Origin of the sequence: Congregibacter sp. (genome assembly GCF_965662665.1) — a bacterium.
Lineage (GTDB): Bacteria > Pseudomonadota > Gammaproteobacteria > Pseudomonadales > Halieaceae > Congregibacter.
Genome location: NZ_CBFIIF010000017.1, coordinates 1 through 57671 on the forward strand (window position 1 = coordinate 1; position 57671 = coordinate 57671).

Genomic DNA, 57671 nt, shown 5'->3' on the forward strand with positions numbered 1-57671 from the left:
CAAAGCCTCAAGGACTGTTATGCCAGTCTTGACCCTGATGCTGATACACGACAGTTTCCCGGGGAAGCGCGCTCTGGGGACGAGACAGTCAAAGCGCTTACTGAAAGTCTGGCAGAGCTGCTCAATCGGGCAAACTATGAAGTGCTCGGCGAAGAGCAGTTAAAGAAAGCCTTTCGAAGCTCATCATTGTTTCAAATCCGTTTACGCGTGGACCTCAAAGATTTTGATGACGTGCTGCTCTATTGCCGGGGTAGTAGTGAGCGCAGGGAAACGGTAAAACTCCTCTTTGGCTTGATAAAGCGCGAGGTAAGCTTTGTTAACTATGATCGCGTGGTCTTGTTTCTGCGTTTCGCTGATCGGGGCGCAAAAACCGACAGTGAATTCACGCCTGGTCGTGTGATGATTAAGCTGTTTCAGAATGTGCCCGATGCCGATTTGGAAATGCTCTTTCCCAATACCCGCGTTGCGATGCGCTGGTCGGATCGACTCCTCATCGGTGTGCCCGCAGTGGCCAGCGGGGCGATTGTCGCTACGACCAAGCTCGGAGCACCCCTGGTTCTCCTGGGTGCGCTGGCAGGGTTCTGGCTAGGACTGCGCAGCGAGCCGGTAGTGTTGGATAAACGTGGTCTGTTGGTCATTGCTGCGGGTATGGGTGCCCTTGGGGCGTATCTCTGGAAGCAATGGTCGAGCTACCGCACGCGTAAGGATCGTTTTCGTCAGGCGCTGACCAGAGACCTGTATTTCAAGTTGCTGGACAACAATGCCGGTGTGCTCCTTCGAGTCCTCGACGATGCGGAGGACTCCGAGTGTAAGGAGGCGTTCGTCGCGCTGTACTTTCTGCTGGCAGAGGATAGACCTATCAGCGCTAAGGATCTTGATGGAATCATTGAGGACTGGTTTGCACAACGCTGGCAGGCGCGGCTGGACTTTGAAATCGAAGACGCCCTGGAAAAGCTCGTTTCCCTGGGTATGGCTCAGGAGCTGGATGGTCAGTGGAGTGTTGTGCCCACGCCCGCAGCCAGCTCTGAGCTTTTGTGAAGGGCTTCGATAACACCGGGACGACAGAGCCCCTGCAAGCTGGTTTGCTCGGCGCCATCTATCGTCGCTTAGCGCCGGTGCTCAGAGAGAACCGCTCCAGAGTGCTCCTCGCCTTGCTGTGCCTTGTGGCGGCGAAGGGTGGCCTGTTAATCATCCCGTTCTTGCTCAAGGCGCTAGTGGACGGACTGGATGCAGGGTCAGCGGGCACTCCCCTGATGCTCCTCCTCCTTCTGGTGCTCGCCTACGGGGCCGCGCGTCTCGCGAACACCTTATTTGGGGAGCTTAGGGACACCTTGTTCGGTCGCGTCACCGAGCGAGCCATGCGCCGAATCGGGCTTCAGGTCTTTCGGCACGTCCACAGCCTGGATTTGGACTTTCACCTCAATCGACGCACCGGCGGTCTCGCCAGAGATATTGAGCGCGGAACTTCCGGTATTAGCTTTTTGCTGCGCTTTTTTATCTTCAATATAGCGCCGACGCTGTTTGAGATCGCCATGGTTACCGGGATATTACTTCTGAACTACGGCTGGTCCTATGCGGCGATTGTGCTTATCTCAGTGGTTCTTTATGGACTGTATTCCTTCCGTGCCACAGCGTGGCGCACGCGCTTTGTGCGCGAGGTGAATGAGGCTGACTCAAGCAGCAACACGCGCTCAGTCGACAGTTTGCTGAACTACGAAACGGTGAAGTATTTCACGAACGAGGAGTTTGAGGCCCAGCGCTACGATGAGTCTCTTGCCACTTGGGAGACTGCGCGAAGAAAAAATCGTCTGTCCTTGTTTGCGCTCAATGGCGGTCAGGCGCTCATAATTGCGACGTCGCAAACGTGTATGCTCGCCCTCGCTGCGGTGCAGGTGCAGGGGGGCAGCATGAGTTTGGGTGACTTCGTGCTCGTCAATCAATTTATGCTGCAGTTGTTCATGCCATTGGGTTTTCTCGGGTTCGTGTACCGGGAGATAAAAAGCTCCCTTGCCAACATCGAACGCTTGTTTGCTTTGCTCGACAGACAGCCGAAGGTCGCCGACAAAGAGGATGCCAAGTCCTTAGAGGTTTCTGCCGCCGCACTGGAGTTTCGCGGCGTCAGCTTTGCCTATGAAGATTCTAGGCCGATACTCCACAACGTTAGTTTGAGTGTCGGTGGTGGCGAAAAGGTCGCCGTGGTGGGCGCAAGCGGCGGTGGTAAATCAACGCTGGTAAAACTGCTGTTTCGCTTTTATGACCCGCAATCGGGCGCGGTATTGATCGACGGTCAGGATCTCTGCGACGTGACCCAGACGTCCCTTCGGCGCCAGATCGCTATAGTGCCCCAGGACTGTGTGCTCTTTAACGACAGCCTGCGCGAGAACATACGCTACGGGAACCCCGATGCCGACGAAGAGGCTCTGCTTGACGCCATCGCAGCAGCGCACCTCGAGGACTTTGTCGCACGCCTCCCCGAGGGTCTTGATACGGTAGTAGGGGAGCGGGGCCTGAAGCTTTCCGGCGGGGAGCGTCAGCGCGTGGGTATTGCCCGTGCTGCGATCAAGGGAGCCCCTATTTTGGTGTTTGACGAGGCAACCTCGAGCTTGGACAGTCGCTCTGAGCAAGCGGTGCTGGGAGCGTTTTCGTCTATGGCTCAGCAGCACACCACGCTGGTGATTGCTCATCGCCTGTCGACCATTGTGGATGCCGACCGCATTGTGGTCTTACAGGACGGAAAAATTGTCGAGCAGGGGACGCACCATGACCTGCTTCTTGAGAACGGGTATTATTCGCAACTTTGGCGAACTCAGCAGCGCCGCAGCGAATAGGATTAGCGTGACCGTATCTCTTTGGACATTGACGCGAGGTCAGTGCGGCGCCATCGATAGCTTTGATGACACCTTGCAGGATGAATACCGTATCCGACTGATGGAGCTGGGATTCCATCCCGGAGAGGTTGTGAGCTGTCTTCAGGCGCCCGCTTTAGGCGCGCCCAAGGTTTATCGTGTGGCCAATACGGTGTTCTCTCTTGATGATCAAATAGCTACCCACGTTCGGGTACGGCCCACACAAGATGACTGATGTATCCCTAACTGCGCCGAGCCGGGCACTGCTCATTGGCAGTCCCAACTGCGGAAAAACGCTGCTTTTCAATCGTCTTACGGGGCTGCAGCATCGTGTGGCTAATTTTCCGGGAATTACCGTAGAGATCGCCAGTGGTAAGTTATCCGGTCACCCGGGTGTCACCCTCTTTGATTACCCTGGCACCTATTCGCTGCAGGCTATCTCCGGAGAAGAGCGGGTTGCCGTGGAGCAGTTTGAGCAGGCGCTTCAGGCCCCGGAGCTTGGCGTCGTACTCTGCGTGATTGATGTCACCCGTCTTGAAAAAAGCCTGTATTTTGCGCTTCAGGTGATTCGCGAGTGCGGTCGCGCCGGAAAACCGGTACTCATACTGGCGAACATGATTGATGTGCTTGAAAACCATCACATTAGTATGGACTTAGAAGCCCTGAGTCGGGACATGGGCGCACCGGTGCTCGGTATTTCCGCGCGTACGGGTCAGGGGTTGGATCGTCTCGATACGGTTATTACCGAACAGCTAACGCAACCGGTCTGTCCTGATGACAATCAGGAGCCGGATATCCTGCTTCGGGGCAATGCGCATCAGCTGGCCCGAAGCTATGGCCCCAAGGGCGATGTTTTGTTGCGCACTCAAAATCGCCTGGATGCTTTTTTTCTGCACACGGGTTTTGGCGGTATTGCGTTCTTTGTCATCATGTATCTGTTGTTCCAATCCATATTTACCTGGTCGACACCCGCCATGGATGCTGTGGAATCAGGGCTGGTTTGGCTGTCGGACCGGGTAGTGCCCATGATGGGCACGCAGTTGCTTAAAGACTTTACCGCCGATGCATTGTTTTCGGGGCTCGGGGCTTTTTTGGTGTTCGTACCGCAAATCTTCGTGTTGACCTTTGTCATTGGCCTGCTCGAGGACTCGGGGTACATGGCCCGGGCAGCGCTGATTTGTCATCGTCCACTCCGGCTTTTTGGCCTCACCGGCAAGAGCTTTATACCAATGCTGTCGGGAGTGGCCTGTGCCATTCCCGGAATCTACGCCGCGCGTTCCATTGATTCGCCGCGCCGACGGTTTCTGACCTATATGGCTATTCCCTTAATGCCCTGTTCGGCGCGTCTTCCGGTATATACGCTTTTGATTGCAGCGTTTATCCCCAGCACCACGGCGCTTGGTGGTCTTGTGGGGTATCAAGGTCTTGCAATGTTCCTGGTGTATTTCTTTGGAATGCTTTGCGGCCTTTTGGTAACCGCCATGGTGTCTCGATTTAGCACGGCTCAGGAATCGGACTTACCCTTTGTGCTTGAGATGCCGGCTTACCGTGTACCCACGCTGCTTCCTCTGTTGAGAAAGTCCTGGCGACGTTGTCAGCACTTTATTACCAAGGCCGGCGGGATCATTGTCGCGGTGACTTTTGTGATCTGGGTTCTTGGCTACTTCCCCAACTACGGTGCGGATTTAGGCGACTCCTGGTTAGGGCAAATCGGCCGGTTTGTGGAGCCCGTGTTCGCACCTCTGGGTCTGGATTGGCGCTATGGCGTCGCCGTGATGAGTTCGTTTCTCGCTCGAGAAGTATTTGTGGGAACCCTGGGCGTGATCTTCGGCATTGAAGGCGCTGAAGAAAACATGGTTCCCCTCGTGGCCCAAATTCAAAATAGCGAATTGGGAATTGCCTCGGGTGTTTCCTTGCTGGTGTTTTTTGCTGTAGCGCTGATGTGTGTCTCCACCATGGCTGTTTTGAGCAAAGAAGCAGGGTCCAATCGATTGGCAATACGTATGTTCGTCGCCTACAGCGGTATGGCGTATATTTTGGCTTTGCTCGCCTTTCAATTAGTGAGCCTGTTGGGAGGATGACATAGGTGTCACTCTTGCTAGAATGTCGAGCACCTGAATAACCCGATACCCGCGCGGATCCGCTCGTCTATGCTCGACGGTGTTTCACAAAAATTGCTGGCATCTATCCGCGGCCTCTTGGTGACGCTCGTGCTCGCCTCTGCGCTGAGCGGGTGTCAGCCTCGCGTAGAACTCCATATCGCTCTCAGCCCCTGGGTCGGCTATGAAACTTTGAGCTTAGCCAAGGAGTTCAATTGGCTCCCCGATGGGGCCGTACTCCATCGTACATCCTCTCAAGGTGAGTCCATGCAGGCGGTGCTCTCCGGAGAGGTAGAGGTCGCAGCGCTGACGCTTGATGAAGCGCTGCGCTTGAGAAATGAACTGCCTAAGGTCGCAATTGTTTTAGTGATGAATGAGTCTGCCGGTGCGGATGTTGTCCTCGCGAAGGATCACATCAAACGCGTCCTAGATCTGCAGGGAGCTCGAGTCGCTGTTGATATGGGTACTGTGAGTGAGTACCTGCTGCATATGGCTTTGGATACCGAAGACCTGACGATGGAAGATCTCGAGCTTGTTGATCTCTCCGGCGATGAGCAGTTAGCTGCTTTTAAAAAGGGTGATGTAGAAGCGGTGGTGACCTACCCGCCCATGGCAGATGATTTCCTTGATCTAGGTGCCAAGACGGTCTTTGACAGCAGCGAGGCGGCAAACACGATTTTTGACGTTCTCGTGGTCAATCGTCCTGACCTTATCAATCGACAAGAAGTGTTGTCCCAGGTGATAGCGGCGCATTTCAAAACCTTAGAGCATCTTGATCGAAATGCAGATGATGCCGTCTATCGTTATGCTCAGTATCAAGGGTCAAGCGCCGCGGAGGTTAGAGCTACCCTGACCAAGATACGTCTTCCGCGCCTGCAGGTAGTGAGAAGCTTATTGGCGCCGGATGGTGCTATCCAGGGAGCGGCGCAGCAACTGCTTGCTCAAAAAATAGTTCCGCCGTCTGATGCGGATTTGTCCAAGTTGATAGATGCACAATATCTGCCCAGGATCCCTCAGTGAGGCTCGGGACGGTCGCTAAAGGGATTTTTTCTGCCACCCTGTTCGTCGTGATGGCGGCATCAGGTACTCAGAGCAGTTATGCCCAAAACAAAGAGCAAGTGAGTATTGCCGTGCTGGAGTTCGACAGGCCAGAGGTGGTTGCTCAGCAAATGCGGCCTTTGCTCGACGGTCTCAATGAGCAATTTTCGGATGCTGATTTTACGCTTGAAGTGTTGTCGATTGACGAGCTGGATGCTTTAGCGAGGGGCGGCAAGAGCGCGATTATAGTTTCGGATCCCTACCACTATCTTCGTCTTCGAGCCTCCGATCGAATGACGGCAGCTTTTGCAACCATGTATCGGGCATCGAAGGTGGGCAATATCGGAAGTATGGGTGGCACCATATTGGTGTCTTCCCAGAGCGCCGACATGAGCTCCCTTGAGGATCTTCGCGGCAAGACAGTTGCAATTGGCGACTTTCGAAACACTGGAGGCTTTGTTTTGCCCATGGCAGAGCTCGCCCGAGCGGGGGTTGAGCGTTCGGATATTCGGTGGATTGAGGTCGGTAACCAAACCAATGCTGTTGCAGAGCTAATCGAAGGACGTGTCGACGCTGTGTTTCTTAGATCGTCGTTGATGGAGGCGATGGTCGGTCGGGGCGACTTGGATCCGGGTTCAGTTTCGGTGTTGAATCGTCAAAAGCTGGGCGACTATCCCTTCGCCGTCTCCACACGGTTGCATCCAGAGTGGCCCCTCGTTGCTTCGCGAGGTACGCCGCCCGAAATCGTCGCGCGAGTTCTCGGCGTTCTGTTGTGGCGCCCCGGCGGGCGTTATGTAACTACAGAAGGCGTGTTTGCTGGCGTGAATGCACCGGCGGATTACTCTGGCCTTGAGAGCGAGCTTAGACAGTTACGCTTAACGCCCTATGATAAACCGCCTTCGGTCTCTATTTTTGATATTTGGCGGCAACATACGCTCGGCGTTTCCTCCGTTTTAGTGCTACTGGTGATGGCTTTGGGATTGCTCCTCGCCCTGCTTGAGCGTAACCGCCGTCTGGGTTCGCTTTGGGCGGAATTGCAGCGATCCGTGAAAGCGCAGAAGGCAGATCAGCGCAGGCTGGAGGATCTGAATCGACACTTTGAGTTGTTCCTCAATCGCACGACTGACTTTATGTACTTCAAAGATGCTTCACGGCGTTTTGTTTTTACCAGTCGGAGCTTTGCTGAGCTTGTGGGTATGCCTGATAGGCATGGTGTTGAAGGCAAGACGGACGCCGATGTATTTCCGCCTGAGATAGCCGCCGAGTACCTTCGTCAGGAAGACGAACTTTTTCGCTCCCGCGAGCCTTTGGTGGATCAGAGACAACGTTTCCAGAGAGTCGATGGGAGTATGGGGTGGATGTCGACTTACAAATGGCCTGTCTTCTCCAAGGACAACGGCGAGATTACGGGCCTTTTTGGGATAAGTCGTGATGTTACTGAGCTGCATGATTATGAGCAGAAGCTGGAACAAGCCGCCTATTACGATGCGCTGACGGGGTTGCCAAATCGGGCTCTGTTTTTTGATCGGCTCGAACAGGCTATGGCTTCGGCGGATCGTCGCAAGGTCGAACTGGCCGTGGTCTATATGGACCTTGATAAGTTCAAAGCAATAAACGATAAGCACGGTCATGCCACTGGGGATGATTTGCTCATGCAGCTTTCCCAGTTGTTCACCTCACAAATTCGCCGAAGCGACACCGTCGCTCGCTTGGGTGGTGATGAATTTGTTTTTCTGATTTGCGATTTTAATAGTCGTAAAGAGTGCATTGCTTTACTGGACCGCCTCATGTCGTTGATATCTGAGCACCGTGTGGTTTCGGGTATCCCAATGCAAGTATCTGCCAGCGCTGGAATCGCGTTTTATTCCTCGGCAATGGGTATAGGGCCTGATCATCTCCTACGCCAGGCAGACCAGGCGATGTACCGCGCAAAAAATAGCGGCCATAACCTCTATCGGATCTCGAATGAGCAGCAGGAATCAGAGCTAAGAGCATTTGCCGACGTTTTTGCTGAAGCGATCGATAAGCGCGAGTTTGAATTGCACTATCAGCCCTTGGTCGATATCCGCGAGGGCAAGATAGTGGGCGCGGAGGCCCTGTTACGCTGGCGACATCCGGAGCGGGGGTTGCTGTTTCCAGACCAGTTTTTACCAGCCCTAATCGGTCACCCGCTGAGAATCAAGGTGGATAACTGGGTTCGTGGCGAAGCGCTGGCGCAGCAGGCTCGGTGGCGACAGGCAGGCTTGGATCTAGGCATGCACGTCAATGTCACGGCGCTCGACATCATCCAGCCGGAATTCGTGAGTCGTTTGAGGGAAGAGCTCGAAAGGTCCAACCGCAGCCCGGCGAGTGAGTTAACCCTGGAGATTCTGGAGAGCGCTGCCGTTGCCGATGCCCAGCGTGTTAATGCGGTAATTGAAGAGTGCCGAGAGTCGGGTGTGCAATTTGCATTGGATGACTTTGGGACCGGGTACAGCTCGCTGTCCCACATCAAGGATCTACGCGCCAATTGCGTGAAAATTGACCAGCGCTTCATACAGTCAATGTACGCAAGCTATGACGACTTTGCGCTGCTGATGGCGATTCTATCCATGGCTCGCGCTTTTGACCGTAAGGTTATTGCAGAGGGTGTGGAGACAGTAGAGCAGGCTGAAGTGCTGCTATTCCTTGGTTGTTCCCAGGTGCAAGGCTGGTTGTTCTCCAAGGCGAAGCCTGCAGATCAGTTTAAAGATTGGGCCGAGACCTGGGTCTTGCCTTCAAGCTTGCAGCAGGCCACAGAAGAGTTTTCGTCATTGAATAGTCAGGACTCGCACGTAGGTAGAGCGTTTTGGGAGCAGCGAACTCACAGCCGTAATACCGAAAGCACCGCGGCAAAGAGTAAAAAAAACCGGTTGAGCAGCCTAGCTCTCCTGCAGCTGGATTAGTTCTCGCTCCAGAGCAACGATATGCTCATCGTGTTCCCCCAAGTCGCGGAGCGCTGCTGCCAGACTGAGCAAATATTCGGCGTTACTACCACTGGGGCCGTGGCTCTTCGCAATGTGCTGGGCGAGCTCTCGATCGGATCCCTCACCGAGAAAAGCCGGGTTGTTCTCTGCGGCGATGTAAAACGTCCCCGTAACTGTTTCTTCGCGATGTTCCAGGAGCAGTCGTGTGCGATGTCGTTCGTAGCCGTTTTTCTCGCGGTGATCCAGATGGGCAAACACTGATTCGTCCACAAGATAGGCGACCCCCCGACAAAGGGCATCGGGATCGCGAATAAGCGTCACAACCCGCCCGGGAGACTCCGGCGTCCCGCGGTGATCATGGGAGCCCTGCCAGAAGCGCCGCGACCATCCGCGTAAAAGTGCCACCTCGCGATCGAGGTAGGGGAAATCCACTTTGTAAATCAGTGACCCATAGCCAAAGATCCAGTGTTGTTCGTCCACTAACGAGTATCCCAAGCGTCTTCGCAAATCTATCAGAAGCCGGGATATTACATCTGTACCGGGTTGCTGTGCGTAAACCACTGTGATCAAACAATAGCCTATGCGGATGGTGACAGCAGGTGAAGGAAGTAGGAGGCACAATGCAGGCGCTGGTGGTGGGAGCGGGAGGCGGTATCGGTAGCGCGGTGGCGGATCGCTGGGGAAGAGATCCGCGCTTCAGTAGCGTGTGGACCGTGAGTCGCCAACAACGCCCAGGCCATGGCGCAGAAGGCACTATTCAGCCCCTTCTTACCCGACACACAGAAGAGGATATTGCAGCCATCTCTAAACGCGTTCTTGAAGAGAGCGAATCCTTGTCACGGATCGTGATCGCCCTGGGTACCTTGCATGGGCCATCCTACGGCCCGGAAAAGTCCCTGGAAGCATTGCGTCAAACCTCCATGCAAGAGGTCTATCGCGTAAATTGCATACTACCAATGCTCTGGTTGGCTGCACTGGCGTCCGGTCTGCGAAAAAGTCCCGATTGCCGCATTGCGGTGTTGAGTGCCCGGGTGGGAAGCATTGGCGACAACGCACTGGGTGGCTGGTACAGCTATCGCAGTGCAAAGGCCGCACTCAATATGGGTCTACGATCGGCATCTATTGAATTGGCTCGCCGCGCCAAAGGTGTAAAGCTCATGGCGTTTCACCCCGGGACTGTTGATACGGCACTCTCGGAGCCTTTTCAGCGCGGCGTTCCTGAGGGCAAACTGTTCGAACCTGACTTTGTCGCCACCCGTCTTGATGAACTCCTGGATGGGCATGTTGCGAACGGTGAGTTGTCGTATCTGGACTGGGAAGGGAAGACAATTCCCTGGTAGGAATGCCCGAGTTTCACACTGGGTTTTTCTGGGCTATGATCCGCGGCTCCACAGCACATACTCGGATTACACTTGATGCTCTTCTCGCGCCTTCGCCTGTCATTGCTGTTGCCACTGATACTGCTCACTGCCTGCGCCCAATACGACTCGGAGCGGGGTGTGGAGGTGAGCTGGAGTCAAGAGACTCTCAACAGTTTTCAGGAGGGGGTGACTACCCGGGGGCAAGTGATGGCAGCCTTAGGTCCACCTTCGCAGTTGGTGAGTCTCGGCGACGAGACCGTCCTTTATTACCTCAACGAGTCCTCCGAAGGGCAGGGACTGATACTTCTGGTTTACAACCGATTCGATCTCACGGCGCGTTATGATCGCGCGGTATTTATCTTTGATGAAGATGATGTTCTCGCCGATTACTCAGGGTGGATAGTGCCTGCTGATGAGGATTAGTGTTTGCGTTGCTCTGCTAAGCGTCAGCCTGCTGCTCAGTGGTTGTTCCCAATGGTATTACCAGCTCGGGGAGACATTGCCGGAAGGCATAGAGGATGACGCTCAGGGTCAAAGCCTGGCCACAATGCTTGCGCGTCTTGGCCCTCCCTTGCGCTTTGCGGCCAATGAGGGGCAGTTGGTTATGGCATGGGAGGCATGGCAGGTGCGCGAGTCCGCCTTAGGCGTTAGTTTGGGCTGGGCCGGGGCCGACTTTTTGAATGTCGATTGGGGAAGCGCGCATATTGAAGGCGAGTTTCTTATTATGACTTTCGACGCAGATCGACGGGTGACGGCGGCTGAACGCGTGTATCGTGATGATAGTTTGGGCAGTGGTGCAGCGCTCCAGCCTTTTTACAGTTTTGTGTCGGTGGTGGACGTTCAGGACTTGTTGTCGCCGCTTCCACAGCATGGCTGGGGCGCAATGCAATTGCTGCCATTGCCCGAGTTGCTGAACAATCCCCAAAGCCCCGGTATGGGTGACACCGGTATTGAACAGCGAGGGACGCCGACCGGAGCGGGAGCCAGAACTCTGGAGTGGTTGGATTAGCAGCCCAGTAGTGTGCTTACGTTTTATGATTGATTAGTAATAATTGCGGAGATAAAAAAATAATGGACTTCCAAACCTTACCCGAATTCCTTGACCACTGGGCAGACACCCGGGGGGACAAAATCTGGATGCGCGACCTCCGCGAAGAGGGAAGCGAAGACTACAGTTGGTCTGAGGCACGACGGCAGGTTAATGCCGTTGCGGCTGCTCTGGAGGCACGCTTTGGTCACGGCCAAAGCATGATTATGCTCTCGCGCAACCGCCCCCATTGGTTTATGGCGGATTTGGCGGTGATCCGCTCGGGCAACGTCACCGTGAGCATGTTCACCACGCTGCCTGCGGCCACAGCGCAGTACATCGCGGAATTTACGGAAGCAAAAGTCATTTTTGTGGGAGAAAGTCCTAACTGGGAAGCAGTGCGTCCGGTGTTGCCCGAGGACATTACTATTGTTGCTTTGCCCGGCGTCGAGATCGACGGCGACCACCTTACCTGGGAGCAGCTCCTTGCTGAGGGTGAGGGTAAAGAGATCAGTTATCAGTGCGCTGGCGACGACATGATGTCTCTGGTGTTTACCTCGGGAACCACGGGTGTACCCAAAGGCGTTATTCAGACGCACGATAGCAACGTCATTCCTATTCGTCGCTTTATTGATGCTTTTGGTCTGCGCGACCAGCCTCGATATTTCTCCTACCTTCCGCTCTCGCATATTGCCGAGCGTCAAATTGTGGAGTACTCATCGCTGTTCAGTTGTGGCGAGGTCAATTTCAATGAGTCCCTGGAGCATATTCTTCGCGATCTCCAGCGCACGCAGCCGCACATGTTCTTTGGACCACCGCGGATCTGGGAACAGTTTCAGCAAGCGGTAGTTGGCAAGTTCGGGGGCCAGGAAGCGCTCGATGGAGCGCTAAAGGAAGATGCCGAGGGTATTGGAAAGCTGGTGCTGGACACTATGGGGCTGGGAGAGGTGGAGTTTTGCCTGGCAGCTGCGGCACCCACGCCACCTCCTTTGATTCACTGGTGGGAGTCTCTTGGTCTTCAACTCATGGAAGGCTTTGGTCAGACTGAGGCTATGGGGCTTATCGTGAGCGGTCCGGACACCCGGCGCATTGGCTCCATTGGTAAACCCGTGGGTGAGGTGGAGTACAAGATTACCGATGAAGGGGAGCTGGCAGTGCGCGCCGATGGATGCACGCCGGGTTACTACAAGCAGGATGACAAAACTGCGGAACTCATTCGCGATGGCTGGTTACATACCGGTGACAAGGCCAAGGTGGATGAAGACGGATTCATCTATATCACGGGCCGTGTGAAGGACTACTTCAAAACCATTCAGGGTAAGTTTGTCGCGCCTCCACCGATTGAGGGCATGTTTGCTCACAATTCTTTCATTGAGCAGCAATGCCTTATCGGCAGAGGATTCTCCAAGACGGTGATGATTGCGGTGCTCACCGAGGCCGCGGCCAAGGAGAGCCGCGAGACCGTGGAGGCTTCTATTCGTGAGAGCGTGGCGGCCATCAACGACGAGATCGAAAAGCATGCGCGTATTGGTGCTGTGATCGTGAGCACTGAGCCCTGGAGTATTGAGAACGAAGTACTGACGCCCACGTTGAAAATTCGTCGGGATAAGGTAGAAGAACGCTTTGGCGAGCTGGGCGAGGGACTGGCACGCAAGTCTGCCGAACAGCGGGAGATGCTGATTCACTGGGCCTGATCGCCTTGGATCAAAGAGCCGGGCAGGTGTGGGTGGATGCCGATGCTTGCCCGGTGCCCATTAAAGAGATTCTGTATAGGGCGGCTACGCGGTCAAAGTGTGCGGTCACGCTGCTTGCTAATCACGCTATGGCAGTGCCGCCATCACCTTACCTCAGCTTTGTTCAGGTTCCCGCCGGTTTTGATGTAGCAGATAGTGAGATTCTGAAGCGCCTGGATTCCTGCGATCTGGTTGTCACACAGGATATCCCCCTGGCAGCAGAGGTTGTGGAGCGAGGCGCTTTAGCGATCAGTCCCCGAGGAGAGCGTTACACCGCTGAAAATGCAAAGGCACGTTTGGCGGTGCGGGACTTTATGTCCGAGTTGCGTGACAGTGGAATCAACACTGGCGGACCGCGGCCCTTAGCTAATGCGGACAAGCAACGCTTCGCCAACGCTTTGGATAGCTGGTTGGCGAAACGCTCAAGGAGCCCCCACACAGGCGCTTAGAGCCAAAGCTAAACTATCGCAGAAACTCGCTTCGGGTCGCGGCATCGGTTTTGAATACGCCGCCGAGCGCTGTTGTGCGAGTCGACGAGTTGCTGTCCATGACGCCCCTGGACTTCACACAGTAGTGAACGGCATTGATCGTGATGGCTACATCCTCGGTTTCCAGAAGTGTCTGTAGCGCCACGAGGACCTGCTGAGTGAGGCGTTCCTGAACCTGAGGCCGCTGGGCGAAAAAACGCACTACGCGATTGATTTTGGAGAGCCCGATAATCTTGTTACCCGGTATGTAAGCTACCCGCGCTGTCCCGTCGATGGTCACAAAGTGATGCTCGCAGGTGCTGACAAGATCTATGTCATCAACCAGCACCATTTCCTCCACCTGCATCTTGTTGTCGATGACAGAAATCTTAGGAAACTGGGCGTAGTCCAGACCGCTGAAAATCTCGTCGACATACATTTTAGCGATACGATGGGGGGTTTCCTGAAGGCTGTCATCAGTAAGATCCAGTCCCAACGTTTCGGTAATCTCCCGAAAGCTGTCGCGAATTCGTTCATATTTCTGCTGGCGCGTAAGACCATTGTCCACCAAGGGGGTCTCAAGGCCCCGATCGAGCAATGCTTGTCGTACATCACGCGCTTCGGGGGTCATATCTTCAGCAAAATCAAGGTTTTTTGTCGCGACTGCCTGGTTCATAAGCGTTCTCCTGTGTGATGGTTTTTACGTCGGAGATGGGCACTCGGATTGCCTAAAGCGCGACAACTTTGACAGTGTGATGAGTGGGTGCAACACTCAGACGCCAAAGCCAAGGCGGTAATGGCCTAAGGAGACTTTGCGATGACCAGTAGCAAACCCCTGCGTTTGGGGATCATGGGCTTTGGCCAGACGGGGCGGCAAATCTATGAACTCGCCTCGTTATCTTCTGATATCAGCGTGGTAGCTATCGCAGACGTGGGTCGTGCAGACATCCTGCATTATCTGCTGCAGTCTGAAGCTAAAAACCCCTCGCAGTTTCGACGGGACGGTAATTTCTTGTGTACGGATCGTCAGCGTACACGCCTGATGTCCATCGATACCCCGGCGGAGATGCCCTGGGATATCTTCGAAGTGGATATGGTTATAGACGCTACGGGAATCTACGGGTCCGAGGCTGCTATGCAAAGCCACCTGTCAGGGGGTGCCCCGAGGGTATTGATACGCACACTACCCGAGGACAACATTGACCGGGTGATTATTCCCGAGATCAACGGTGATACTGCGGACGTGCGGGATCGGATGATTTCTGCGGCGTCGCCAACCACCACGGCTCTGTGTTTTCTGTTGCACATTTTGTCTCAGCAGTTTGTGATCGAATGCGGCAGTATGACGACAGTACATGCTTACACCTCGGATCAGGCACTTCAGGATTACGCGGGCAGCGATTATCGCCGTAGTCGATCAGCGCCCAAAAACATTATTCCCAACGGCCACGACGCGGGCCGCTGGCTGGGCCATGTGCTGCCTAGCTTTGCCGGGAAGGTGCATACCTCAACGCTCAACGTACCGGTGCAGGAGGGCTGTCTGCTGGATACGACCCTGATCCTGGACTCCGGTAGTGTCACTGCCGAGGAAGTTAATGAGGCCATGCGGCAAGGAGCAAAAGCCTATCCAAGCTGTGTGTCCGTGGTGGAGGACCCCATTGTCTCCTCCGATGTACTGGGCAGTGACTACTCGCTGTTGTTCGACGCAAAAGGGACTCTGAAAGCTGGTGAGCATTTCGTAAAAACCCTAGGGTGGTATGAAACCCGAGGACACGCAGCGCGCCTCCTGGATGTGGCAAGGCTCTACGCCAATCTGGACCAAGAGATGGAGGCCTCGTCATGAGAATCGCCATTAATGGATTTGGTCGCATTGGGCGCTCCGTGTTTCGTATTCTCGAGGAGCGCGACGACATTCAGGTCGTGGCGGTCAACGACTTGTTCGATCACGATGCCCTCCGTTATCTCTTGAAGTACGACACGGTGATGGGGCCTTTTCCCCATGAGCTTGCCTTGGATGATGATCATCTTGTGACGCCTAAAGGGCGGGTGCAAATGCTGAGCGAGCGCGATCCTGCTGCCTTGCCCTGGGCTGAGCTGGGTATTGATGCTGTGGTTGAATCTACGGGGGTGTTTCGTACCCGGGAGCAGCTGCAAATGCACCTTGACGGCGGCGCGAAGCGCGTGGTGCTTACAGTACCTGCGAAAGATGAGATCGACTATACCGTAGTGCTTGGAGTTAACGAGGAGGGCCTCAACGAGACCCATCGCATTGTGTCCAACGCCAGTTGTACGACTAATTGCCTTGCTCCCATGGCTCGGGTCTTACACGAAGAGTTCGGTATTCTTGAGGGCGTCATTAACACGGTACATGCTTACACCAATGACCAGCGCCTCGCCGACGTGCCTCACTCCGACTGGCGTCGCAGTCGCGCAGCTGCAGAAAACATCATTCCCACCTCTACGGGCGCGGCAAAAGCCGTGGGGGTTGTTCTGCCGGACTTAAAAGGCCGGTTACACGGTATTGCCTCGCGGGTGCCCGTGCCCGATGGCTCCGTAGTGGATCTGTTTGTGAAACTATCCAGAACAGTATCAGTCGAAGAAGTAGATCGAGCGGTAAAGGCTGCCTCGGAGTCGCCGCGCATGCAGGGTATTTTGCAGTACAGCGATCGGCCTCTGGTTTCCACCGATGTGATTGGTGATAGCCATTCGTCGATTTATGACAGCGGTTTTACGGCGGTGACCGGGGGTCGATATCTTCGGGTGTTGAACTGGTATGACAATGAATGGGGCTACAGCTGTCGTGTGTGCGACGTGCTCGCAACCATGAACGACTGGTAGACTCTCGCTTTGTGTCGCTCGGGCCGATAATTGTGTTTTCCCGAGTCTATTTGAGGATCTTCAATATCATGTCTAGGCGTTTATTCGGACTTTCAGCTCTGCTTTGTTTGCTTTTAAGCCCTTTCGCTGTCTCGGGAGAGTATGACGATGCCCTCGATTCGTTTCGGGCGGCAAAGCAAACGGGCCCGTTTTTTGAGCAGGCTTACGGTTACGTAGTTTTTCCAACTATCGGCAAAGGTGGCTTTGGTATCGGTGGAGCCCATGGTGCGGGCCGCGTTTACGTTAAGGGTATGTATGTGGGTGATACCACCATGACCCAGCTCACCGTTGGGCTGCAGATGGGCGCCCAGGCCTTTAGCCAGATGATTTTTCTGGAAGACGAGCGAGCCTTTAAGAGCTTTAGCTCAGGAAATTTCGAATTCAGTGCTCAAGCAACTGCGGTGGCGATCACCGCCGGCGTGTCGGCCGAGGCGAATACCGGCGGAGGCACGGCAACCAGTGCGAGCGGTGGAAGGAACGATGCGAACGTTTCAAATAGCGGCTATCGGAAAGGGCTGGCCATTTTCACTATTGCCCGTGGCGGCTTGATGTATGAAGCCTCATTGGGTGGACAGAAATTTACCTATAAGCCGCTGTAACGCGGCGCTTCTGGCTTATTGAGCTATTCGTTTAGCCACGGCCGCCAAGGATCACTACGTGCAGCGCCCGTGGGCCGTGTGCCCCCAGTACCAGCTGCATGGATATATCTGCTGTGCTCGATGGGCCCGATATCATCATTAATCCTCGGGGCCGCGCCCCGGGGTCCTTAAGGCTGGGCTCTGCCCAGATGTTTTCGAGTCTCTCCCGAATGTCCTTGCGGTCAATCAGTATCACGTGATCTTCAACTAAAAGATTGTTGAGGGCCGGGTTGTTGCGGTCGAGGAGTAGGGCGAGAGAGCCCGTTTCTGCGACTGCGCAATAGGCATAGCTGACCGATACGTTGTCCCCCGGTTGCGCTACATCGAAGCGGGGGAGGAGCCCCCCATCCCGCCAGGGCAAGGCGGCACTGCGGGGGTCATGACCAGTCACAACGCGCCTCTGACGATGTTTCTGAGCAATAAACTCGGAGATTTCGAGCACTGCCTCGCTACGTGTTTCGACTTCGACAGTTGTGGCACCGTTACGCTGCAGATTTTGGCACAGCGTTGCGCAGAGGTCGGGCTGCGCGAGAGGCGCTGATTGAGGCGTCGCCAAATCGGCGAGCTCTTGCGCTATCTCCTGGCTGGAGGCGCGTCGGGAGGCACCACGGATTCGCGCGAAGACTTCTTTTTCGGCTTCCCCCGCGCTCATTGTTCCAGGGAGTCCTGATGCTCTTGTTGAAAGGTCTTTGCTGCCGGCGTTGGCAAGTCCCGCGCTTCGAGCCAGCCCCCGGCAAAGGGAAGCTTGCGAATAACGCCCCTGCGGCGACCGAGTCTGTGCATGACGCTGACCGCAAAGCCAGTGACTTTCTGGTAAAGCCGCGGGTGGCGTGCGAGCCAGCCATGGAGACCAATGCCGAGGCGCCAGCGCGTTGCGGTAATGCCTTCGGTAAACGCCTCGTGGCGAAGATCTCGCAGTAGGCCCGGCAAAGGAATCGATGCCGGGCATACTTCCTCGCAGCGACCACAGGCGGTGCAGGCATCGGGTAGTAGATAACTTTCCTCGAGGGACGTGAGTAGCGGCGTGAGTACGGATCCCATGGGCCCCGGATAGACCCAGCCGTAGGCATGTCCTCCCGCGCTCATGTAAACGGGGCAGTGATTCAGGCAGGCGCCGCAGCGAATACACTGGAGCATTTCGGCGTAGTCGCTGGCAAGGATGTCACTGCGCTTGTTGTCCAGCAGCACAAAGTGGGTTTCCAGCGGGCCATCGACGTCTCCCGGGCGCCGGGGGCCCGCGTAAAAACTGGTATAGCAGCTCACAGCCTGGCCCGTGGTTGATCTCACCAGAAGGCGAAGCATGGCCATGGCATCGTCAGTGCGCGGTAGTATGCGATCTATGCTGGTGCAAATGATTAAAACGGGAGGCAGGTTTGCGCAAAGGTCGCCATTGCCCTCGTTGGTGACCAGCATCGAGTAGCCATTCTCGGCGATCAATGCGTTACTTCCGATAATGCCAACCTCTGCTGCAAGGAAGTCCTCGCGCAACACCTGACGAGCCTCGGCAACCATTTCTCCGGCACTCGCGAGATCCCGCTCGCCCAGTTGATGGCGCTCGAGAAATAACTCGCGAATCTCGCTTTGGGTTTTGTGCAGGGCGGGTCCGACGATGTGGCTTGGCGTTTCTCCGGCTTCCTGAATGATGTACTCACCGAGGTCTGTTTCCCGCACAGAAAAGCCTGCGGCCTCAAGGGCCCCGTTGAGGCCGGTCTCCTCGGTGATCATGGATTTGCCCTTGGCGACTCTTGAGGCTTCGCTCCGGGCACAGATGTCCAGAACGATTTCATTGAGTTCATCGCCGTTACGCGCAAAATTGACTGAACTGCCGTTTTCCCGGGCGTTGCGGGTAAAGGTTTCCAGATAATGTCCCAGATGTTCCAGCGCGTGCTGACGAATGGCCTTTACGTCATTACGTAAGGCATCAAAGTCCTCGTTGCCGCCAAAGTCTTTTACCGCCTTTTCGCGAAGCGTGGGCATGAACGCTCCAAGCATCTCGCGGTTTTCGGAGCGTTCGGGACTTGCAATAGCCTCATCGGCGAGACGTAAAAAGTCACGGCTTTGCTGCTCCATCAGCGTTCTTCACTTTCGGCGATGGGCGGCGTTACATCGTCGCCTATGAGTACTTCTGCAACGTGTCTAAAGTGAACATCGTTCCCCGTGCGTCGAGCGCGTCCGGCCAGGGCAAACAAGCAACCCAGATCGCCGCCGAGGAGCGTGTCGCATCCGGTGCTTTCGATATCCTTGAGCTTACGATCTGACATGTCGCCGGAGATCGCCGGCATCTTCGCGCAAAACGTTCCTCCAAAGCCGCAACAGACATCCGGCTGGGAAAGTTCCTGAACCTCGATCCCGGCCCGTTCAAGGAGCCTCCTTGGCTGGCTTCGAACGGCTAACTCTCTCAAGCCGGCGCAGCTATCGTGATAGGCGACCGGTTTCGCATGTTCTTGCTTGGGAGGGTGGTAATCGCAGATCTCCAGGAGGAACGTAGTGAGTTCGTAAACGTGACCGGCAAATTGCAATGCGCGCTCTCGCCACTCACCCTCAAAGAGCGCTGGGTAGTGTTCGATCATCATGCCTGCGCAAGAACCCGAGGGCAGCACAACATAGTCGAAGTTCTCAAAACCTTCGATGACTTGCTGGGCTATTCGCGCCGCGCCAGAATAATCGCCGCTGTTGTAGGAAGGCTGCCCGCAACAGGTTTGTCCGGTGGGGACAGTGACATCGCAGCCCGCATGCTGCAGAAGCTCGAGACTGGCTTGAGCCGCGGATGGCCGCATAAGGTCTGCCAGACAGGTGACGTAGAGTGCGACCCTGCGAGGAGGCGACGGCGAGTCTAATTTTGTGTCTTCTGTATCAGTCACCGTTTGCTTCGACGCGCTCGCTACTCTTCATCAACCTTGTTGGAGTATACCGCGCTGGCGGCCTTAGCTGACTATGAGCAGCAGGCTGCCACTAAGCAGGAATCCACCGACGGTAAGCAATACTGCTTTCATCCAGGGGTGGCTCAGTAGCCACAGCGCTCCGAGTATTTCGACGGCTCCGCTCTTTGTTTTTGGGGAGTAATGCATTGCCGGCACAGCTGCGACGTCCAGATTGGGCAAGGCTGCAATGGAGACTGGCAATGCAACGCCCGGCGCGAGGATGATAGAGGCGCTACCGCGCAGTAGCGAACGTTCGCCGTAAAAGTACTTTCCATCGTAATCCACAGCGATAAAGTACTCATCCAATAAGCCCAGATGGCCACCGCAACCTTGGCGAAGAAAACGCCAGGCATACAGTGAAGCAATCACTGCGGGGAGACTGGCCAGTGCTGCCCGCCAACCCCCGAGGGCGGCACATAGCAGGAGCGTGAGCAGGGAGCACAGGAAAAGCGTCATCCCCGCTCTTGCTATAGCGCGCGCTGCTTTTTCGGAGGAGGGCAGCCAGTGGATCCCCCCGGGCATGGGGTCCAAAAGCGCACTGCGCTTTTGAGGCATGCTTTGCAGACTGCGATAACTCGCTGCATAAAGTAGTGCGACGGAGGCGCAAAAAAGAATAAGGACTATTGGCAGTCCTATCCCCAACTGTCGCATCAGAGTTCTCTGCTGAGATGTCCGTATCCAGGTATCCCTTTCCTCCGCGAGGAGGGACGATTCGAACGGCGCCTCGACGGTACCCTCATTTGCCAGGCGTTGCATTACCGCTTGCTTACGATCAGCAACAAGTAACTTGTCGCGCCAGGGAATGAGGAAAGGATCAATGAGCTCCTCCGGCAGATCGATGCGTTCGGCGCTTCCCCACTGCGTGTCAAATTTATAGAGTTCGGGTACAGACTCGTCCCCCGCCATAAGCGCCCAGTAGTTTTCTTCGCCCAGCGCAACATCCTGAAGTCTGTCTTGAGCTGCAGCGACCGCTGCGGGCGGCATTATCAGAAGAGCATCCAGCTGTTGGCCGAAATTTTGTTCGTCAGGACGATAGACGCCGAGCATGGGAGAGTCCGCGGCCGGAGCCAGCAGGAGACCGTCTTTGGAAAGAATTCTTGGTTGTCCCCAGGGGACCTCCACAGTTGCTTCGGCTTCGACATTCCCGAGACTGCTGCTTCGCCACAGCTGTCCGTCGGCACCCAGAAGGAACAGCGTGTCGCCCAGCAGTGAACCGGCGATGGCGATAACAGGGCTGCTCAAATTTTGTGAGTCAAAGGGAGAGCAGCTGCGCTCATCCAGATTGCAACGCTGCAGTTGCAGCTCGCCACCGTCCTGAGATGCATTGAGAAGCAGATCCCCGGTTGGCGTCGTCCACAACGGAGGGGCTATTCGATCATAGCCAAGATCAGAAGCGCTGAGGCGAACCTTTGCAAGTCCTGATCGCTCGTGACGCAGTAGTGCGCCTTCGACCAGCAGCACTAATTCGTTGTTAGGCAGCGTTATTGCGTCGAGAGCTCCCAAGGGTTCAGATCCCGCGGGGGCGGCGGGAAAGCGAAGCACTACGGCAAGCACCAGTACACATAGCGCGAGCGCGGCTCCCGCGGCAATCAAACTCCGTATTTGCGTGGTTTCAGAAAGCTGCACGGGATTTTGCGATGGAAAAGCTGGTCGCAGAGCAAACAAGTTTGGTGCCTTGCCCCGCGGCCTTTCACCTTTACTGGTGTGGTTCCCAGCAGTTTCTTTTGCGGTGACGGTAGCTGCGTTGCGCGGGGGCGTTCGCTGCGCAGTACGCTCCGGTCGGGGCGCAGGCTCAGTGATCGGTTCAGCGGCACGCTTAGGCTTAGGCTGAGGCTGAGGCTGAGGCTGAGGCTTGGGCTTAGGCTTAGGCCTCGGTTTCGGCTTCAGCTTCAGTTCCGGCTTTGGTGGCGCGGGCTTAGGAGCAGGAGCAGTCTTCTGTGCAGGTTCTGGCCTTTTTACGGCTGGTTCAGGCGCAGGCTCGGATAATGACGATGACCGCGATGGGGCCGAGGTTGTTGCCGCCGGTTCAGAGACTTGTTCTGCGTTTGGCGCCAGCTCTAACTGTACTTTCAGCCCTGCCCCGGGAGCAGTTTCTGACTTCGCTTCGGGTTTGAATCTTTCCGGCTCTGGTTCTGGTACGTCTACCGGCGAAAACTCACAGATTAAACCCACGCTTCGGAGTTGCCGGTATAGCCGTTGCGCATCGCTGTGCGTAATGTTGCGTCGCAGCGGTACGGGCTTACCACTAAAGAACACAGCGACACCGGACACATCTTGCAAACCAAAGAAAGCCGCCAGTGTCCGGCGTGCACGCTCTCCATCTGTGCCGGGCAGTAGTTGGCCGGAGAAAACCAGATTGAAGCGCTGCTTGTCATTGGTGCTCAAAGCTGCGTGCCTGCGGGACCTTGCAAAACTATTGGCTGGGGACCAGGCTAAACTGCAGTCCGGCGTTTTGTTCTAGTCTCGGTATAAGAGCCGAAGCGAGAGCTGACGCTGGAGTCCACAATCCGCCATCCACGGTCGCCGGATCCTGAGCAAGACAGACCGCCGTTTCGCCCAGCATGCGCGAGGTTGATCCATAGCCTGGATCTCTGTCTCCCGTGACGCGGGCACGCAGTGACTTTGCGGAATCTTCAGGGTGCTCAGCGTGAAAATAGAGTTCGAAGAACCCCCGCTCCCGCGCATCCTGGTCGGGTCCTTCTCCGGGCTTTGGCAGCCAGCGGGTAAGCAGGTTTCGGCCCAAAGAATTGCTTGCGGTGAACATGGCGGCGCCCATGCCAATGCTGATCGCGAGTGCTTGAGCACGGCTGGTACAGAGTTGGCTTTCGTCGTAGTTGAACTCCCGGCCCCAGGGAAAACCCAGAAGGGCATTGCTGCGCCTTACAACGCGCTCGTTGATCAATGCCATCACAAACGGAGTAGTCCATTGTTCAAAGCAGGGATCAAAGATCGGAGTCTGCTGGTCTGTAACAACAGGGCCCGGACTTTCCTGTGATGGATACAAACAATACTTGTCCTTAAGTAAGCGACGTAAGGCGGGGTCGCGCCCGGCGTCTTCCAGAACGCCTAAAAGACTGGCCACGGTTCCTCCGCTGGCCGCGCCGCGCGTTTTACCAACGCGCCCACGGACGCGAGCCGCAGAGACGCCATGTTGGTCCTCCATAGCCTGTTGTACGAACCAATTGCCGAGATCCGAGGGAATAGAGTCAAAGCCGCAGGAATGTACGATACGTGCGCCGGTCTCCTGCGCAGTTTTTTGATGGGACTCGATCATGCGCGCGACCCAGTGCACCTCGCCGGTGAGATCGCAGTAGTCTGTGCCTTCGGCGGCGCAGGCTGCAACCAGTTCACTGCCATGGCGTGCATAGGGGCCAACGGTACTGCACACCACCCGCGTGTGTTTGGCCAGACTGCTGAGTGCCTCCCCATCGCTGCTATCGGCCGTAATAAGAGTAAGAGGCTTAGCCGGCTTTACGCCCTGAAGTGCTTGACGCACAGCCTCCAGTTTTGCGGTATTTCTACCCGCCAGCGCCCAACGTATCTCTCCATCGCTGCCGTAGCGCTCGAGCAAATACTCGGCTACTAACTGCCCGGTAAACCCCGTGGCTCCAAACAGAACAATGTCGTAAGTCCGTTCTGGCATGGCTCTTTCCTGCGCTTAGTGAATACCGTGCATCATGCGACGCAGTAATGGCGACAGCAAGAGCATGAGGACACCTACGCCCAGGCCGAGCCAGAGGAGGTTGCCAAACAGATCGCCATAGCTTGTCAATGCCGCGGTGGTGTCGGTGACGCTGCCTCCACTGGTTTCCAGTGCCGCCAGCTTGGCGAGCTGTGCAGCAACAAACTCGGAGTAGGCGGTGGCTAAAAACCAGGAGCCCATCATAACGCCAACGACACTGGGGGCCGCAAGTTTGGTCACCGCCGAGAGACCCACGGGAGAGAGACAGAGCTCGCCGCAAGTGTGGAGTAGATAAGCGAGAACCATCCAGTAACCGGAAACCAGACCGGCTTGATCGGGATTGGCCGCGCCAAACGCCAGGGCGCCAAAACCAAGCCCCGCCTGTGCAATACCCAGAGCAAATTTTACGGGTGTTGAGGGCTCCAGTCCGCGAGGACCAAGTACTGTCCACAGCCAGGCAAAAAATGGCGCAAAGAGAAAAATGAACATAGGGTTCAGCGCGCCGAACTGGGAGGCGGTAAGTTGCATACCAAAGACCTCTCGATCCATTACGCGGTCTGCAAACAGAGTCATGGACGCAGCGCTTTGTTCAAAGAGAGCCCAGAACACGACCGAGGAGATGGTCAGAATGATGAGGACGATCATCCTGCTGCGCTCAATGGCATCACAGCGCGTCACGATAAACCAGCCCAGGCCGCCAAGGACAATGAGCGATAGAGAGTTGAGGAGTAGTCCCACAGCGGCATGAAACTGAAGCATCTGCCAGACCACAACGACGCCCAGTAACGCCCCGGCGTAAATGCCTTGCTCTCGCGTCAGCCCAAGCGATGTTCTCTCACCAAGATTGCTGTTTTCCGGAGGTTCCGCCAGACCGGCCAGGTAGCGCTGTCCGTAGATAAAGGTTGCCAGCCCCAGGAGCATGCCAATACCCGCTGCGCCGAAGCCATAGCCCCAGCCATAGGTTTCGCCGAGGTAGCCACAAAGGAGGGTAGCGGTGAAGGAGCCGAGATTGATCCCCATGTAAAAGATCGTAAAGCCCGAATCCCTGCGCGGATCATCTTTACTGTAAAGCTGACCTACGATAGTCGAGATGTTCGGTTTTAGAAAACCCACACCGATGACGATGAGTGCCAGCGAAGCGTAAAAGACCTGCAGTGCCTGAGTGTCCCGCTGAATGCTGTCGCCCACCATGCGCGCCTGTTCACCTTCCACTGCCATGCCCAGGTGTCCCGCGACCAGCAGGAGTCCACCGAGAATCACGGACTTGCGCATGCCCAGGTATCGATCGGCGAGGAGACCTCCGATCACAGGCATGGCGTATACCAGAGCCGCATAGCCGCCTAGCACTTCAAGGCCTTCGGCATCGGTAAACAAATGGTATTTGGTGAGATAGAGGAGCAGCAGATATTTCATGCCGTAAAAGGAAAACCGCTCCCACATTTCTGTGGCAAAGCAAATCATCAGTCCCCGGGGGTGACCAAAAAATCCTCGATCGTCTAAAACGACAGGTGCCTCTGCTGCTGTAGTCGACATGTAGTGCTCCTCTTTTGTTCTGTTTAGGCCGCTATCTGCTCGTCGGTGTCACTGCCGGCGATGGCGAGCCTAAGCTCCTCGGGGTCAAGAATACGCTTGATGACTACAAACATCGCAGCCGCTTGGGGATAGTAGTGCCGCAGATACCCAAGCCACTGTTTAATGGGGTTTACCGCGTAGCGGCGGTCGTAGCTCACGAGTGTTACGGACAGATATTTGAGCAGCAGCTCGCGAATTTCATCCCAGCTCAGGGCATTTTGCTCAAGGCCAAGATCCGCTGCTCGGACAAGTCTGGGCAAATCTGGCCGGCAGAGTACGCCCCGGCCGAGCATAAGGTCAGGTGTTTGGCTTTTTTCTCTGGCAAGTTTTGCGTCACCAACACCCCAAATCTCACCGTTTGCTACCAGAGGCAGTGCGGTGACGGCGCGAGCCTCAGCGATGTGCTCCCAGTAGGCCGGGGGGCGATAGCCATCCGCACGGGTGCGTGCATGAATCACGAGCTCACTGGGCGCTGCCGCGTCGATGCCGGATACGATGTCGAGAAAACTGTCGCTGTTTTCAAAACCCAGACGAATCTTGACGCTAAGAGGAACTTCGGCGGGAACCGCGCGCCGCGTGGCAGCTACGATCGCGTGCACCCGCTCAGGCTCTCGAAGTATTACCGAGCCGCCGTCTGAGCGGTTGACAGTTTTTGCAGGGCAGCCGAAGTTCAGATCTATGCCGACTGCGCCAAGCTCAGCGGCCCGGGCGGCATTCTCGGCTACCAGCGTGGGATTCCCGCCCAAAAGCTGCAGATAAACGGGGACGCCGGATGAGGTGTGTCCTCCGCGCTCGAGTTCGGGGCATATTCGATGGAAGACGCGAGGTGGCAGCAGTTCCTGACTCACCCGCATAAACTCTGTGACGCAGCGGTCAACGCCGCCTAGCTGAGTCAGCAGCTCGCGCATGGTGTGATCGATAACGCCCTCCATGGGCGCCAGATAGATGCGGGGAGTCAGTTTGGAGTTCACGGGATGGCAGTATACGCAGAGTTGCAATTACGCACAGCTACCGTGGCCCGAGGTAGCCGCGTCGTTTATCATGGAGCCCACTAGGGGGATCTGATGAACGCCAATTTGCTATCGCAGGGTCTTGAACTGCTTGTATACGGCATGGGCACGGTCGTTGTGTTCTTGACCCTGCTCGTGTTCGCGACGCGAATCATGTCTGCAGTGATTCTGCGCTTTTTTCCCCAGGCGCCGATAGTGGTACCCCAGCGCGCCAGAAGCTCTGCTCTAGATCCTCTTGCTAACAACGCTGCAACTGCTAACAACGCTGAAACCGCCGCGGCAACACCTGAGGTGCTGGCCGCGATTACCGCCGCGGTGCATCAGCATAGGCGTCGCAGAGCGGTATCTCCCAACTCAGACTCTGATCAAAGGAAAGCGCATGTCTGATCGTCCCGGAAAGTTAGGCATTACTGAATTGGTGCTGCGCGATGCGCATCAGTCCCTGTTTGCAACACGCATGCGCCTCGATGACATGCTGCCCATCGCCGCGGAACTTGATGCCGTGGGTTTCTGGTCCATGGAGTCCTGGGGTGGGGCGACCTTCGACGCCTGCATTCGTTATCTCGGCGAAGACCCCTGGGATCGAATTCGAGAGTTGAAAAAGGCGATGCCGAATACGCCTCAGCAAATGTTGCTGCGCGGGCAGAATCTTCTGGGTTACCGCCACTATGCAGATGATGTGGTGGAGAAGTTTGTGGAGCGAGCGGCGACCAACGGCGTCGATGTGTTTCGTGTGTTTGATGCCATGAATGATATGCGCAATATTGAAGTCGCCCTGCAGGCGGTTAAGAACCAGGGGAAGCACGCGCAGGGAACAATTGCCTACACCTTGAGCCCGGTGCATGACATCGACGGCTGGGTTGATCAGGGACGACGCATCGAAGATATGGGTGCTGACTCCATTGCGATTAAGGATATGGCGGGACTTTTGCGCCCTTATGTCGGTTTTGAGTTGGTGACCCGTCTGAAGGCGGCGTGCTCAATCCCCATTCATATGCAGTGTCACGCGACCACGGGGCTGTCTACGGCCACAAATCTAAAGTGCATAGAGGCCGGTATCGACAATATTGATACCGCAGTGTCGAGCATGAGCATGACCTATGGGCATTCACCCACGGAGGCCTTGGTTGCCATACTCGAGGGCACTGATCGAGATACCGATCTTGATCTTGTGGCGTTGGAGCGTATAGCGGGTTACTTCCGGGACGTCCGCAAAAAGTATGCGAAATTCGAAGGCTCCCTGCGCGGAGTGGACTCTCGTATTCTGGTGGCGCAGGTGCCCGGTGGCATGCTCACCAACATGGAAAACCAGCTTCGGGAACAAAATGCGGAGGATCGCCTCGGTGAGGTGCTGGAGGAAATTCCAGCCGTTCGTGAAGATCTGGGTTTTATTCCTCTCGTGACGCCTACATCGCAAATTGTAGGGTCTCAGGCAGTTCTCAATGTACTTACGGGCGAGCGCTATAAGTCCATCACGCGAGAAACGGCTGGCGTGCTCAAGGGTGAATACGGTGTAACCCCCGCAGCGGTCAATACGGAGTTGCAAGCGCGAGTGCTTGAGGGAAAGGAAGTGATTACCTGTCGCCCTGCAGATTTACTGGAGCCGGAGATGGAGGCTTTACAGGCTGAGCTTCGCTCCCTGGCCGCGGATAAAAACATTCGCCTTGCGCCGGGTGAAGGTGAGGTCGACGACGCGCTGACCTATGCGCTGTTCCCGCAGGTGGGTTTGCGCTTTCTCGATAAGCGCGGTGATGCGAGTGCGTTTGAGCCGGCACCGGGCAACGAGCCGCCAGTGGAGCCCGCCGCTGCACCAGCTCCCGCGCCCTCATCGGCATCGCCGAGCGACGCCGATGTATACACGGTATCTGTCAGTGGCCAGCGCTTTGTGGTGGAAGTGGCGGAGGGCGGTGATGTGAGTGGCGTGCAGGCCGCAGCACCGGTGAGTGCGCCTGTTGCAGTTCCCGGCCCCGCTGGTAATGCGGAGGCGGTGAGTGCACCCCTGGCGGGAAATATCGTGAGCGTAGCGGTTTCGCTTGGCGATGTCGTGGAGGCTGGCGATGTGGTCGTGATGCTGGAGGCCATGAAAATGGAAACCGAGGTTCGGGCGCCAAAAGGCGGAACAGTTACCCAAATTATCGTTTCTGCAGGTGATGCCGTTGCGGTGGGCGATGCTTTACTGGAGCTGGATACGCACTAATGGATCGCCTGGTCCAGCTATGGGGTGCTTCGGGTCTCGCCCAGATGAACATCGGCTCAGCGGTGATGCTGGGCATCGCGCTATTGCTTCTTTATCTCGCTATCCATCGACGCTTTGAGCCTCTGTTGCTGGTGCCCATCGGCTTTGGTGGCCTGCTGGCGAATATTCCTGGTGCGGGTCTCGCGTATTCCGCGCTGGATAAAGCGCTGCATGGCGCAAATGCCGAATTGCTGGCGGCCTTAGGGGCTCTTCTTTCCAGCGCGGCGGACCCTGCAAGCATTGCTGCAGCGCTGGAGGTCGCCCCCGAAGCCTTGCACTTCCAAGCCTTGCAGCTCGCCAGGGACACGGGTCTCAGTGACGGCATGCTCTATAGTTTTTACAGCGTTGCCATCGGTAGCGGTGTGGCGCCTCTGGTGATTTTTATGGGCGTTGGCGCCATGACAGATTTTGGGCCTCTGCTGGCAAACCCGCGCACGCTGTTACTCGGTGCGGCAGCGCAGTTTGGCATCTTTGCCACGGTGCTTGGCGCGGTGGGCCTGACCTCGCTGGGGATCACCGACTTCAGTCTCGCTCAGTCTGCGGCGATCGGTATTATCGGCGGGGCGGATGGTCCCACCGCGATTTACGTATCAAGTATTCTCGCGCCAGACCTCCTTGGTGCAATTGCTGTGGCGGCATATTCCTACATGGCTTTGGTGCCGTTGATCCAACCGCCGATTATGCGCGCGCTGACAACGAGCGCCGAACGACAGATCGTGATGGTGCAGCTTCGAGAGGTGAGCCGGCGGGAGAAGATTACCTTTCCGCTAATGCTTTTGATTCTCGTGGCGCTGCTTCTGCCCGACGCAGCTCCATTGCTGGGCATGTTGTGCTTCGGCAATTTGATGCGTGAGTGCGGTGTGGTGGAACGTCTCAGCGCAGCCGCGCAAAACGCACTGATCAATATCACCACCATATTTCTGGGTCTTGCGGTAGGGTCCAAGCTGGTGGCGGATAAGTTTTTGGACGTCAATACCCTGGGTATTCTGGCCCTGGGTATCGTGGCTTTTAGTGTGGGGACGGCGTCGGGAGTCCTGCTGGCCAAGTTAATGAATCGCCTGGGTGGCACTGCGATCAATCCGCTTATTGGCTCCGCAGGTGTATCAGCAGTACCCATGGCGGCCCGGGTCAGTAACAAAATGGGTCTCGAAGAAGATCCCCATAACTTCTTGCTCATGCACGCCATGGGGCCCAATGTGGCGGGCGTTATCGGTTCTGCAGTAGCGGCGGGTGTAATGATCACCCTTGTTGGCTAGGGCATATAAAGTCGATGGAGGCGCGGCGCGCTTTTGGGTAGAATATTAAAGCTAACCCATAGACGCTGAAGCAGCCCATGAACCCCAACTATCTGGATTTTGAACAGCCGATCGCAGAGCTCGAGGTCAAGATCGAAGAGCTGCGGCACGTGGGTTCCGGCGCAGATCTCAACCTGTCCAGTGAGCTCGATGAACTAACGGCAAAAAGTGTCAAACTCACTGAGAAGATTTTTTCCAATCTCAGTGCCTGGGATGTTGTGCGTGTGGCAAGACATCCCCTACGGCCCTATACCCTTGATTATCTGCCATTGATTTTCGAAGATTTCGACGAGTTGCACGGTGATCGTCACTTTGGCGATGACAAGGCTATCGTGGGCGGCGTTGCCCGTCTTAACGGTGAGTCAGTCATGGTGATCGGTCAGGAGAAGGGTCGATCTGTCAAAGATAAGGTGTATCGCAATTTTGGTATGCCCAAGCCCGAAGGCTATCGAAAAGCTCTGCGGCTCATGGAGACCGCGGAGCGATTCAGCTTGCCCGTCGTAACGCTCATTGATACTCCGGGGGCGTACCCGGGCATTGATTCCGAGGAGCGGGGTATTTCCGAATCCATCGCGACCAACCTCGCGGTCATGTCCCGTCTCAAGACACCGATTATTTCGGTGGTGATTGGCGAGGGTAGCTCCGGTGGTGCGCTGGGTATCGGTGTGGCTGATCATTTGGCCATGCTGCAGTACGCTACCTACTTTGTGATTTCTCCCGAAGGCTGCGCGAACATTATCTGGAAGTCCTCGGAGTTTGCTTCGGATGCAGCCGCAGCGATGGGTGTGACCTCCGAAAAGCTTAAAGAGCTGGGTATCGTGGACGCGAGTATCGATGAGCCTCTGGGTGGCGCTCATCGCGATGCCGCACTCATGGGTGAACGAATCCGTGAGCACGTGGGTGCCGAGCTGGATAAGCTCAAGTCTATGAGTACCGAAGATATGCTCGAAGCGCGCTACGCGAGACTCCTCGCCTACGGCAACTAGGGCTTCCTTTGGGGTGAACCAAGACCCCGTTCTGCAGGCAATCGACCAGCACGCCGCGACACTAGCGCCGGGAACACGCCTGTTCGTGGCTTATAGCGGGGGACTGGATTCCACGGTTCTCCTTCACGCGGCAGCCAAGATATTCGATGGGCGCGTGACTGCGCTACATGCCAATCACGGACTTCACGGCGATGCGGCGCTTTGGGGCGCGCACTGTGCTGATTTCTGCTCGACCCTGGGTGTTGCTTTTCAGACCACGGAGCTTGCCCTTGAGAATACAGGCGAGGGAATTGAAGCATCGGCCCGCACAGCTCGGTATCGCTGGTTTGAGGCCTGCATGGCGGATGGCGGTATTTTGCTAATGGCGCATCACCAGGATGATCAGGCAGAAACGCTATTGCTGCGCCTCCTTCGCGGCGCGGGTCCCGAAGGGCTGGCGGGTATGCCCTCCACGCGAAAGCTCGGTCATGGCGAGCTGTTGAGGCCGCTGCTGGCCCTCCCGCGCCGGGATCTGGAGGCCTACGTGCAGGCCCACGACTTATCGTGGGTAGACGACCCAAGCAATAGCGATACCCGCTTTGATCGAAATTATCTCAGACAGGAGTTGATGCCGGTTATTGCTCAGCGCTGGCCCGGCTATCGAGAGACATTCTCGCGCGCGGCGGGCCTTTTACGCGAACTGAACGAGCATATACCGGTGCCTGCCCTTGCGACGCTGCGTGGATCTATGGGTGATCCTGGTTTTGCCATTGCTGAGCTTCCTTCCGAGCCGGCGCTCGCCGCTCTGGCACTGCGCCGCTGGCTCAAGGGACGGTCCTTGTTGGCACCGCCATCTGCGCGCTTGCATGAGTTTTTGCGTCAGCTTCGAGAGGGAACGGGTGCTCAGTTACAGGGTGCTGACTGGACCCTCGAGCGTTATCGAGACGCCGTGTATCTCCATCCCGCGAACATCGAGGGCTTGTCCCAAGAGTTTCCGGTAAGTGCTGAAGCGCCTGTGTCCTGGTCGGGTATGGGCTTGCTGGCCGTGGAAGGTCCGGGGGAGGCTGAGCCTCTGGATTTAATTCTCAGAACCCGCAAAGGGGGAGAGCGCCTGGCGCTGCCCAATGGTCAGCACAAAGACCTGAAGACCGTGTTTCAGGACCTCGCGGTGCCGCCGTGGTGGCGAGAGTATGTGCCCCTGTTGCTGCACCGGTCTGCGTCTGGGGAAGACCTCCTTGCGGTGGCAAATTTACAGCGGTCACCCCTGGCAATCTCTCTGGGGCTGAAGCTGGTCTGGAAAAGCCAAGAAATTACTCATAAATAACGCAGGCAGAGAGGGTTTCTGATTGAGCAGAAAGACGCTTTCTGTTAACTTGATCTCCCATCTTATCGCATGGTCGCGGGCCCGGATTGATGGCAATCTTGTTCGTCCGGGACTGTTTCACGACATAGGCAACAGGAAGGCGTGACATGACGCGATTAGTCTTTGTGACTGGTGGTGTAGTTTCTTCTCTCGGCAAAGGAATCGCGGCGGCTTCGCTCGCGGCGGTCCTCGAAGCTCGTGGTCTGAAGGTCACCCTTCTAAAACTCGACCCTTACATCAATATAGATCCTGGCACCATGAGTCCGTTCCAGCACGGTGAGGTGTATGTCACTGATGATGGAGCCGAAACTGATCTTGACCTGGGGCATTACGAGCGCTTCACCCGGGCGGTAATGAGCCGCAGGAACAACTTCACCACGGGCCGTGTATACAATCAGGTTCTCGCTAAAGAGCGTCGCGGGGATTATCTCGGTGGGACCGTTCAGGTCATTCCCCATATCACTGACGAAATTAAGCGGCGTGTGTTGGCCGGTGTCGGTGATGCCGATGTCGCCGTTGTGGAGATCGGTGGCACTGTGGGTGATATAGAAGGGCTACCGTTTCTGGAGGCGGCTCGTCAGCTAAAAGTCGAGATGGGGCCCTCCCGGGCTCTTCTTATGCACCTTACTCTCGTGCCCTATATCGCTACCGCAGGCGAGATTAAAACCAAGCCCACACAGCACTCCGTCAAAGAGCTTCGGTCTATTGGTTTGCAGCCAGACATTCTCCTCTGCCGCTCAACCGTGCCCATCGAAGAGAGCGCCTGCAGCAAGATAGCCTTGTTCACCAATGTGGAAGCAAGAGCCGTAATACCTCTGCTGGACGCCGATACTATTTATAGAATTCCCCGAGCCCTGCATGCCAACGGTCTCGATGATTTTGTCGTTGAGCGCTTTAACCTTGATTGTCCCGTGGCGGATCTGCGCGAATGGGATGAGGTGCTCCAACGGCAGGTCGCTGAGCGGCAGGCGACGGTGCGTGTGGCCATGGTCGGTAAGTACATGGAGTTGCCCGATGCCTACAAATCCCTGAACGAGGCTCTGTCTCATGCCGGGCTGCAAACCCTGACAGATGTGCAGGTGGATTACGTCGAAGCAGAAGATATTGAGCGTGATGGCACAGGCATTCTCGAAGGTGTGGACGCCATTCTGGTGCCTGGAGGCTTCGGTGACCGAGGCGTCGAGGGCAAAATTGAGGCTGTACGTTTTGCCCGCGAGAATGACATTCCGTTTTTGGGTATTTGCCTGGGTATGCACGTGGCCCTGGTAGAGTACGCGCGCAATGTTTGTGGACTTGCAGAGGCCCATTCTTCGGAGATGGCGCCCCAGACGCCGCACCCTATCGTTGCGTTGATTACTGAATGGCAAAATGCCGATGGAAGCACCGAGCAGCGTGACGAGAGTTCTGATATGGGTGGCACGATGCGTCTGGGTTCTCAGCCATGCCATCTTGAATCCGGTACGCGCATACGCGAAATCTACGGCTCAGATGTCATTTCTGAACGCCATCGTCATCGCTATGAGGTCAACAACAATTACGTGAGTACTCTTCGAGACTATGGCATGACCATCGCCGGCTGGTCTGCGGACAAGTCGCTGGTTGAGATGATTGAGTTGCCGGAGCATGCCTGGTTTGTGGCCTGTCAGTTTCACCCGGAGTTTACGTCTCGCCCAAGGGGTGGGCACCCTCTGTTTACAAGCTACGTGCAAGCGGCCTGCCAACATGCAGCGGGTAACCGCCGTGCCTGTGACACAGCGGTAGGCTGAGTCCGGACTTAGTGAGGTTATGCCCATGGCACATTCTGTAGAGCTGGACAATCTGCGCATTGCCAACGACGCTCCCTTTGTATTGCTAGGTGGTGTGAATGTCCTCGAAAGCCGAGAGTTTGCACTTGAGGTAGCGGGCGAATACGTAGCGGTTTGTGCCGATTTGGGTATTCCACTGGTGTTTAAAGCCTCGTACGACAAGGCAAATCGCTCTTCGATCCACTCATTTCGCGGCCCTGGCTTGGCTGCAGGTCTGGATATTCTGGCCGAAGTTAAGACACGATTTGCGGTGCCTTTGATCACCGATGTGCATGCCCCGGATGAGGCGGCTGCAGCGGCTGAGGTTTGTGACATTATTCAGTTGCCCGCGTTTCTAGCCCGGCAGACTGATCTGGTGCGAGCCATGGCCGAGACTGGCGCGGCGATTAATATCAAGAAGCCACAATTTTTATCGCCGGCACAGATGGGCAACGTGGTGGAGAAGTTTCGAGAGTGTGGAAACGATCGACTCATGATCTGCGAGCGCGGAAGTAACTACGGATACGACAATCTGGTTGTCGATATGCTCGGTTTTGGAGTAATGCGTAATGCCACCGGTAACGTGCCGCAAATATTTGATGTTACGCATGCACTGCAGTGCCGCGATCCCTTGGGCGCAGCATCAGGGGGCAGACGGTCGCAGGTGACAGAGCTTGCCCGGGCAGGAATGGCCGTAGGCTTAGCGGGTCTGTTTCTAGAGTCGCATCCCGATCCAGATCAAGCGCTCTGTGATGGCCCCAGCGCCTTGCCACTCGAAAAATTGCGACCTTTTCTCGCACAAATTCAGGCAGTGGACAGTCTTGTGAAAGGCTTGCCTGCACTTTCGATCGATTGATTGTTTAGTTGGTGCAGAGCTTCAGGGGTATTTTTAAAATGCCCGATTACTATTCAGGGAGAGTGAACAGTGAGCAGGATTACTGAGGTACAGGGTTTCGAGGTGCTGGATTCTCGAGGTAACCCCACGGTAATGGCAGAGGTGACCCTCGAGTCTGGCGCGAGCGCGGCTGCGTTTGCTCCCTCCGGTGCATCCACGGGATCTCGCGAAGCACTGGAGTTGCGTGACGCGGATCCCCAGCGTTATTTAGGTAAAGGCGTTACCAAGGCTGTTGCGAATATCAATGGCGCTCTGCGCAGCGCATTGCTGGGCATGGATGCTTCTGCACAGCGGGAACTCGATGCAGCGATGCTTGCTTTGGACGGCACTGAGAACAAGGAGTCCCTGGGCGCCAACGCTATGCTCGCGGTTTCCCTGGCCGCGGCGCGTGCCGCTGCCATTGCCAGCGACAAGCCACTGTATGCGCACATCGCTGCACTCTACGGCCGCGGATCTCTGAGCATGCCCGTCCCCATGATGAACATTATCAATGGTGGTGAGCACGCCGATAACAACGTGGACATACAAGAGTTTATGATCCAGCCCATTGCTGCGGGCAGCTTTGCGGAGGCCTTGCGCTGCGGCGCAGAAATCTTTCATCACCTGAAGAAGGTGCTGTCTGCCCGGGGCTTGAGCACTGCGGTAGGAGACGAGGGTGGTTTTGCTCCGGATCTGCCGTCCAATGAAGCAGCGTTGGAGGTGATTGGCGAAGCAGTTACCAATGCGGGTTACAAGCTCGGGGTTGATGTCACTTTGGCTCTGGACTGCGCAGCATCAGAATTTTACCGGGACGGGCGTTACTGGCTTGGCGGTGACGGTCGCGATTTCGATAGTGCGGGATTTACTGAGTATCTTGCCGGACTGGTCGATGCGCACCCCATTTTGTCTATTGAAGACGGCCTGGATGAGTCTGATTGGGATGGTTGGAAGTTGCTGACTGAGCGTCTTGGCGAACGCGTTCAATTAGTGGGTGATGATTTGTTTGTCACCAATACCAAAATTCTTGGCCAGGGCATCGAGCGCGGTGTCGGCAACTCGATTCTTATCAAGCTCAACCAGATCGGGACGCTGACAGAAACTCTGGACGCTATTGCGATGGCGGCAGATGCTGGCTACACGTCGGTAATCTCTCATCGTTCCGGCGAAACCGAAGATACGACCATTGCTGATCTCGCGGTGGCTACAGGGGCAGGACAGATCAAAACCGGCTCCCTTTGCCGCTCGGACCGCGTCGCAAAGTACAATCGGCTGCTGCGTATTGAAGCCGAACTTGGCTCCACAGCGCCCTATCGCGGGCGAGCTGAATTCGCGCGCTAGGTACACAATTGCGCTGGATACTGCTGATACTTTTTGTGCTGCTGGCAGGCCTGCAATATCGTCTCTGGTGGGGAGAGGGCGGTCGCCTCGAGTTGTTGCGACTTCGTCAGCAGGCTCAGGATTCACAGCGGGAGAATGCAATATTGCGCGAGCGCAACGAAGAGCTTGCACGTCAGGTGATGGATCTTAAAGCGGGCAATACAGTGTTGGAACAGCGCGCGCGAGAAGAGTTGGGTTTGACCAAAGACAATGAGGTTTACTACCAGTTTGTTGAACCTGACAAGCTTGTGCCGAAAACCGCTGAGCCTCGCCCGTGAGCGATATCTGGGCGGTGGTACCTGCCGCCGGCAGCGGTTCGCGTCTGGCGGAGAGCGTCGCTAAGCAATACCTGGAGATTGATGGGCGATCTTTGCTGGATTGGAGTGTTGCAGCCCTGTTGTCTTACTCCGATCTGCGCGGCTGTGTTGTTGCGCTACCTGAGACTGATTTGGAGATTGAGCGAGAAGGCTGCCTCAGAGATGGCCGGGTTACTGTTTGCGCGGGTGGTGCAAGCCGCGCCGAGTCCGTGGCTGCAGGTCTTAGAGCTCTCCCGGCCAGCGATGAGGACTGGGTGTTAGTGCACGATGCCGCGCGACCGTGTTTGTCACAGTCAGAATTGCAATCGCTGATAGAAGAGGTCACGACGAGCGGTGTCGGTGGACTCCTGGCAGTACCTGTCACGGATACGCTCAAGCGCGCTGATGAGGAATCCCGTGTGAAAACAACCCTTGATCGGGACGCAATCTGGCGTGCTCAAACGCCGCAGATGTTTCGCGTGGGAGAGCTGCGTGGCGCCTTAGCGGCTGCCGAAGATAAAGGCGTTGCAGTAACAGATGAAGCATCAGCCATGGAGGCTGAGGGTTTTGAGGTCCAACTTGTTCGAGGTTCCATTGGCAATCTCAAGGTAACCTATGCTTCGGATATGCAACTGGCAGCTTTTTGGTTGCAGCAGCTTCATGGACAGGACGCAGACACCTTAGGGAGAGAGAATTGATGCGGATCGGGCACGGCTTCGATGTGCATGCTTTTGCCGAGCCTGGGCAGGGCTCTGAGGTAATCGTGCTTGGTGGTGTTGAGATTCCCAATGATCGTGCTCTGCTCGCTCACTCGGATGGTGATGTGGTGCTGCATGCGCTTTGCGATGCGCTGCTGGGTGCGATAGCGGCAGGAGATATTGGCAAACACTTTCCGGATACGGATCCAGCGAACGCAGGTATCGACAGCAGAGAGCTGTTGCGGCGCTGTGTGGGCTTGGTGCTGGAGCGCGGCTATGTCCTGGCAAATGCTGATATGACGATCATCGCTCAAGCTCCGCGGATGGCGGGGCATATCGACGCCATGCGTGACAACATCGCCAGTGATCTGGATGCCGAGCGGGATCAGGTGTCAGTAAAGGCCACCACGACAGAGCACTTGGGTTACCTGGGGCGTGGCGAAGGCATTGCAGTGCATGCGGTCGTGTTGTTGACGCACAGATGAATAGATCTGCAGACATTTCAGGCATCGGGATGACTTCCCAACGGACGCGGGAACGCCTGGTGCAGCGTCTTCTGGAGCAGGGGATTACCAATATTGCTGTGCTTGATGCCATGCGCAATGTGCCCAGGCATTTGTTTCTTGACGAAGCGATGGCCCATCGTGCCTATGAAGATACGGCCTTGCCCATTGGCTTCCAGCAAACCTTATCCCAGCCTTACATCGTCGCGCGTATGACTGAGCTGCTGATAGCGGGTCGCGATGCCCAGAAAATTCTGGAGATTGGCAGCGGTTCGGGCTACCAGACAGCAGTATTGGCGGGACTCGTTGGGGAGGTTTACGCCCTGGAGCGTATCAAGCCCTTGCTCTTATCAGCCAGAAAACGCATGCGCCAACTCAAGCTACGGAATGTCCAGATGCGCCACGGTGATGGCTTTGATGGCTGGGAGTCCCAGGCTCCTTTTGACGGCATTCTGGCTGCAGCCGCGCCGGATGAGGTGCCGGAGTCGCTGCTCATGCAGTTGGCTCCTGGCGGTCGTCTTGTAATGCCCGTGGGCGGTCGTGAGCAGACCCTGGTTGTGGTGGAGCGCACCGAGTCGGGTTTCGAGCGCTACAACATTGAGCCGGTGAATTTTGTACCGCTACTGCCGGGTCTCGGAAATGGATGAGAAAACTGCTTTAGATAGCTCCGAGCCGTCGCTGTTTCCCGGTGTGCTGCTTCGAGGTGTGCTCATGGGTGCGGCCGATATAGTGCCGGGGGTGTCCGGTGGTACTATGGCGTTTATCACCGGTATTTATAGTCGCCTCATAAATGCTATTACGGCGTTTGATTTGAATCTGCTTCGTTGTCTGTCTGAGCGCCGTTGGACTGAGGCACTGGAGCGTACCGACGCCGCATTTTTGGCGACCCTGTTGCTGGGAATAGCAATCAGCATATTTTCCCTGGCTAGCCTCATTTCGACGCTCCTCGAGACACAGCCGCTGCTTTTGTGGTCTTTTTTCTTTGGCTTGATTTTGGCATCGGCGTTTATGCTTCTTCGGCATGTTAAGCAATGGTCTATTGCAGCCATCGCGGGCCTGGTGCTCGGTGCCGGATTTGCTGCGGGTATTGGCGTCTCACCAAGCTTTGCTTTACCCGTAGCGTCCTGGAGTTTTTTTGTCGCTGGTTTTTTTGCGATTTGCGCCATGATTCTGCCTGGAATCTCCGGGAGCTTTATTCTCGTACTGCTGGGCATGTATCCCGTTGTGCTCGCTGCTATCGAGTCTCTGGAGTTCGTATCCCTGAGTCTTTTCGCCATTGGTGCGGGATCGGGTCTGTTAGTGTTTTCACGCTTGCTTCGCTACCTGTTGCGAGAGCAGCACAACCCAACTATCGCGACGCTCACAGGTTTTTTGTGTGGCTCGCTGCTAGTGGTTTGGCCGTGGAAGGGATTGCCGACTGATGGCGGGACGGCGTTACCTGTTACGCCGCAGCACTACGCCAGCCTGTTCGGTGACAGTCAGATGCTCTTATGCCTTGGCTTAATGCTCTTGGGTTTTCTGGCAGTTTGGTTGCTGGAGAATCGCTGGGGTGGGTTGGAACGCTAGCTCATGATACGGCTCGCAGCACCGTTCTGGCTCCTTGTTATCGGTGCTCTAATGGTGGCTTGCGCTGACAAACCACCGGCACCGATTGAAGACCGCAGTCGAGGTGGGACCTCAAGAGTAGAACAACGCTACACGGTGTTGCCCGGTGACACCTTGTTCTCCATCGCATTCCGCCATGGTCTTGAATTTCGACGTCTGGCGGCGGCCAATAGCATCACCGCGCCTTACACGATTTTTCCCGGGCAGAAGTTACGTCTCGCCGAAGCCGAGCCTCCGATCGTGGCGACGCCGGTGTCAAAAGCGGCGCCTACTGTTGCAGTTAAAGCGCCTAGTAAGTCGCCGACACAGCCAGCGGCGGCCTCTCCATCGAGTAGCCCGGCTAAAAGTTCGGCGAGTGTAAGCGCCGCGGGAACTACGACTGTTACCAAACCGGCGAAGTCTGTGCCTGCGACGACTAATGTGAAGGTGGGTGCCTGGCGCTGGCCGGCAAAGGGCAAAGTCACGCGCCGATTTGAAACCAATCTTCACAAGGGTCTGGACATCGATGGTAAGCGCGGAGATCCAGTGATTGCCACTGCGGGCGGTCAAATAGTCTACGGAGGGAGTGGTATTGCTGGCTACGGATTGATGCTAATTGTGCGCCACAACGATGAGTACCTAAGTGCCTATGGCCACAACGATGCCTTGCTCGTTGAGGAGGGCGACGTTGTGCGCGGCGGGCAAAAAATTGCAGAGCGAGGTAGTTCTGGTACGGACTCCGTGAAACTCCACTTTGAGATTCGCCGTCGTGGGCGTCCTGTGGACCCGCTAAAGCTCTTGCCGCGACGATAGGAGAGCGCTTGTTTTGTAATGTGCCGCTGAGCTAAGCTGTTGGGCCCGGTGTGTTGTACGTCGAACATTGTTCGACGATATGCCTTGTCATAAAACAGGACACTTACCCATGGGTAGAACCAAGGGCCGTACCGGAAGCGATATTAAGAATGATCGCGTACGGAGAGAGCAATCACACCAGTCTGAGGTTCCTGGACTGGCAGGGGACGCTTTGGCCGCACTGGAGGAGTTGGAGCAAGGTGCGGCAACGTCCGAGGCGAATCAATCTCAGAATTCCAAGGCGCTGCCGACGGATCTGGACGAGGGTGACGACCGCCAGATTACCCTTGATCCTACCCAGCTGTATCTTAACGAAATTGGCTTTGTCCCCTTACTCACAGCGGACGAAGAGAAGCACTTTGCACGACTGACCCAGAAGGGCGACGAAGCGGCGCGTAAGCGCATGATCGAAAGCAATCTTCGCCTTGTGGTAAAAATTTCCCGGCGTTACCTCCATCGAGGAATGAGTCTTCTGGATCTTATCGAAGAGGGCAATCTGGGTCTCATGCGGGCGGTAGAGAAATTTGATCCCGAGCGCGGCTTTCGGTTCTCAACCTATGCAACATGGTGGATCCGTCAGACTATCGAGCGAGGGATCATGAATCAGGCGCGTACCATCCGCCTGCCTATTCATGTAGTAAAAGACTTGAATGGTTGTCTCCGCGCAGCGCGGGAACTTACCCAGCAGCTGGATCATGAGCCGACCACCCAGGAAATTGCCACCCGGACGCAAAAGTCGGCAAAGGAAGTTTCCCGTTTGATGGGGCTGAATGAGCGCGTGAGCTCCATGGACACTCCCCTGGGACCAGAGTCTGACGCAACCGTCGTAGAGACTATTGCCGATGACCACGGATGTGACCCTTGGGAACAATTGCAAAATGAAGATGTGCACGACAGCGTGGCTGACTGGCTCAATGAGCTTACGGAAAAACAGCGGGAAGTGGTGATGCGTCGCTTTGGGCTACTGGGTCACGAGAGTAGCACCCTGGAAGAGGTGGGGCAGGAGATAGGACTCACGCGAGAGCGAGTGAGGCAGATTCAGGTTGAGGCACTAAAACGCCTTCGACGAATACTCGAGCGCCAGGGACTGTCCGCTGACGCGCTATTGCAGCAGTAGTTAAAACAGCAGTTACTTAGCGCTCTAGCAGCGCCAATTTACCGGGCTTGCCAGCCCATTCTTCGGCATCTGCCGGCGCGGGCTTCATCTCGGTGATGCAGGGCCAGACTTCTGCCAGTTCTGCATTGAGTTCAAGAAACACCTGCTGGTCGGCGGGTAGCTCATCTTCCGAGAAGATTGCATCTACGGGACACTCGGGCTCGCAGAGGGCGCAATCGATGCATTCGTCAGGATGAATAACCAAAAAGTTAGGGCCCTCATAAAAGCAGTCCACCGGGCACACTTCCACACAGTCTGTGTGCTTACACTTGATGCAGTCTTCACCAACAATGAAGGTCATTCTCGAAATTCCTTAACTTCAGATCAGGTCTCTGCCCCAGCAATGCGAGTATGCCAAAGCGCTGAGACCAAAGTGTAGCGATTCGCTTCCTCGATGAGAAGCACTCGTGAGCGTGAATTCAGTCCGACAGCTCACGCAGATTATAAAGGAGTTCTAAGGCTTCTCGCGGCGTTAAGGTATCTGGGTCACTATCTCTTAACAGACGCAGGGCGGGGTGATTTGGATTCTCGGCAAAGAGGTCTCCCTGAGGAACGGCAGGAGCTAGTGCCGGGGGGAGCCCCTGGGGCAAAGCTGGCGAGGATCCATCCTGAGGATTCTGGCTCTCCAGCTCGGCTAGTTTGCCCGCTGCCGCGTGCAGCACGCTCGCGGGGACGCCGGCGAGTTTGGCTACCTGTAAGCCGAAGCTACGGTTTGCCGGTCCCTCCTGGATTCGATGCATGAACACCACATGTTCCCGATGCTCCACAGCATCAAGGTGTACATTCGAAACGGTAGGAAGCTGCTCCGCTAGCGCCGTCAACTCAAAGTAGTGTGTCGCGAAAAGCGTAAAGGCGCGGGTCTTTTCGGCGAGATGAAGCGCAGCTGCCCAAGCCAGGGACAGGCCATCAAAGGTGCTGGTCCCTCGGCCGACCTCATCCATCAGCACGAGACTGCGCTCACTGGCGTTGTGCAGGATGTTAGCAGTCTCGGTCATCTCTACCATGAAGGTTGAGCGACCACTGGCCAGATCATCCGCGGCGCCAATGCGGGTAAAGATGCGATCGACGGTAGACAGCGTGACGGCTTTGGCGGGTACAAAAGAGCCCACATGCGCCAGCAAGGTAATGATCGCGTTTTGGCGCATATAGGTGGATTTACCGCCCATGTTTGGGCCGGTAATCAAGAGCATCCGACGTTTCTCATCCAGCAGGGTGTCATTGGCGATGAAGGGGTCTTCGAGAACTTGCTCAACGACGAGGTGGCGGCCCTGATCAATATCCAGCCGCGGTGACTCACTGAACCGGGGGCGACACAAATCGAGGCTGTGGCTGCGCTCCGCCAGGGTGGCGTAGACATCAAGTTCCGCCATCGCCGAGGCAGCACTGCGCAACGCTTCCAAACAGTCTTGCAAAGCAGCGAGCAGATCTGCGTAGAGCTGTTTTTCCCGGGAAAGGGCTCTACTCTTGCTGGATAGCGCCTTATCCTCAAACTCCTTGAGCTCCGGTGTGATAAAACGCTCGACATTTTTTAGGGTCTGGCGGCGCTGATATTCGACCGGAACATCATCAGACTGGCTGCGACTAAGTTCGATGTAGTAGCCATGCACCCTGTTGTAGCCGACCTTGAGTGACGCGAGCCCTGTGCGCTCCCGTTCGCGGGTTTCTATGGCCACCAGGAAGCCCGCGGCGTTCTCACTGATAGAGCGCAGTTCATCCAGTTCCGGATCAAAACCTGTTGCGATGACACCGCCATCGCGCAGCACCACCGGCGGATTTTCGATGAGAGCTCGCTCAAGCAGATCAACAATGACCGGAAACTCTCCCAGGGCAACGCTTGTCTCCCTCAATACCTCGGCGTCTTCCCCGGGCGTAGCATCGCGTAATGCCGGCACGCTCTGCAGAGCAAACAGTAGTCGGGTGAGGTCCCGGGGACGGGCGCTGCCCAAAGCCACGCGCGTGATAATCCTTTCCACATCGCCTATGGGGCGTAAAACGTCCCGGAGTGTTTCAAAGCGGTAGTTTTCTCTGAGCGCGTCCAAAGCATCCTGGCGCTGCTGCAGTGTTGCAACGCTTGTCAGGGGGCGATGGAGCCAGCGCCGCAGACAGCGACTTCCCATGGCAGTCTTGCAACGGTCCATCACCGACATCAGCGTATGCGTGTCTCCGCCTGCCAGGTTGCGATCGATTTCCAGATTACGGCGAGTTGCCGCATCCAGCACCACGCTGTCTTCCCTTGTCTCCGGTGCGATCGCGGTGATATGCGGTAGCTGGCTACGCTGTGTATCGCGGACATAGCTGATGAGGCAGCCTGCGGCGGCGACGCCCAGCGGCATGTTTTCGCAGCCGAAGCCTCTGAGATCGTGGGTTTGAAACTGCTCCTTGAGATTGCGCTCCGCCGTCTCCAGGTCAAACTCCCAACCGGGTTGAGACCGGGCGCCCGGCCGTTCGGTGACCACTGGCTGCTGCAGTTCTTCGTGGTAGAGCAATTCGGCGGGGTCCAGACGTTCGATCTCACCTAACAAAGCCTCTTCGCCTTGCAGCTCCATTAAGCGAAACCGTCCACTTCCTAAATCAAGATAGGCAAGGCCGTAGCCTGTTTGCTGGGCAATCAGGGCTACCAGAAGTTGTTCGCGCTTCTCTTCCAGGAGTGCCTCATCGCTGAGCGTGCCGGGAGTGACGACGCGAACGACCTTGCGCTCCACAGGCCCTTTGCTGGTCGCGGGATCGCCGATCTGCTCAGCGATGGCTACAGAGATACCCGCTTTCACCAAGCGCGCGAGATAGGCCTCCGCCGCGTGGTAGGGCACACCGGCCATGGGGATATCTTCGCCGGCAGATTTTCCTCGCGCCGTGAGGGTGATATCCAGAAGCTCTGCAGCGCGCTGGGCGTCTTCATAGAACAACTCATAGAAGTCGCCCATACGATAAAACAGCAGCTCGTTGGGATGATCTCGTTTGATGCGCAGAAACTGCTGCATCATGGGGGTGTGTTGGCTTTGGTCGCTGGACAAGATGGTTTCTGGGGGTCGTTTGAGTGCAGGGCGCAGTGTAAGCCATGGAGTGGGGCAGCGGCCAGAGATCTGACGTCCTATGAATTTGCGCCCCGCTCGTGGACGAGAAAACGCTGTTGTCTAGTCTGTTCGCTGCACCTTGTGAGGTCTAGAATGGTCGGGAAGTTGCCAGGAGTTACTACTGGAAGATGGGTATAGAAATCCAGAAGACCGTGTTCGACGCCGAGGATCGGCGGGAATTCTCCGAGCGTCTGGAGTCCCAGCTCGAGCAACTTTCAGCCTTGCTGGAAACACCCAAGTTTGGGCCGCCCGTCGAGAGTATCGGGGCTGAGCTTGAGCTGTATATCGTGGATGCGGACGGTAAGCCTGCGTATCACAATGACGCGTTGTGCAGTGCCGCCGAGGACCCCCAGCTGACGGTTGAGCTCAATAAGTACAACCTTGAATACAATTTGAGCCCCCAGTTACTGGGAGATGAGGGCCTGCTTGCGACGGAACGAGAAGTTATCGCCAAGCTAACGCATCTTTCGGCCTTGGCTGAAAAAAAGAATGCTTTTATCGTCCCTATTGGGATTCTCCCCACGTTACGGGACACCGACCTGGGCGATCATTGCGTCACGGATCGGCAGCGCTATCGTGCTCTAGTGGCACAACTGATTGCCTGGCGGGGCAGCGATTTCCACATCAATATCAACGGTGAAGAGCCGTTGCAAATGACCATGGCTAATATCACTCTGGAGGGCGCTAATACGTCGTTCCAGGTGCATCAGCGTGTGACTCCCGAGCACTACGCTGCAAGCTTTAATGCCATCCAGCTTGCGACACCCCTGGCGATTGCCATTAGCGCGAATAGCCCAGGCTTGTTTGGACATCAGTTGTGGGACGAGACCCGAGTTCCCCTGTTCAAGCAGTCCATTGATACCCGGGCTATGGATCGTTATCGCTGGAGCGAGCCTCCCCGGGTGTGCTTTGGGCATGGCTGGCTGCGTAAGGGTGCCTTCGAATTGTTTGAGCAGACGGTGCGGCTCTATCCCCCTTTACTTCCCGCCTGCGATACCCGGGCCACTCAGGGTCCCGGCAGCACCCCCTCTCTAGCGGAGCTTCGTTTGCACCAGAGCACGGTGTGGCTGTGGAACCGCGCGGTCTATGATGACGCGGATCAGGGGCACCTACGTATCGAAATGCGCTCTTTGCCGGCCGGCCCGACAGCTGTCGATATGGTGGCAGGGGCAGCATTTATGATGGGGTTGGCGCGCGGTCTCCGGGACGACATAGACGGCTTAATGTCTGCACTGCCTTTTTATCTGGCGGAGTACAATTTTTATCGAGCTGCCCAGCATGGCTTGGATGCCCGACTGGTGTGGCCTAGCGGGCGACAGCATCGTCTCCAGGATGCCTCGGTGGTCGATATTATTGCAGACACGCTTCCCGTGGCCGACGAGGGTCTGCGTAAGCTTGGCGTTGCTCAAGCCGAACGAGATCGCTACCTGGGTGTGATTGATGCGCGCTTGAGCGTCAGACGCAGCGGCGCCCGATGGCAGCGTGAGGCCACGCGGGCGCTTATGGCTCGCGGACGCAGTAAACCCAGTGCGCTCAAGGAAATGCTGTCGTTTTATCGTGAGCTCAGTGCACAGAATATCCCGGTCGCCGAGTGGCCTGTGCCTTAATGCGTCGCATAGTCAGGACAGCGGGATGAGACGTTTTCGTTTCCTTAAAAACCCTGATGCCAGTCTTGCGGGCACGAGCCCCGATGCCCTGTTGGAGAATCTTGGCGGTCCCGTTTGTATTTTATTTACCGGCGAAGACAGTACGCGGACCCGAGCGCTGGTGACGCTGCTCCACGGCAACGAACCCTCGGGTCTGTACGCACTCCATCGCTGGCTGCATGGCGGGCAGCAGCCTGCAGTTAACCTGCTGTTTATTGTGGCTTCGGTGCATGCAGCATTGGAAACTCCGCGCTTTAGTCATCGCATGTTGCCTCGGGCCCGGGATTTGAATCGTTGCTTCAGTCCGCCTTTTGACGACGAGCAGGGGCGTCTTGCGCAAGAGATTCTCGAGCTACTGCGTTTGCATCGACCTGAGGCTGTGGTGGACATGCATAACACCTCAGGCTCCGGTCCGTCCTTTGGTGTCTGCACGCATCTTGATCGACAACACGATGCCCTCGTATCGCTGTTTACCCGGCGCTTGGTGGTCTCCCACTTGAGCCTCGGGGCGCTCATGGATATCAGCGATGCAAGCTGTCCCACGGTCACCATAGAGGTAGGCGGGCGTTTGGATGATGATGCACATGAGCTGGCATATGAGGGGCTGCAGCGTTATGCCATGGCCGAGCGAGTGCTTGCCAATGATACTGAGACCGAATGGGGTATCGAGATCCTCCGCGACCCTATACGCCTTGAGCTGCGGGAGGGGGTGACCCTCGCCTATGCCGAGACGCCGCGGCCGGGACATGACATTACCTTGCGCAGTGACATCGAGCATCACAACTTTGGTGAGGTGAATGCGGATACGCCTTTGGGCTGGATTAAAGATGACCCCCAGGCTTTGTTTCGGGCAACCGACGCATTTGGACGCTGCGCCGTAAAGACGCTGGTACGCAGCGAAGCCGGCGCTTTGTTTCCCTCTCGGGGTCTCAAGCTGTTCATGATCACAACCAACGCCTCTATTGCCGAGAGCGATTGTCTGTTCTATGCGGTAGCTACTGACCCCGACCCCTGCTGATTGCCATTGTCACCCGTCGTAATTAGCGACAGGTCGTGAAACTGGCAGTATTTTTAATGACTTTTCGCCGCATATGATGGTTGCATTCTTTGGCGCAACCACTGATTATATGTACAGTAGTATTCCGGCAGGTAAATACCGCCGGTTTGGGCGCCAAACATGCCAAAGAATGGCAAAGGACGGCAAAGAATGGCAAAGAATGGCAAAGGATGGCAAAGCATCGGTAAGAACCGCCAATGAATGGCCTGCAACAAATGACCAGTAACAAATGACCAGTAACAAATGACTCGAAAAAATCGACCAGTAGCAAAATCAGGAGAGCAGCACATGAACGCAAATAAGGAAAAGGCACTCGAAGCGGCCCTCGGCCAGATCGATCGTCAATTCGGTAAAGGCACTGTCATGCGCATGGGAGACAGCGATCGCGTCGCTATCCCGTCGATATCTACCGGTTCTTTGGGCCTGGACGTCGCCTTAGGCATAGGTGGCCTTCCCAAGGGTCGTATCTGCGAGATCTTTGGTCCTGAATCATCGGGTAAAACCACATTGACCCTGCAGGTTATCGCGGAAGCACAAAAGGCGGGCGGAACAGCCGCTTTTATTGATGCGGAGCATGCGCTGGACCCGATTTACGCCGAAAAGCTGGGCGTACAGATTGATGACTTGATTGTTTCCCAGCCCGATACCGGAGAGCAGGCATTGGAAGTTACTGAGATGCTCGTTCGTTCCGGTGCTGTTGATGTGCTGGTAGTCGATTCCGTCGCTGCTCTGACGCCGCGGGCCGAAATCGAGGGCGATATGGGCGACTCTCACGTAGGCCTGCAGGCAAGACTGCTTAGCCAGGCGATGCGTAAGCTCACAGCGACCATCAAGCAAACTAATTGTCTGGTGATATTTATCAACCAGATCCGCATGAAGATTGGCGTTATGTTCGGTTCCCCCGAAACCACCACGGGCGGTAATGCGCTGAAGTTCTACTCATCCGTGCGACTCGATATTCGCCGTATTGGCGCGGTCAAGGAAGGCGATGAGGTGGTGGGTAACGAGACCCGCGTCAAAGTCGTGAAGAACAAGGTGGCGCCACCGTTCAAGCAGGCGGAATTCCAGATTATGTATGGCCGAGGTATTTATCGTACGGCAGAAGTGATCGACTGGGGCGTGAAGCTCAACCTTATCGATAAGTCCGGTGCCTGGTATGCCTACAAGGGCGACAAAATCGGTCAGGGTAAAGCCAATGCGGCGAAATTCCTTGAGGATAATCCGGCGCTAGGCAGCGAAATCGAGGGTTTGATTCGCTCGCAGTTACTGGATCTGGACGCTAAGGAAGAAACAGTCGATGCCGTTCTAGAAGGTGAAGAGGCCGCTGAAGACAATTCTTAATTGATAGACGACGCCGCTGGCGTCGTTCGCGCTCTCCGGGTGCTGGAGTACCACTTCCCCTACCACAGCTCCAGCACCCTTTTTTTGCAACAGACTAGTCAGTAGTCTATCCATCCATGAAACGCGCCGCTCAAGCTCCTCAAAGCCCTCGTAACGCCGCAATGAATTTGCTCGCGCGCAGAGAGCATTCCCTCGCTGAACTGCGGACTAAGCTCGGACGTCGTTTTGACAGAGACGAGTTGGATGTAGCACTTCACAAGCTCGCTGATGAAAACCTTCAAAGCGATGGGCGCTTTGCTCAGGCGTTTACACGAGAGCGAATGCTCCGTGGCATAGGCCCTCTGCGAATCGATTCAGAACTGCGCCAGCGCGGTGTTGATCGAAAACTGATTGAGGAGGCCATAGCGGTGACGCCGAGCGAAGAGGGCATCACCTGGCGTGAGCTCGCCAAAGACGTGCTGCAGCGAAAGTTTGGCAATGAGCGGCCCGAAGATCTTGCAGAAAAGGCGCGACGACTGCGTTTTCTTGGCTACCGGGGCTTTGGTGAAGAGGCCGCAGATCTGGTTCCTGATGTCTTCTAGTGCTAGCTGGAAGAGTACTAGCTGGAAGAGCCCGGTTCTGATGACATGATTCGGATGGGTAGGGGCTCGGCAGCATCGAGGTGCACATCGCGCTGGGGGAACGAAATACTTATACCCGCCGCATTAAACTCACGATAGATAATCTGTCTAAGCTCGGTAGATACCCTTGGGTAGTCGCGAATTGCGTAGCAACGCAGCCATAGCACTAGTGCGTTGTCGCCAAAATCTTCAAAACTGACATAGGGTTCGGGATCGTCAATGATCTCGGGGTGAGCATAGGCAACATCTTTTAAGGTCTGCATGGCCGCATCAACATCCGAACCGTAGGCGACGCCGATGGGGATCACCAGGCGGAGCTTGGAGTTACTTAAGGACCAGTTCGTTACCACGCTGGTGATCAGTTCCTTATTTGGGATCATCAGCTCTTTGCCCTCGAAGGTTTCGATCACCGTTGCCCGCGCGTTGATGCGGGTGACCGTGCCGTCGGCACCCCCTGCATTAATGATATCGCCCACGCGGATGGGCCTTTCAAACAGTACGATAAGTCCCGAGATAAAGTTGGCGACGATTTCCTGAAGGCCAAAGCCAATACCAACACCTAAGGCTGCCACAAGCCATTGAACCTTTTCCCACTGGAAGCCGAGCATGACCAATGCGGTAGAAAAGCCCGCGCCCAGAATCAAATATTGCATGAGCATACCCGCGGCGTAGCGACTCCCGGGTGTCACGCTGGTCCACTCAGTCAGTACAACGTTCACCAGTGGAGGAAGATGGCGAGTGATGAGAGTGGTCACCGCCATGATCAGCAAGGCCAGCAGCAGCACTGACAGGGTGATTGCTCGTAGTTCGCCGTCCGGAAGGCCGGCATCTGTGGTGGTCCACAAGGTTATCGAATCGAATATCGATAACGCCGGTAAGGCAGGAGCCCATATCCACCACAGCAGGCCTCCCAGGGTTAAAAAGCGCGCAAGGCCGAGTAATCTTGAGTAGGCATCTGACAACGACGCTACTGCGTCCATGTCGCTGCCTGAGTTTAAGTCTTCACCATCGTCATCCGAATCCTGCTCTTCCCGAGCTCGGAGATCTTCCCGCGCTCGTCGTTCCAGTCCTGTTCGAAAAATGATGAGAAGTCTTTGTAAGACATTGCTGACAAACAGTGTGCCTATCACCGCAGCGACTGAGCCCGAGAGGGCTCGAAGATACAAATGCGCGGCGAAGAGCTGGCCGCTCAGATGCATAAAAACGATAGACGCAGAAATCAGAGCGCCCACCTGCAGGGAATGTCTGAGTATTCGATCACTGTCACATTGTTCCGAACGGAGCATGCGAACGAGCACAATAAGAAGAAAGACCGCCGTGGCCAGACTTCCGATCGCCGCCAAAGCTCCACCGCTGTCCGTGGGGGAAGAAGCTCTACCCAGAACAGTGACGCTTATGGAGCAGGTGATGGCTACGATAAACCAGGGCAGATCCCGTGCGGCCGCATCGGCACGAGGGCTATTCCACTTAAGCAGTCGGCGACCCACACCCAATCGGTCAGACATGCGCCGAAGGCTGCCCAGTACAAACAAAATGAGAGCTGCTGCCCCCAGCGCTTGCCCGACACCCATAATGACCGGCTCTCCCTGGGCCGCCAGATAAAATCCGCGGCCGGCGAGCAATAGAGCACTGGGCAGAGCGAGCGCCGCGAGAAATGTCAGCGTCAGAGTTTTGAAGATCAAGGCAGCGCTTTCGTCTCTGGGACGAATCGGTTTGCCAAGGGTATCTTCCAGCGCCGCAGTGATGCGTCGGTGCTGAAACACGCCAAAGCTGATGATCAAAAGGAGCAGAAAAATCGGATCAGTAACGACACGCAACCATTGCTCTTTCAGGCGGAGGAGTGCGCGGGTGCTTCCCAGAGTTTTAAGTTGTTGGAGCACGCGCTGAGGATCAACATAGGCATAGTTTCGAACCCAGAGAAGATTTGCGGTCAGCAGGTTTTCGTAGTCACCCACAATAGACGCCAGCTCTTCTGTTGCCTGGTTGCCATCAACGAGTAAGCTCAGGAGGGTGTTGCCTGCCTGCATGTTTTCCTGAAGCAGCTCTCTTCGCTGGATGAATAGCCTTTCTACGTTTCGGGTCTCGGCGGCGGTCCAGCTAGACATATCACCAACGGTTTGCGAAAGAAATCCACTGCGATCGCCCATTTCGCGTAAAGCCTGCTCGGTATCGATAGCCTGTATGGACACGGACGCGATTTCTTCGTTGCGATCTGTGTTCACGCTCACAATAGAGCGTGGATCGGGGAGGCTAGCCAGCCTCGTCAACATAACCTCGCCGAGTTGGGACTCGAGTCCTGCGACGTTTAATCTACGCTCCGTGAGGTCCGCATCTTGTTGAATCTCGTCAATGGCTCTTCGAGTGCCGGCAGTGCTCAGTCTGGCTTGTTCAATTTGCGTTGACAGGGATTCGAAGCTGTCTACCAGCGAGAGGTTCTTCCGGGCCATCCCCTGTAGTTCAGGGCGTGACTCGGAGAGCTGCGACAGGAAGCGTCGGGCCTCGGTAGCGCGCTGCGCCGCAGCGCCCTGACGCCGCTGTGTTGCGGCCTCCTGCATTTCGATCAAGAGCGTGTCGGCCTCGGCAATAGCTGCGTCGAGCCAGGCAATACGCGCGGTGCGTATGCTGTTGAGCGCTGGCCCACTGCGTAAGCGAAGCTCCAGCAGGCTTAGCTCGGCGTCCAACAGTTGTCTGTGGATGGCCGCGGCAAGCGTATTGATACGATCCTCGACATCTGATGGCTCTGCGATGTTGCTGACTTGTGGTGGCTCATCAGCGCGCCGCCGGCTGATCTCTGCGATTCGATCCCGTGCAGCTGTTTCGTTCCTGGCGAGGTTTGAGAGGGTATCCAAAGCTTCGGTGCGCTCTTCAGACCAGGCATCACGCTGACTTTGAACAAGACTAATTTCGGTTTCTATGTTTGCCAGGTTTGGGCTTTGACCAAGGCGTCGCTGCATTGTGGCCGGGGCGTTTTGAATATCCCGCACCCGGTTTTTGTAATCTTCGGTGAGCGCGTCACTGCTCTGAAGCTTGTCCTCTATGGCGCTGCGCGAAGTCCTATATTGTTCCAGCTGGGCGCGGTCCTGAGCTGCCGTCTGCAGTTTGCCAGTGAGTGCGGCGCGACGTTCCTCGGTGAGACTGAGGTCATTGCCCAGTTGGCTTTGAAGCTCCTTCAGAGTATCGGTGGACTGGAAGTCTTGAGCATAGCCAAAACTGCCGCTTAGGCTCGCAATCAGCGCGCTGATCAGAAGGAACCACGGAACCCCTCGACGCATTGATTTTCGAGGGCCGGCGGGATAGGGCAGGGTGAGGTTCATTCAGAGTCCACTAAGGGTTTAAGAGTGCGTCCCTGAGCTGCCGCGCCCAATGCTGTAAGGCTTCGGTGTTTTCTGGTCCGGTGCGCAGTAACTGCTTATGAAGGTCACTGGCACTCTCCAGCTCTGAGTCCGCATAAGCCCACATCGCACCCTTGCTCACCAGAGCCGGTGGCTGTTCTCGCGTAGGTGCCGATATCACGTTTTCCAGTGCTGCGATCACTGTGTTGTCCAGTGCGTCGGCGGGATAGCCCAACGCTGAGTAGGCATCCTGCAGCAGCCCGCGCTGCTCATGAAATAATGAGGCTAGCGTGTCCACCGGCAGCGCGGTGATGGCACCTACGAGCTTGTCGTAACGGAGATACCCCTCTCTACTCATCGAGTAATCCGCGCCATCTTGGGTTGTCTTGAATGCTCCAGTGGGTCTTGCAAGGTTGGATGTTCGCGTAGGAACCAGGCCTCTGGCGAGTTGATCCAGGCTGCTCACGCCACGATCCAGTAGGTAGCCCGCACTATAAGCAGAACCCAGAGCGTCTGCGGGAGATAAACCGGCGTCCCGGATGTCGCTCCGCAACTGCGCATCGATTTCCTCTGGTGTAGGAGGCGCAACTACGACTTCTTCTTCGACAATCTCCTCAGGTGCTTCTTCGGGGGGCTCCGGCTCAGTGTCGACAGCGACCGGTATATCCGGAGCGGCCAAAATAGCTTCCTCGGGTGTTGGTTTAGGAGGCTCAGCAATCACTGGGGGCTCAGACTCGGTTTCGACGGGGGATGGCTGGAGGGTATCGGACTCGTCCTGAGCATCCTTGGGCATGAGCATGTAAGCGCCCCCGGCAAGAATCAGGACCGCGATGGCGATCACCAGAGTTTGGGTACTGTGGCGTCCCTGTCTATCGTTGTGACTCAAACGGTCGTCGCGATCGGCTTGCATGCAGGCTCCCTAAGTTGCAGATTCTCAAATTGTAGGCGATGCGCGCTTTCATTGCTGAACAACTTCGCACCATCGCTTACTTTTTGAGGCAACAGATTGCCCTAATGGTTCACTTCCACGCGCCGTCACCGGGGGATGCCAGGCCGGTTTTGCGAGGAACGAAAGCCTAGAGCCGCCGCGGTGCCTCGTCAGGCTTTGCATAGGCCATGCGCTGTATCAGATTGCAGCGGTAGTAACTATCGAGCCCCGATATTGCAATGCTGTCTGCGATTTGCGGGTCCAGGGCGCCCGCATCGTTAATAGCCTCGCTGGGAACCTCCAGGGAGACGATTTCGCCGATCACCATATGAGTTCCGTTGATGGCCAGGGGTACCTCATCGCGCAGCTGCATGCCCATGCGAACCGTGGCCTCGCCCACATAGGGGGCGGCTTCGCCGTCGCGCCAGAGTTCACTGAGTCCCGTGGCCGCAAACTCTGAGACGCTACCAGGGTAGCGGGCGGCAGTTTGGTGCGCCGCATCGATAATTCCACTGTGAACATGATTAATCGTGTAGCTGCCGGAATCGCGAATATTGTTGAGTGTGTGGCGCTCCGCGTTGTCCGGCCGAAAGATCAGGGCGAGCAGAGGAGGGTGGGAGCCTATGTGAACCAGCGAACTCATGATGGCCAGATTGCTCTGCCTTTCGTTATTTGCTGTTCCCACGAGATTGGCGGGTTTGTAGCCGGTGATGGAGTTGATGAGCGCGGCTCGGCGGCGACGCTCGAGGTCTTCAATATCACTGCTGCGAAGATGCATGCTGCCTCTCATCAAATTGCTCTCCGTAGAGGCGTTTATAGCGCCATCGAGCCCACAGCCAGTAAACAAGGTCTACCGCGTGACGAACAACTGGCCACCGCAAGGCCCGAAGTACACGGCCATGGTTAGTGCCCTCCCAGGCGGCGACGTTAGCGTCTGCACTGGTGAGCCAGGCACCGTCTGCTCGCTGCAAGTGCAATATGCGCAGGAGTTGATCTTTGCTGGGTGGGTTCTCGTACTTCGCGGACTCTTCCAATATAGCAGCGCCGTCTTTGAGTGCGTGGATATCTACAATGCGTAGCGCGTCGCCACGGGCGCTTCGCAGCTGCGCGATTTCTCCAGCGCAGAGGGGGCACTGTCCATCGTAAAACAGGGTATCCACGCTAGCGGGCTTGCCTGATGGCTCCGTGTCCGAGCTGGCGTTGGATGTCTTGGATGCGCGATGTCCTGCTGCTGAGGCAACGGCCGCGCTTGTTATCGAATCCTCGGTTGTGGTCATGGGCTCAAGCTGGTGAGTCGCCGCCCCCGGCTGAGCAGTCATCTTCGGGGCTGCAGCTGGACAGACCCAGCCATTTCCAGAGGTAGCAGCGGCCAAAAATGCTATTCCACAGGAGAGCAAAGGCCGCCAGGACGGCAACGCCTTGAGCCACGCCGAATCGCTCTGCGCTCAATATCCAGGCAATTAACGCCACGGCCAGCGTGAATCGCACGATCCTCTCCAGGGTTCCTATATTACGGTCAATCATCTAAAACACATGTCATGCAGGTTTAACTTGTAGGGATATACGCGCGACCTGTGCGACCGGATGTTTTATATCTCACTGAAATAAAAAGTTTTTTTGCAGGCACTAGCGAGGGTAGAGCGACTCGAGTCGATTCAGGGTCTCTTCGAACTCTGCGCAGATATCCCCGAGGATGTCTGCGACCGGACGAACTTCATCAATACGGCCGCAAACCTGTCCTGTGAGCGGGATCGCGGACTCCATATCGCCACCAAAATACAGGTCTTGCGGGGTGCCGAACTGCGTCATGGCGTTCACCTCGGGTTGTTTTTCTAGAGCGCTGGTGCGCTCTGTACGAAGCGCGCGTAAGCCCGGAGACTGAAATCGATTGAGAAACACCGTATCGGTTTCCTTGGCGTCTACGATGGCCTGTTTCCAGTTCTCGTGTACGGGAGATTCAAGGGCGGAGACCATACGGGTGCCGAGTTGTATCCCTTCGGCGCCCAGGGAAAACGCCGCTGCCATGGAGCCACCATCGACAAACCCTCCGGCAGCAATGATGGGCACGTCGACTTTGGATCTCACCAGGGGTAACAGCACCATGCTTGCCACGTCCTCAGGGTTCTTAAAGCCGCCGCCTTCGCCGCCCTCTACAATCAGGCCATCCACACCGTACTCCACGGCCTTGATCGCCGCTTTGAGGTTGGGGACAACGTGAAACACGGTAAGCCCCGCCGACTTGAGGAGTTCGGTGTAGCGCTCAGGCGATCCTGCGGAGGTCGTCACAAAGCGTACCCCCTGGTCGATAATGAACTGCGCGATGTCGGGATCCCTGACGAACGCTTGGGCAATATTGACGCCAAAGGGACGGTCCGTCAGTTCACGCATGCGGCGGATTTCGTCGCGAATCACGTCCAGTTCCCCGGACGAGGTCTCGATGATGCCGAGTCCACCCGCCTTACATACGGCTGAAGCCAGTTGTGATCTGGCTATCCAGCCCATAGGTGCCTGCACAATAGGGAGCTCTGCGCCGGTCAATTGCGTGACGCGATTGTCAAACTTCATGGGGTATTTCCTCAGCTGTTCTCAGTCATTCATAGTGATGGGCAAATGCCGCTCGCTAGGGTTAGCCGTCGATGTCGGCCAGCACCCGCGCCTGGGCGGCGGCGATACGAGCGACCGGCACGCGATAAGGACTGCAACTGACATAATCCAGGCCCAGATCATGGCAAAAGCTAATGGAGCGAGGGTCACCGCCATGCTCACCGCAAATGCCATACTTGATACCCTTTTTAGCCTGCCGTGACTCCTGTACTGCCATCTTCATAAGCCGGCCTACGGCGCGTTGATCCAGAGAGACGAAAGGGTCGTCCTCGATAATCTTGGCGTCTAAATACTGCGGGATGAATCGACCTGCGTCGTCCCGCGAAAATCCATAGGTCATCTGCGTTAGATCGTTAGTGCCGAAGCTCATAAACTCCACCGCAGATGCAAGTCGGTCCGCTCCCAGGCAGGCCCGAGGTGTCTCCATCATGGTGCCTATCTTGTAGCGCAGCGATACAGACTTCTCTTTGGTCACCTTGGCGATACCACGATCAATGACTTCGCTGATGAGACGGATTTCTCGTACGTTCACCACAAGAGGAATCATAATCTCGGGGAAAGGGTTAAGGCCTTCTTCTCTCGCCTGGAGGGCCGCACCGATAATGGCGCGGACCTGCATACGGGTAATTTCGGGGTAAACCACGGATAGGCGACAGCCCCGAAAGCCAAGCATGGGATTCACCTCTGCTAGATCATTGCGTGCCTGATGAATTTCTTGAGGGTCTTTCCCAAGGCGTTCGGCCAAAGCATCAGCATCAGCCTCATCGTGAGGCAGAAACTCATGCAGAGGAGGATCCAGCAGGCGGATGGTCACGGGAAGTCCATCCATTACGCGGTACAGCTCCAGCATGTCGGCGTGCTGAAACTCCTGGAGCTTCGCCAGATGCCGCTTTCGCTCCTTGCGATCAGTGGACAGGATCATGGCGCGCATGTGATCAATGCGATCGCTGGCAAAGAACATATGCTCTGTTCGGCACAGCCCAATACCCTCGGCGCCGAGCTCCCGCGCCTTGGCGGCGTCCTCGGGTGTTTCTGCATTGGCGCGGACCTTTAGGCGACGATGCTTGTCTGCCCAGGACAATAGGGTTTGAAAGTCGTCGGAGGTGCTTGCTTCGACTTTGGGGATGTCCCCCAGCATGACGTCGCCCGTGGCACCATCGAGGGTGATGGTGTCGCCGCGCTTGATTACCGTGCCGTCAGTCGCAGTAGCAAAGCCTTCGTGAACGGATACCCGCAACTCACCGCAACCGGTGATGGCGCATACCCCCATGCCTCTGGCGACTACCGCGGCGTGCGAAGTCATGCCCCCAAGCTCGGTGAGAATACCTTCGGCAACACGCATTCCGTGGATGTCTTCCGGCGTGGTCTCACGGCGAATAAGAATGACTTTGTTGCCGTCAGCTTCAACTGTTACCGCCTCGTCCGCCGAAAATACAGCGACACCGGTGGCGCCACCGGGGCTGGCGGGCAGGCCGCTTGCCACGACCGTGCGTTCTGCATCGGGATCGACCATGGGGTGTAAGAAGGACTGCACGTGATCTGGCGAGACGCGCAGTAATGCCTCCTTTTCGTTGATCATACCTTCGCGGACCATGTCGACGGCGATTCTGACCGAGGCACGCCCCGTACGCTTTCCGCTGCGTGTTTGAAGCAGGTAAAAGCGGCCTTCCTGCACGGTGAATTCGATGTCCTGCATATCCCGGTAGTGGGATTCGAGCATTGCCTGGGATTCCAGCAGCTCCTTGTAGGCGTCAGGCATTCGCTCTTGCATGGCGTCAACGGGGAGCGGCGTGCGAATGCCGGCGACCACATCCTCGCCGGCTGCATTGAACAGTACCTCGCCAAAAAACAGCTTTTCGCCGGTGGACGGATT

General features: G+C 56.2%; 51 protein-coding genes (1 of these 51 running past the window's edge). 33 read left to right on the forward strand and 18 right to left on the reverse strand.

Annotated elements, in window-relative coordinates:
- From ACTG39_RS08685 to ACTG39_RS08710, 6 genes are all read left to right on the forward strand, one after another.
- The coding region (locus ACTG39_RS08685; protein WP_439107149.1) for a TMEM143 family protein at positions 1-1038 on the forward strand (1038 nt) is incomplete at its 5' end.
- Between the two features lie 32 nt (positions 1039-1070).
- Positions 1071-2828, forward strand: coding sequence for an ABCB family ABC transporter ATP-binding protein/permease (locus ACTG39_RS08690; protein ID WP_439107199.1), 1758 nt, complete (start codon positions 1071-1073; stop codon positions 2826-2828).
- A 7-nt stretch (positions 2829-2835) separates the two neighbouring features.
- Complete coding sequence (locus ACTG39_RS08695) at positions 2836-3081, forward strand: FeoA family protein (RefSeq protein ID WP_439107150.1); 246 nt, start codon at positions 2836-2838, stop codon at positions 3079-3081.
- Positions 3074-4927 (forward strand): ferrous iron transporter B, encoded by a 1854-nt coding sequence (gene feoB / locus ACTG39_RS08700; RefSeq protein ID WP_439107151.1) that lies wholly within the window; start codon positions 3074-3076, stop codon positions 4925-4927. Before ACTG39_RS08695 ends, feoB begins: the two co-directional genes overlap by 8 nt.
- Before the next feature lie 69 nt (positions 4928-4996).
- Positions 4997-5965, forward strand: a complete 969-nt coding sequence (locus tag ACTG39_RS08705) for an ABC transporter substrate-binding protein (RefSeq protein WP_439107152.1) — start codon at positions 4997-4999, stop codon at positions 5963-5965.
- Positions 5962-8907 (forward strand): EAL domain-containing protein, encoded by a 2946-nt coding sequence (locus ACTG39_RS08710; protein WP_439107153.1) that lies wholly within the window; start codon positions 5962-5964, stop codon positions 8905-8907. Before ACTG39_RS08705 ends, ACTG39_RS08710 begins: the two co-directional genes overlap by 4 nt.
- Here the strand turns inward: ACTG39_RS08710 and ACTG39_RS08715 are convergent.
- A complete protein-coding gene (locus ACTG39_RS08715; RefSeq protein WP_439107154.1) occupies positions 8884-9408 on the reverse strand; it encodes a gamma-glutamylcyclotransferase in 525 nt (174 codons plus the stop codon). The genes ACTG39_RS08710 and ACTG39_RS08715 overlap by 24 nt on opposite strands.
- 119 nt (positions 9409-9527) lie before the next feature.
- On the opposite strand from ACTG39_RS08715, the gene ACTG39_RS08720 reads away from it, so the two are divergent.
- From ACTG39_RS08720 to ACTG39_RS08740, 5 genes are all read left to right on the forward strand, one after another.
- The gene (locus tag ACTG39_RS08720) at positions 9528-10268 is read left to right on the forward strand and encodes an SDR family NAD(P)-dependent oxidoreductase (RefSeq protein ID WP_439107155.1); all 741 of its coding nucleotides are present in this window, start codon (positions 9528-9530) and stop codon (positions 10266-10268) included.
- A gap of 75 nt (positions 10269-10343) precedes the next feature.
- A complete protein-coding gene (locus ACTG39_RS08725; protein WP_439107156.1) occupies positions 10344-10712 on the forward strand; it encodes a hypothetical protein in 369 nt (122 codons plus the stop codon).
- A complete protein-coding gene (locus ACTG39_RS08730) occupies positions 10702-11298 on the forward strand; it encodes a hypothetical protein (protein ID WP_439107157.1) in 597 nt (198 codons plus the stop codon). The genes ACTG39_RS08725 and ACTG39_RS08730 overlap by 11 nt, the downstream gene beginning before the upstream one ends.
- A 62-nt stretch (positions 11299-11360) precedes the next feature.
- Positions 11361-13010, forward strand: coding sequence for an AMP-binding protein (locus ACTG39_RS08735; protein ID WP_439107158.1), 1650 nt, complete (start codon positions 11361-11363; stop codon positions 13008-13010).
- 5 nt (positions 13011-13015) lie between these two features.
- Positions 13016-13498, forward strand: a complete 483-nt coding sequence (locus tag ACTG39_RS08740; protein WP_439107159.1) for a YaiI/YqxD family protein — start codon at positions 13016-13018, stop codon at positions 13496-13498.
- A gap of 13 nt (positions 13499-13511) precedes the next feature.
- Here the strand turns inward: ACTG39_RS08740 and folE are convergent, their stop codons facing one another.
- A complete protein-coding gene (gene folE, locus ACTG39_RS08745; protein ID WP_439107160.1) occupies positions 13512-14192 on the reverse strand; it encodes a GTP cyclohydrolase I FolE in 681 nt (226 codons plus the stop codon).
- A 141-nt stretch (positions 14193-14333) separates the two neighbouring features.
- Between folE and ACTG39_RS08750 the strand changes: the two genes are divergently transcribed.
- The 3 genes from ACTG39_RS08750 (at position 14334) to ACTG39_RS08760 (ending at position 16992) form a co-directional block, all read left to right on the forward strand.
- Entirely contained in the window at positions 14334-15359 is a 1026-nt protein-coding gene (locus ACTG39_RS08750) for a glyceraldehyde 3-phosphate dehydrogenase NAD-binding domain-containing protein (protein ID WP_439107161.1), read from the forward strand.
- The gene (gene gap / locus ACTG39_RS08755) at positions 15356-16354 is read left to right on the forward strand and encodes a type I glyceraldehyde-3-phosphate dehydrogenase (RefSeq protein ID WP_439107162.1); all 999 of its coding nucleotides are present in this window, start codon (positions 15356-15358) and stop codon (positions 16352-16354) included. Before ACTG39_RS08750 ends, gap begins: the two co-directional genes overlap by 4 nt.
- Positions 16355-16422: 68 nt before the next feature.
- Positions 16423-16992, forward strand: a complete 570-nt coding sequence (locus tag ACTG39_RS08760) for a YSC84-related protein (protein WP_439107163.1) — start codon at positions 16423-16425, stop codon at positions 16990-16992.
- 31 nt (positions 16993-17023) lie between these two features.
- On the opposite strand, the gene ACTG39_RS08765 is transcribed toward ACTG39_RS08760, so the two are convergent.
- From ACTG39_RS08765 to ACTG39_RS08795, 7 genes are all read right to left on the reverse strand, one after another.
- Entirely contained in the window at positions 17024-17683 is a 660-nt protein-coding gene (locus ACTG39_RS08765; RefSeq protein WP_439107164.1) for a LutC/YkgG family protein, read from the reverse strand.
- Positions 17680-19101 (reverse strand): lactate utilization protein B, encoded by a 1422-nt coding sequence (locus ACTG39_RS08770; protein WP_439107165.1) that lies wholly within the window; start codon positions 19099-19101, stop codon positions 17680-17682. The genes ACTG39_RS08765 and ACTG39_RS08770 overlap by 4 nt, the downstream gene beginning before the upstream one ends.
- Positions 19101-19892 (reverse strand): (Fe-S)-binding protein, encoded by a 792-nt coding sequence (locus ACTG39_RS08775; protein ID WP_439107166.1) that lies wholly within the window; start codon positions 19890-19892, stop codon positions 19101-19103. Before ACTG39_RS08775 ends, ACTG39_RS08770 begins: the two co-directional genes overlap by 1 nt.
- A 63-nt stretch (positions 19893-19955) precedes the next feature.
- Positions 19956-21578 carry a hypothetical protein gene (locus ACTG39_RS08780; protein ID WP_439107167.1) on the reverse strand — a complete coding sequence of 541 codons (1623 nt, stop codon included), beginning with the start codon at positions 21576-21578 and terminating at the stop codon, positions 19956-19958.
- A 787-nt stretch (positions 21579-22365) separates the two neighbouring features.
- Positions 22366-23595, reverse strand: coding sequence for a saccharopine dehydrogenase family protein (locus tag ACTG39_RS08785; protein WP_439107168.1), 1230 nt, complete (start codon positions 23593-23595; stop codon positions 22366-22368).
- Between the two features lie 15 nt (positions 23596-23610).
- Complete coding sequence (locus ACTG39_RS08790; RefSeq protein WP_439107169.1) at positions 23611-25167, reverse strand: peptide MFS transporter; 1557 nt, start codon at positions 25165-25167, stop codon at positions 23611-23613.
- A gap of 23 nt (positions 25168-25190) precedes the next feature.
- On the reverse strand, positions 25191-26177 hold the full coding sequence (locus tag ACTG39_RS08795; protein WP_439107170.1) for a tRNA dihydrouridine synthase: 987 nt from the start codon (positions 26175-26177) through the stop codon (positions 25191-25193).
- A gap of 93 nt (positions 26178-26270) precedes the next feature.
- On the opposite strand from ACTG39_RS08795, the gene ACTG39_RS08800 reads away from it, so the two are divergent.
- From ACTG39_RS08800 to rpoS, 15 genes are all read left to right on the forward strand, one after another.
- A complete protein-coding gene (locus ACTG39_RS08800; protein WP_439107171.1) occupies positions 26271-26603 on the forward strand; it encodes an OadG family protein in 333 nt (110 codons plus the stop codon).
- A complete protein-coding gene (oadA, locus tag ACTG39_RS08805; protein ID WP_439107172.1) occupies positions 26596-28413 on the forward strand; it encodes a sodium-extruding oxaloacetate decarboxylase subunit alpha in 1818 nt (605 codons plus the stop codon). Before ACTG39_RS08800 ends, oadA begins: the two co-directional genes overlap by 8 nt.
- On the forward strand, positions 28413-29708 hold the full coding sequence (locus ACTG39_RS08810; RefSeq protein WP_439107173.1) for a sodium ion-translocating decarboxylase subunit beta: 1296 nt from the start codon (positions 28413-28415) through the stop codon (positions 29706-29708). The genes oadA and ACTG39_RS08810 overlap by 1 nt, the downstream gene beginning before the upstream one ends.
- A gap of 77 nt (positions 29709-29785) precedes the next feature.
- Positions 29786-30733 (forward strand): acetyl-CoA carboxylase carboxyltransferase subunit alpha, encoded by a 948-nt coding sequence (locus ACTG39_RS08815; RefSeq protein WP_439107174.1) that lies wholly within the window; start codon positions 29786-29788, stop codon positions 30731-30733.
- Between the two features lie 13 nt (positions 30734-30746).
- Positions 30747-32036 carry a tRNA lysidine(34) synthetase TilS gene (gene tilS, locus ACTG39_RS08820; protein ID WP_439107175.1) on the forward strand — a complete coding sequence of 430 codons (1290 nt, stop codon included), beginning with the start codon at positions 30747-30749 and terminating at the stop codon, positions 32034-32036.
- A gap of 146 nt (positions 32037-32182) precedes the next feature.
- Positions 32183-33841, forward strand: a complete 1659-nt coding sequence (locus ACTG39_RS08825) for a CTP synthase (RefSeq protein WP_439107176.1) — start codon at positions 32183-32185, stop codon at positions 33839-33841.
- A 25-nt stretch (positions 33842-33866) separates the two neighbouring features.
- Entirely contained in the window at positions 33867-34715 is an 849-nt protein-coding gene (kdsA, locus tag ACTG39_RS08830; RefSeq protein WP_439107177.1) for a 3-deoxy-8-phosphooctulonate synthase, read from the forward strand.
- A gap of 69 nt (positions 34716-34784) precedes the next feature.
- Positions 34785-36071 carry a phosphopyruvate hydratase gene (gene eno, locus ACTG39_RS08835; protein WP_439107178.1) on the forward strand — a complete coding sequence of 429 codons (1287 nt, stop codon included), beginning with the start codon at positions 34785-34787 and terminating at the stop codon, positions 36069-36071.
- A gap of 8 nt (positions 36072-36079) precedes the next feature.
- On the forward strand, positions 36080-36388 hold the full coding sequence (ftsB, locus tag ACTG39_RS08840) for a cell division protein FtsB (protein ID WP_439107179.1): 309 nt from the start codon (positions 36080-36082) through the stop codon (positions 36386-36388).
- Positions 36385-37104, forward strand: a complete 720-nt coding sequence (ispD, locus tag ACTG39_RS08845) for a 2-C-methyl-D-erythritol 4-phosphate cytidylyltransferase (protein ID WP_439107180.1) — start codon at positions 36385-36387, stop codon at positions 37102-37104. Before ftsB ends, ispD begins: the two co-directional genes overlap by 4 nt.
- Positions 37104-37589 carry a 2-C-methyl-D-erythritol 2,4-cyclodiphosphate synthase gene (gene ispF, locus ACTG39_RS08850; RefSeq protein WP_439107181.1) on the forward strand — a complete coding sequence of 162 codons (486 nt, stop codon included), beginning with the start codon at positions 37104-37106 and terminating at the stop codon, positions 37587-37589. The genes ispD and ispF overlap by 1 nt, the downstream gene beginning before the upstream one ends.
- On the forward strand, positions 37586-38254 hold the full coding sequence (locus tag ACTG39_RS08855; RefSeq protein WP_439107182.1) for a protein-L-isoaspartate(D-aspartate) O-methyltransferase: 669 nt from the start codon (positions 37586-37588) through the stop codon (positions 38252-38254). Before ispF ends, ACTG39_RS08855 begins: the two co-directional genes overlap by 4 nt.
- Positions 38247-39173 (forward strand): DUF368 domain-containing protein, encoded by a 927-nt coding sequence (locus ACTG39_RS08860; protein ID WP_439107183.1) that lies wholly within the window; start codon positions 38247-38249, stop codon positions 39171-39173. Before ACTG39_RS08855 ends, ACTG39_RS08860 begins: the two co-directional genes overlap by 8 nt.
- Positions 39174-39176: 3 nt before the next feature.
- On the forward strand, positions 39177-40004 hold the full coding sequence (locus ACTG39_RS08865) for a peptidoglycan DD-metalloendopeptidase family protein (RefSeq protein ID WP_439107184.1): 828 nt from the start codon (positions 39177-39179) through the stop codon (positions 40002-40004).
- 109 nt (positions 40005-40113) lie between these two features.
- A complete protein-coding gene (gene rpoS, locus ACTG39_RS08870; protein WP_439107185.1) occupies positions 40114-41160 on the forward strand; it encodes an RNA polymerase sigma factor RpoS in 1047 nt (348 codons plus the stop codon).
- Between the two features lie 16 nt (positions 41161-41176).
- On the opposite strand, the gene fdxA is transcribed toward rpoS, so the two are convergent.
- On the reverse strand, positions 41177-41500 hold the full coding sequence (fdxA, locus tag ACTG39_RS08875; RefSeq protein WP_439107186.1) for a ferredoxin FdxA: 324 nt from the start codon (positions 41498-41500) through the stop codon (positions 41177-41179).
- 118 nt (positions 41501-41618) lie between these two features.
- A complete protein-coding gene (gene mutS, locus ACTG39_RS08880; RefSeq protein ID WP_439107200.1) occupies positions 41619-44180 on the reverse strand; it encodes a DNA mismatch repair protein MutS in 2562 nt (853 codons plus the stop codon).
- Positions 44181-44398: 218 nt separating this feature from the next.
- On the opposite strand from mutS, the gene ACTG39_RS08885 reads away from it, so the two are divergent.
- The 4 genes from ACTG39_RS08885 (at position 44399) to ACTG39_RS08900 (ending at position 48895) form a co-directional block, all read left to right on the forward strand.
- Positions 44399-45877, forward strand: coding sequence for a glutamate--cysteine ligase (locus tag ACTG39_RS08885; RefSeq protein WP_439107187.1), 1479 nt, complete (start codon positions 44399-44401; stop codon positions 45875-45877).
- A gap of 25 nt (positions 45878-45902) precedes the next feature.
- Entirely contained in the window at positions 45903-46934 is a 1032-nt protein-coding gene (locus tag ACTG39_RS08890) for a M14 family metallopeptidase (RefSeq protein ID WP_439107188.1), read from the forward strand.
- A gap of 327 nt (positions 46935-47261) precedes the next feature.
- A complete protein-coding gene (gene recA / locus ACTG39_RS08895; RefSeq protein ID WP_439107189.1) occupies positions 47262-48314 on the forward strand; it encodes a recombinase RecA in 1053 nt (350 codons plus the stop codon).
- A gap of 161 nt (positions 48315-48475) precedes the next feature.
- Positions 48476-48895, forward strand: coding sequence for a regulatory protein RecX (locus ACTG39_RS08900; RefSeq protein WP_439107190.1), 420 nt, complete (start codon positions 48476-48478; stop codon positions 48893-48895).
- A 17-nt stretch (positions 48896-48912) separates the two neighbouring features.
- On the opposite strand, the gene ACTG39_RS08905 is transcribed toward ACTG39_RS08900, so the two are convergent.
- The 7 genes from ACTG39_RS08905 to ppdK form a co-directional block, all read right to left on the reverse strand.
- Positions 48913-52248, reverse strand: a complete 3336-nt coding sequence (locus ACTG39_RS08905; protein ID WP_439107191.1) for a mechanosensitive ion channel domain-containing protein — start codon at positions 52246-52248, stop codon at positions 48913-48915.
- Positions 52249-52258: 10 nt separating this feature from the next.
- Positions 52259-53176: a DUF3014 domain-containing protein gene (locus tag ACTG39_RS08910; protein ID WP_439107192.1), complete on the reverse strand. Its 918-nt coding sequence runs from the start codon at positions 53174-53176 to the stop codon at positions 52259-52261.
- Positions 53177-53342: 166 nt separating this feature from the next.
- Complete coding sequence (locus ACTG39_RS08915) at positions 53343-53984, reverse strand: flavin reductase family protein (RefSeq protein WP_439107193.1); 642 nt, start codon at positions 53982-53984, stop codon at positions 53343-53345.
- Positions 53953-54471: a thiol-disulfide oxidoreductase DCC family protein gene (locus tag ACTG39_RS08920; protein WP_439107194.1), complete on the reverse strand. Its 519-nt coding sequence runs from the start codon at positions 54469-54471 to the stop codon at positions 53953-53955. Before ACTG39_RS08920 ends, ACTG39_RS08915 begins: the two co-directional genes overlap by 32 nt.
- Positions 54472-54475: 4 nt before the next feature.
- Positions 54476-54718: a YgaP family membrane protein gene (locus ACTG39_RS08925; RefSeq protein WP_439107195.1), complete on the reverse strand. Its 243-nt coding sequence runs from the start codon at positions 54716-54718 to the stop codon at positions 54476-54478.
- Between the two features lie 102 nt (positions 54719-54820).
- Positions 54821-55759, reverse strand: a complete 939-nt coding sequence (locus ACTG39_RS08930) for an NAD(P)H-dependent flavin oxidoreductase (protein WP_439107196.1) — start codon at positions 55757-55759, stop codon at positions 54821-54823.
- 61 nt (positions 55760-55820) lie between these two features.
- Positions 55821-57671: the 3' portion of a pyruvate, phosphate dikinase gene (gene ppdK, locus ACTG39_RS08935; protein WP_439107197.1), read on the reverse strand. 756 nt of this gene lie beyond the right edge of the window; 1851 of the gene's 2607 nt are visible here — the last part of the coding sequence; the start codon falls outside the window, past its right edge; it ends in the stop codon at positions 55821-55823.

Coding starts and splice junctions, on each gene's coding strand:
- ispF (WP_439107181.1), top strand. CDS start 37,104: ATGCGGATCGGGCACGGCTTCGATGTGCATGCTTTTGCCGAGCCTGGG.
- ACTG39_RS08735 (WP_439107158.1), top strand. CDS start 11,361: ATGGACTTCCAAACCTTACCCGAATTCCTTGACCACTGGGCAGACACC.
- ACTG39_RS08910 (WP_439107192.1), bottom strand. CDS start 53,176: ATGCAAGCCGATCGCGACGACCGTTTGAGTCACAACGATAGACAGGGA.
- ACTG39_RS08750 (WP_439107161.1), top strand. CDS start 14,334: ATGACCAGTAGCAAACCCCTGCGTTTGGGGATCATGGGCTTTGGCCAG.
- mutS (WP_439107200.1), bottom strand. CDS start 44,180: ATGATGCAGCAGTTTCTGCGCATCAAACGAGATCATCCCAACGAGCTG.
- ACTG39_RS08925 (WP_439107195.1), bottom strand. CDS start 54,718: ATGATTGACCGTAATATAGGAACCCTGGAGAGGATCGTGCGATTCACG.
- ACTG39_RS08770 (WP_439107165.1), bottom strand. CDS start 19,101: ATGGAGCAGCAAAGCCGTGACTTTTTACGTCTCGCCGATGAGGCTATT.
- folE (WP_439107160.1), bottom strand. CDS start 14,192: ATGAACCAGGCAGTCGCGACAAAAAACCTTGATTTTGCTGAAGATATG.
- ACTG39_RS08785 (WP_439107168.1), bottom strand. CDS start 23,595: ATGCCAGAACGGACTTACGACATTGTTCTGTTTGGAGCCACGGGGTTT.
- ACTG39_RS08800 (WP_439107171.1), top strand. CDS start 26,271: ATGAACGCCAATTTGCTATCGCAGGGTCTTGAACTGCTTGTATACGGC.
- oadA (WP_439107172.1), top strand. CDS start 26,596: ATGTCTGATCGTCCCGGAAAGTTAGGCATTACTGAATTGGTGCTGCGC.
- ACTG39_RS08810 (WP_439107173.1), top strand. CDS start 28,413: ATGGATCGCCTGGTCCAGCTATGGGGTGCTTCGGGTCTCGCCCAGATG.
- feoB (WP_439107151.1), top strand. CDS start 3,074: ATGACTGATGTATCCCTAACTGCGCCGAGCCGGGCACTGCTCATTGGC.
- ACTG39_RS08865 (WP_439107184.1), top strand. CDS start 39,177: ATGATACGGCTCGCAGCACCGTTCTGGCTCCTTGTTATCGGTGCTCTA.
- ACTG39_RS08790 (WP_439107169.1), bottom strand. CDS start 25,167: ATGTCGACTACAGCAGCAGAGGCACCTGTCGTTTTAGACGATCGAGGA.
- recA (WP_439107189.1), top strand. CDS start 47,262: ATGAACGCAAATAAGGAAAAGGCACTCGAAGCGGCCCTCGGCCAGATC.
- ACTG39_RS08930 (WP_439107196.1), bottom strand. CDS start 55,759: ATGAAGTTTGACAATCGCGTCACGCAATTGACCGGCGCAGAGCTCCCT.
- ACTG39_RS08855 (WP_439107182.1), top strand. CDS start 37,586: ATGAATAGATCTGCAGACATTTCAGGCATCGGGATGACTTCCCAACGG.
- ACTG39_RS08705 (WP_439107152.1), top strand. CDS start 4,997: ATGCTCGACGGTGTTTCACAAAAATTGCTGGCATCTATCCGCGGCCTC.
- ACTG39_RS08760 (WP_439107163.1), top strand. CDS start 16,423: ATGTCTAGGCGTTTATTCGGACTTTCAGCTCTGCTTTGTTTGCTTTTA.
- ACTG39_RS08885 (WP_439107187.1), top strand. CDS start 44,399: ATGGGTATAGAAATCCAGAAGACCGTGTTCGACGCCGAGGATCGGCGG.
- ACTG39_RS08890 (WP_439107188.1), top strand. CDS start 45,903: ATGAGACGTTTTCGTTTCCTTAAAAACCCTGATGCCAGTCTTGCGGGC.
- ACTG39_RS08815 (WP_439107174.1), top strand. CDS start 29,786: ATGAACCCCAACTATCTGGATTTTGAACAGCCGATCGCAGAGCTCGAG.
- ACTG39_RS08725 (WP_439107156.1), top strand. CDS start 10,344: ATGCTCTTCTCGCGCCTTCGCCTGTCATTGCTGTTGCCACTGATACTG.
- rpoS (WP_439107185.1), top strand. CDS start 40,114: ATGGGTAGAACCAAGGGCCGTACCGGAAGCGATATTAAGAATGATCGC.
- gap (WP_439107162.1), top strand. CDS start 15,356: ATGAGAATCGCCATTAATGGATTTGGTCGCATTGGGCGCTCCGTGTTT.
- ACTG39_RS08920 (WP_439107194.1), bottom strand. CDS start 54,471: ATGACCACAACCGAGGATTCGATAACAAGCGCGGCCGTTGCCTCAGCA.
- ACTG39_RS08730 (WP_439107157.1), top strand. CDS start 10,702: ATGAGGATTAGTGTTTGCGTTGCTCTGCTAAGCGTCAGCCTGCTGCTC.
- ACTG39_RS08900 (WP_439107190.1), top strand. CDS start 48,476: ATGAATTTGCTCGCGCGCAGAGAGCATTCCCTCGCTGAACTGCGGACT.
- ACTG39_RS08915 (WP_439107193.1), bottom strand. CDS start 53,984: ATGAGAGGCAGCATGCATCTTCGCAGCAGTGATATTGAAGACCTCGAG.
- ACTG39_RS08860 (WP_439107183.1), top strand. CDS start 38,247: ATGGATGAGAAAACTGCTTTAGATAGCTCCGAGCCGTCGCTGTTTCCC.
- ACTG39_RS08905 (WP_439107191.1), bottom strand. CDS start 52,248: ATGAACCTCACCCTGCCCTATCCCGCCGGCCCTCGAAAATCAATGCGT.
- fdxA (WP_439107186.1), bottom strand. CDS start 41,500: ATGACCTTCATTGTTGGTGAAGACTGCATCAAGTGTAAGCACACAGAC.
- kdsA (WP_439107177.1), top strand. CDS start 33,867: ATGGCACATTCTGTAGAGCTGGACAATCTGCGCATTGCCAACGACGCT.
- ACTG39_RS08765 (WP_439107164.1), bottom strand. CDS start 17,683: ATGAGCGCGGGGGAAGCCGAAAAAGAAGTCTTCGCGCGAATCCGTGGT.
- ACTG39_RS08825 (WP_439107176.1), top strand. CDS start 32,183: ATGACGCGATTAGTCTTTGTGACTGGTGGTGTAGTTTCTTCTCTCGGC.